This window comes from Achromobacter sp. Marseille-Q4954, from assembly GCF_943737025.1.
Lineage (GTDB): Bacteria > Pseudomonadota > Gammaproteobacteria > Burkholderiales > Burkholderiaceae_B > Achromobacter > Achromobacter bronchisepticus_A.
Genome location: NZ_CALSFQ010000003.1, coordinates 1 through 55,843 on the forward strand (window position 1 = coordinate 1; position 55,843 = coordinate 55,843).

52 protein-coding genes are annotated in these 55,843 nt (G+C 68.1%); 28 read left to right on the forward strand and 24 right to left on the reverse strand.

Translation table 11 applies throughout. From position 1 onward, the window contains the following. Positions 1-51: 51 nt before the first annotated feature. Complete coding sequence (locus tag NGK62_RS25505; protein ID WP_165867971.1) at positions 52-747, reverse strand: Crp/Fnr family transcriptional regulator; 696 nt, start codon at positions 745-747, stop codon at positions 52-54. A 112-nt stretch (positions 748-859) separates the two neighbouring features. On the opposite strand from NGK62_RS25505, the gene NGK62_RS25510 reads away from it, so the two are divergent. The 7 genes from NGK62_RS25510 (at position 860) to NGK62_RS25540 (ending at position 7,855) form a co-directional block, all read left to right on the forward strand. After that, positions 860-1,930: an ABC transporter substrate-binding protein gene (locus tag NGK62_RS25510; protein WP_251880971.1), complete on the forward strand. Its 1,071-nt coding sequence runs from the start codon at positions 860-862 to the stop codon at positions 1,928-1,930. Continuing rightward, the gene (locus tag NGK62_RS25515; protein ID WP_251880973.1) at positions 1,914-2,999 is read left to right on the forward strand and encodes a FecCD family ABC transporter permease; all 1,086 of its coding nucleotides are present in this window, start codon (positions 1,914-1,916) and stop codon (positions 2,997-2,999) included. The genes NGK62_RS25510 and NGK62_RS25515 overlap by 17 nt, the downstream gene beginning before the upstream one ends. Next, positions 2,992-3,729, forward strand: coding sequence for an ABC transporter ATP-binding protein (locus NGK62_RS25520; protein WP_118934779.1), 738 nt, complete (start codon positions 2,992-2,994; stop codon positions 3,727-3,729). The genes NGK62_RS25515 and NGK62_RS25520 overlap by 8 nt, the downstream gene beginning before the upstream one ends. Before the next feature lie 3 nt (positions 3,730-3,732). Beyond that, positions 3,733-4,338 (forward strand): hypothetical protein, encoded by a 606-nt coding sequence (locus NGK62_RS25525; RefSeq protein ID WP_251880975.1) that lies wholly within the window; start codon positions 3,733-3,735, stop codon positions 4,336-4,338. After that, positions 4,335-4,985 carry a hypothetical protein gene (locus NGK62_RS25530; RefSeq protein ID WP_118934782.1) on the forward strand — a complete coding sequence of 217 codons (651 nt, stop codon included), beginning with the start codon at positions 4,335-4,337 and terminating at the stop codon, positions 4,983-4,985. Before NGK62_RS25525 ends, NGK62_RS25530 begins: the two co-directional genes overlap by 4 nt. Before the next feature lie 56 nt (positions 4,986-5,041). Continuing rightward, positions 5,042-7,198, forward strand: a complete 2,157-nt coding sequence (locus NGK62_RS25535; RefSeq protein ID WP_251880977.1) for a TonB-dependent receptor — start codon at positions 5,042-5,044, stop codon at positions 7,196-7,198. 114 nt (positions 7,199-7,312) lie between these two features. Then, positions 7,313-7,855, forward strand: a complete 543-nt coding sequence (locus NGK62_RS25540; protein ID WP_251880979.1) for a hypothetical protein — start codon at positions 7,313-7,315, stop codon at positions 7,853-7,855. A 53-nt stretch (positions 7,856-7,908) separates the two neighbouring features. Here the strand turns inward: NGK62_RS25540 and NGK62_RS25545 are convergent, their stop codons facing one another. From NGK62_RS25545 to NGK62_RS25555, 3 genes are all read right to left on the reverse strand, one after another. Further along, positions 7,909-8,664 (reverse strand): amino acid ABC transporter ATP-binding protein, encoded by a 756-nt coding sequence (locus NGK62_RS25545; protein WP_251880980.1) that lies wholly within the window; start codon positions 8,662-8,664, stop codon positions 7,909-7,911. After that, positions 8,661-9,341 carry an ABC transporter permease subunit gene (locus NGK62_RS25550; RefSeq protein ID WP_054452260.1) on the reverse strand — a complete coding sequence of 227 codons (681 nt, stop codon included), beginning with the start codon at positions 9,339-9,341 and terminating at the stop codon, positions 8,661-8,663. Before NGK62_RS25550 ends, NGK62_RS25545 begins: the two co-directional genes overlap by 4 nt. Positions 9,342-9,425: 84 nt before the next feature. Next, positions 9,426-10,208, reverse strand: coding sequence for an amino acid ABC transporter substrate-binding protein (locus NGK62_RS25555; RefSeq protein ID WP_013395870.1), 783 nt, complete (start codon positions 10,206-10,208; stop codon positions 9,426-9,428). A gap of 236 nt (positions 10,209-10,444) precedes the next feature. On the opposite strand from NGK62_RS25555, the gene NGK62_RS25560 reads away from it, so the two are divergent. Both NGK62_RS25560 and trhA read left to right on the forward strand, forming a co-directional pair. Then, the gene (locus NGK62_RS25560; RefSeq protein WP_059377950.1) at positions 10,445-11,488 is read left to right on the forward strand and encodes a P1 family peptidase; all 1,044 of its coding nucleotides are present in this window, start codon (positions 10,445-10,447) and stop codon (positions 11,486-11,488) included. 85 nt (positions 11,489-11,573) lie between these two features. Beyond that, positions 11,574-12,203 carry a PAQR family membrane homeostasis protein TrhA gene (trhA, locus tag NGK62_RS25565; protein ID WP_251880982.1) on the forward strand — a complete coding sequence of 210 codons (630 nt, stop codon included), beginning with the start codon at positions 11,574-11,576 and terminating at the stop codon, positions 12,201-12,203. Positions 12,204-12,222: 19 nt separating this feature from the next. On the opposite strand, the gene NGK62_RS25570 is transcribed toward trhA, so the two are convergent. Next, positions 12,223-12,696, reverse strand: a complete 474-nt coding sequence (locus tag NGK62_RS25570; RefSeq protein WP_059377705.1) for an Lrp/AsnC family transcriptional regulator — start codon at positions 12,694-12,696, stop codon at positions 12,223-12,225. 138 nt (positions 12,697-12,834) lie between these two features. Here NGK62_RS25570 and kynU point away from each other — a divergent pair, with 138 nt between their 5' ends. Continuing rightward, positions 12,835-14,085 carry a kynureninase gene (gene kynU, locus NGK62_RS25575; protein WP_059377717.1) on the forward strand — a complete coding sequence of 417 codons (1,251 nt, stop codon included), beginning with the start codon at positions 12,835-12,837 and terminating at the stop codon, positions 14,083-14,085. Between the two features lie 77 nt (positions 14,086-14,162). After that, positions 14,163-15,569 (forward strand): amino acid permease, encoded by a 1,407-nt coding sequence (locus NGK62_RS25580; RefSeq protein WP_059377720.1) that lies wholly within the window; start codon positions 14,163-14,165, stop codon positions 15,567-15,569. An 81-nt stretch (positions 15,570-15,650) separates the two neighbouring features. Here NGK62_RS25580 and NGK62_RS25585 read toward each other — a convergent pair whose 3' ends face one another. From NGK62_RS25585 to NGK62_RS25600, 4 genes are all read right to left on the reverse strand, one after another. Next, positions 15,651-16,064, reverse strand: coding sequence for a VOC family protein (locus tag NGK62_RS25585; protein ID WP_118934793.1), 414 nt, complete (start codon positions 16,062-16,064; stop codon positions 15,651-15,653). 78 nt (positions 16,065-16,142) lie between these two features. Further along, positions 16,143-16,835, reverse strand: coding sequence for a helix-turn-helix transcriptional regulator (locus NGK62_RS25590; protein WP_251880984.1), 693 nt, complete (start codon positions 16,833-16,835; stop codon positions 16,143-16,145). Positions 16,836-16,911: 76 nt separating this feature from the next. After that, a complete protein-coding gene (locus NGK62_RS25595; protein ID WP_251880986.1) occupies positions 16,912-17,883 on the reverse strand; it encodes an alpha/beta hydrolase in 972 nt (323 codons plus the stop codon). Next, positions 17,880-18,890 (reverse strand): tripartite tricarboxylate transporter substrate binding protein, encoded by a 1,011-nt coding sequence (locus NGK62_RS25600; protein ID WP_251880988.1) that lies wholly within the window; start codon positions 18,888-18,890, stop codon positions 17,880-17,882. The genes NGK62_RS25595 and NGK62_RS25600 overlap by 4 nt, the downstream gene beginning before the upstream one ends. A 162-nt stretch (positions 18,891-19,052) precedes the next feature. On the opposite strand from NGK62_RS25600, the gene NGK62_RS25605 reads away from it, so the two are divergent. Next, on the forward strand, positions 19,053-20,009 hold the full coding sequence (locus tag NGK62_RS25605; RefSeq protein ID WP_059377956.1) for a LysR family transcriptional regulator: 957 nt from the start codon (positions 19,053-19,055) through the stop codon (positions 20,007-20,009). Here NGK62_RS25605 and NGK62_RS25610 read toward each other — a convergent pair. Both NGK62_RS25610 and NGK62_RS25615 read right to left on the reverse strand, forming a co-directional pair. Next, on the reverse strand, positions 20,006-20,866 hold the full coding sequence (locus NGK62_RS25610; protein ID WP_059377730.1) for a hypothetical protein: 861 nt from the start codon (positions 20,864-20,866) through the stop codon (positions 20,006-20,008). The genes NGK62_RS25605 and NGK62_RS25610 overlap by 4 nt on opposite strands. Positions 20,867-21,009: 143 nt before the next feature. Continuing rightward, positions 21,010-21,477: a CopD family protein gene (locus NGK62_RS25615; RefSeq protein ID WP_059377732.1), complete on the reverse strand. Its 468-nt coding sequence runs from the start codon at positions 21,475-21,477 to the stop codon at positions 21,010-21,012. A 136-nt stretch (positions 21,478-21,613) separates the two neighbouring features. Between NGK62_RS25615 and NGK62_RS25620 the strand changes: the two genes are divergently transcribed. From NGK62_RS25620 to NGK62_RS25660, 9 genes are all read left to right on the forward strand, one after another. After that, positions 21,614-22,123 carry a sigma-70 family RNA polymerase sigma factor gene (locus tag NGK62_RS25620; protein ID WP_251880990.1) on the forward strand — a complete coding sequence of 170 codons (510 nt, stop codon included), beginning with the start codon at positions 21,614-21,616 and terminating at the stop codon, positions 22,121-22,123. Next, a complete protein-coding gene (locus NGK62_RS25625) occupies positions 22,102-23,115 on the forward strand; it encodes a FecR domain-containing protein (RefSeq protein ID WP_251880992.1) in 1,014 nt (337 codons plus the stop codon). The genes NGK62_RS25620 and NGK62_RS25625 overlap by 22 nt, the downstream gene beginning before the upstream one ends. Before the next feature lie 112 nt (positions 23,116-23,227). After that, a complete protein-coding gene (locus NGK62_RS25630; protein WP_502803207.1) occupies positions 23,228-25,843 on the forward strand; it encodes a TonB-dependent receptor in 2,616 nt (871 codons plus the stop codon). 79 nt (positions 25,844-25,922) lie between these two features. Then, positions 25,923-26,969 carry a hemin-degrading factor gene (locus tag NGK62_RS25635; RefSeq protein WP_251880994.1) on the forward strand — a complete coding sequence of 349 codons (1,047 nt, stop codon included), beginning with the start codon at positions 25,923-25,925 and terminating at the stop codon, positions 26,967-26,969. An 18-nt stretch (positions 26,970-26,987) separates the two neighbouring features. After that, a complete protein-coding gene (locus tag NGK62_RS25640; RefSeq protein ID WP_251880996.1) occupies positions 26,988-27,821 on the forward strand; it encodes a heme/hemin ABC transporter substrate-binding protein in 834 nt (277 codons plus the stop codon). Between the two features lie 37 nt (positions 27,822-27,858). Continuing rightward, positions 27,859-28,803 carry a FecCD family ABC transporter permease gene (locus NGK62_RS25645; RefSeq protein ID WP_118934840.1) on the forward strand — a complete coding sequence of 315 codons (945 nt, stop codon included), beginning with the start codon at positions 27,859-27,861 and terminating at the stop codon, positions 28,801-28,803. Further along, positions 28,800-29,588 carry a heme ABC transporter ATP-binding protein gene (locus NGK62_RS25650; protein WP_059377754.1) on the forward strand — a complete coding sequence of 263 codons (789 nt, stop codon included), beginning with the start codon at positions 28,800-28,802 and terminating at the stop codon, positions 29,586-29,588. The genes NGK62_RS25645 and NGK62_RS25650 overlap by 4 nt, the downstream gene beginning before the upstream one ends. A 79-nt stretch (positions 29,589-29,667) precedes the next feature. Beyond that, positions 29,668-30,150 carry a YajQ family cyclic di-GMP-binding protein gene (locus NGK62_RS25655; protein WP_251880998.1) on the forward strand — a complete coding sequence of 161 codons (483 nt, stop codon included), beginning with the start codon at positions 29,668-29,670 and terminating at the stop codon, positions 30,148-30,150. A 47-nt stretch (positions 30,151-30,197) separates the two neighbouring features. Next, positions 30,198-31,103: a LysR family transcriptional regulator gene (locus NGK62_RS25660; RefSeq protein WP_059377762.1), complete on the forward strand. Its 906-nt coding sequence runs from the start codon at positions 30,198-30,200 to the stop codon at positions 31,101-31,103. A 13-nt stretch (positions 31,104-31,116) separates the two neighbouring features. Here the strand turns inward: NGK62_RS25660 and NGK62_RS25665 are convergent, their stop codons facing one another. Further along, complete coding sequence (locus NGK62_RS25665) at positions 31,117-32,562, reverse strand: AlkA N-terminal domain-containing protein (protein WP_251880999.1); 1,446 nt, start codon at positions 32,560-32,562, stop codon at positions 31,117-31,119. Positions 32,563-32,709: 147 nt separating this feature from the next. On the opposite strand from NGK62_RS25665, the gene ogt reads away from it, so the two are divergent. From ogt to NGK62_RS25685, 4 genes are all read left to right on the forward strand, one after another. Continuing rightward, positions 32,710-33,258 carry a methylated-DNA--[protein]-cysteine S-methyltransferase gene (ogt, locus tag NGK62_RS25670; protein WP_251881001.1) on the forward strand — a complete coding sequence of 183 codons (549 nt, stop codon included), beginning with the start codon at positions 32,710-32,712 and terminating at the stop codon, positions 33,256-33,258. A gap of 73 nt (positions 33,259-33,331) precedes the next feature. Then, positions 33,332-34,297 carry a DUF3829 domain-containing protein gene (locus tag NGK62_RS25675; protein WP_251881003.1) on the forward strand — a complete coding sequence of 322 codons (966 nt, stop codon included), beginning with the start codon at positions 33,332-33,334 and terminating at the stop codon, positions 34,295-34,297. Positions 34,298-34,499: 202 nt separating this feature from the next. Further along, positions 34,500-35,585, forward strand: coding sequence for a tartrate dehydrogenase (locus NGK62_RS25680; protein WP_059377770.1), 1,086 nt, complete (start codon positions 34,500-34,502; stop codon positions 35,583-35,585). A gap of 108 nt (positions 35,586-35,693) precedes the next feature. After that, on the forward strand, positions 35,694-36,674 hold the full coding sequence (locus NGK62_RS25685; protein ID WP_251881005.1) for a Bug family tripartite tricarboxylate transporter substrate binding protein: 981 nt from the start codon (positions 35,694-35,696) through the stop codon (positions 36,672-36,674). A gap of 13 nt (positions 36,675-36,687) precedes the next feature. Here the strand turns inward: NGK62_RS25685 and NGK62_RS25690 are convergent, their stop codons facing one another. The 10 genes from NGK62_RS25690 to urtA form a co-directional block, all read right to left on the reverse strand. After that, entirely contained in the window at positions 36,688-37,293 is a 606-nt protein-coding gene (locus NGK62_RS25690) for a phosphatase PAP2 family protein (protein WP_059377774.1), read from the reverse strand. A gap of 91 nt (positions 37,294-37,384) precedes the next feature. Beyond that, positions 37,385-37,813 (reverse strand): arsenate reductase (glutaredoxin), encoded by a 429-nt coding sequence (gene arsC, locus NGK62_RS25695; protein ID WP_251881007.1) that lies wholly within the window; start codon positions 37,811-37,813, stop codon positions 37,385-37,387. Positions 37,814-37,878: 65 nt separating this feature from the next. Continuing rightward, positions 37,879-39,408, reverse strand: coding sequence for a PepSY domain-containing protein (locus tag NGK62_RS25700; RefSeq protein WP_251881009.1), 1,530 nt, complete (start codon positions 39,406-39,408; stop codon positions 37,879-37,881). 23 nt (positions 39,409-39,431) lie between these two features. After that, a complete protein-coding gene (locus tag NGK62_RS25705; protein ID WP_059377781.1) occupies positions 39,432-41,633 on the reverse strand; it encodes a TonB-dependent receptor in 2,202 nt (733 codons plus the stop codon). Between the two features lie 187 nt (positions 41,634-41,820). Further along, a complete protein-coding gene (locus NGK62_RS25710) occupies positions 41,821-42,234 on the reverse strand; it encodes a DUF2946 domain-containing protein (protein ID WP_251881010.1) in 414 nt (137 codons plus the stop codon). Positions 42,235-42,309: 75 nt separating this feature from the next. Beyond that, on the reverse strand, positions 42,310-43,008 hold the full coding sequence (gene urtE / locus NGK62_RS25715; RefSeq protein WP_059377784.1) for an urea ABC transporter ATP-binding subunit UrtE: 699 nt from the start codon (positions 43,006-43,008) through the stop codon (positions 42,310-42,312). Position 43,009: 1 nt separating this feature from the next. Further along, positions 43,010-43,849, reverse strand: coding sequence for an urea ABC transporter ATP-binding protein UrtD (gene urtD / locus NGK62_RS25720; RefSeq protein WP_059377787.1), 840 nt, complete (start codon positions 43,847-43,849; stop codon positions 43,010-43,012). Next, positions 43,846-44,973, reverse strand: a complete 1,128-nt coding sequence (gene urtC, locus NGK62_RS25725) for an urea ABC transporter permease subunit UrtC (RefSeq protein ID WP_059377789.1) — start codon at positions 44,971-44,973, stop codon at positions 43,846-43,848. Before urtC ends, urtD begins: the two co-directional genes overlap by 4 nt. Next, a complete protein-coding gene (urtB, locus tag NGK62_RS25730) occupies positions 44,970-46,601 on the reverse strand; it encodes an urea ABC transporter permease subunit UrtB (protein WP_059377790.1) in 1,632 nt (543 codons plus the stop codon). The genes urtC and urtB overlap by 4 nt, the downstream gene beginning before the upstream one ends. A gap of 20 nt (positions 46,602-46,621) precedes the next feature. After that, complete coding sequence (gene urtA / locus NGK62_RS25735) at positions 46,622-47,875, reverse strand: urea ABC transporter substrate-binding protein (RefSeq protein ID WP_059377801.1); 1,254 nt, start codon at positions 47,873-47,875, stop codon at positions 46,622-46,624. A 368-nt stretch (positions 47,876-48,243) separates the two neighbouring features. Between urtA and atzF the strand changes: the two genes are divergently transcribed. The 3 genes from atzF to NGK62_RS25750 are packed head-to-tail and all read left to right on the forward strand — an operon-like array spanning position 48,244 to position 54,493. Continuing rightward, on the forward strand, positions 48,244-50,064 hold the full coding sequence (atzF, locus tag NGK62_RS25740; RefSeq protein ID WP_251881012.1) for an allophanate hydrolase: 1,821 nt from the start codon (positions 48,244-48,246) through the stop codon (positions 50,062-50,064). A 44-nt stretch (positions 50,065-50,108) separates the two neighbouring features. Continuing rightward, entirely contained in the window at positions 50,109-53,741 is a 3,633-nt protein-coding gene (gene uca / locus NGK62_RS25745) for an urea carboxylase (RefSeq protein ID WP_251881014.1), read from the forward strand. Between the two features lie 2 nt (positions 53,742-53,743). Beyond that, entirely contained in the window at positions 53,744-54,493 is a 750-nt protein-coding gene (locus NGK62_RS25750; RefSeq protein WP_251881016.1) for a GntR family transcriptional regulator, read from the forward strand. Here the strand turns inward: NGK62_RS25750 and NGK62_RS25755 are convergent. Continuing rightward, on the reverse strand, positions 54,490-55,305 hold the full coding sequence (locus NGK62_RS25755) for an anti-sigma factor family protein (protein ID WP_059377819.1): 816 nt from the start codon (positions 55,303-55,305) through the stop codon (positions 54,490-54,492). The two genes, NGK62_RS25750 and NGK62_RS25755, sit on opposite strands and share 4 nt — an antisense overlap. A 1-nt stretch (position 55,306) precedes the next feature. Then, positions 55,307-55,819, reverse strand: a complete 513-nt coding sequence (locus NGK62_RS25760; RefSeq protein WP_118933792.1) for an RNA polymerase sigma factor — start codon at positions 55,817-55,819, stop codon at positions 55,307-55,309. Between the last annotated feature and the right edge of the window lie 24 nt (positions 55,820-55,843).

Sequence of the window (55,843 nt, forward strand, 5' to 3'; positions counted from 1 at the left end):
ACGACGGCCAGGCGGTCGACCCGGCGGGGTCCCTGCCGCCGAAGTAGGCGCTTAGAGTTGCACCAGCTGCTTGAGCGAATCCAGCTGCAGGATGCATAGCTCGCCGCGGCGGTCCGATATATAGCCCTGGCGTCGCCATTTCGAAAATATCCTGCTCAGCGTTTCGGCGCGCATGCCCAGCTTGACCGCTATCTGCGAATGGCTCAGCGGCAGCACCACGGGCCGGTTGTCTTGCGGCTTGCCCGCGCGCAGGATGTATTCGGCCAGGCGTTCCTCGGCCGAACTCGACGTCAGCCAATCGATCTGATCCGTGTGATGGCGGATCAGGTTGGCGCAATGCGCCATGACGCGGCAGGCGAAGCGCGCGTCGTTCAGGCAGAGCTGGCGGAATGCCGCGGCATTGAGCAGGCAGCCATTGCCCTCGGTACGCGCGCGCACGCCGTGCAGGTGCCGCGGCGTGGCCTCGAACAGCGTGGAAACGGACAGCCAGCCGCCCGGCCCGACATGGCCGAATACCTTGTCGCCGCCATCCGCCGTGTAGCGCACGCCCTGCAGCGATCCCGCGCACACCAGCAGGCAGGAGGAGGCCGCCTGGCCTTCCGAAAAAATCGTGTCGCCCGCGTTGAACTCCAACCAGCGGCTGCCGCCCGCCAGGGCGAGCAGGGCGGCATCGTCCACGCCATCGAACCAGGGATGCTGGCGCAGCGCCGCGATCAAGAGCGCGGATCGTGAATTGACAATAGTCATTTGGTCTGGGGGCTCTGGCAAATAGAATTAATGCGATTGATTCTTATTTGTAATGGTACCACTGCGGAGGCCGCCATCAATGACCGGCCTTTGCTGCGCAACCCACTCCCACATGACCATCTCAGCGTATTTCCGCACCGTCGCGGCGGCAGGGGTTTTCTTGTCGTCCGCCGCCAACGCGGCGCCCATCGTGTTCCAGGACATGCTGGGCAATCCCGTGAGCCTGTCAGCGCCAGCCCAACGCGCAGTGACCCTGCCGATGCCGGCCGGATCGCTGCTCATCTCGCTGGATGGGGGCGCACAGCGCCTGGCCGGCATGCATCCCAGCGCCCACGGGTTGATGAAGGACGGGCTGCTGGCGCGGATCTTTCCGGCCACGGCCCAGGTGCGCACCGACATCACCCGGTCCGGCTTCGTGCCCAATGTGGAAACGCTGCTGCAGATCCAGCCCGATCTGGTGTGGCAGTGGGGACACATGGGCGACGATCTGATCGCACCTCTGCGCAATGCCGGACTGCCGACCGCGGCGCTGGTGTACGGCACCGAAGACCGTACCCGCGTATGGATACGCCTGATGGGCCAGTCGCTGGGGCAGGAGGCTCGCGCGCAGTCCCAGTTGCGCTGGCGCGATCAGGTGCGCGCGGACATCCGCGTCGTCACCGATGGCATTCCGGCCGCCAAGCGGCCGGGGGTGCTGTACCTGTCGCGTTATGCGCCGCAGCTGCGCGCAGCCGGCGGCAACACCAGCTTCGAGGACGACATCACCCTGGCGGGCGGGCGCAATGTTTCGGCTGCCATCGCCAGCGGCCAGACCGTGAACATCGAGCAGATCATGGCCTGGGCGCCCGAGGTGATCCTGCTGAACAACTTCGAATCGGGATTGACGCCCGAAACCCTGTATGGCGACCCGCTGTTTGCCGACATCCCGGCCGTGCGCGATCGCCGCGTCTACAAGGTGCCGATGGGCGGCTATCTGTGGGATCCCCCCAGCCAGGAATCGCCCTTGTACTGGCAGTGGCTGAGCATGCTGCTGCACCCGGAAAAATTCTCCTGGCCCTTGCGGGACAACATCGCGCGGGCCTACGGCGAACTCTATGGATATCAGCCTGCCGCTGGCGAGGTCGACGCAGTGCTGCGCCTGAAAATGAACGAGGGAGCCGCGGGCTATGAACGCTTCCGTTGAAACGGCGCGCGCGCCTGCCGCGGGCACTTGCGCGCGGCCGGGGCTGTGGGCGTGGCCGTGGCTGCTGATGGCGCTGGCGCTGCCGGCGTCCGTGTTGGCGGCGCTGTGCGTCGGCCGCTACCCCCTGGCGCTGTCGCAGGTGTCCAGCGTGCTGGCCGGGCTCGCATTGCCGGACGGCCTGGCGAACTGGCTGCCGTCGGTCGGCGTCACGGAGCATCGCGTCGTGATGCAGGTGCGCTTGCCGCGCGTGCTGCTGGCGGTGCTGGCCGGATCCAGCCTGGCGATGTGCGGCGCGGCGCTGCAAGGCGCTTTCCGCAATCCGCTGGTCGGGCCGCAGATCCTGGGCATTTCCTCGGGCGCGGCGTTTGGCGGCTGCGCGGCTATCCTGTTGTTCTCATCGCTGTGGGCAACGCTGGGCCTGGCGTTTGCCGGGGGCCTGCTGGCGGTGGCCGTGGTCTATCTGCTGGGCCGTTCCAACGGCCGCACGACGATCCTGATGCTGGTGCTGGCGGGCGTGGTGACCAGCGCCTTCTTTTCCGCGTTGATCTCGCTGACCACGTACTTCGCGGATCCGAACGACAGCTTGCCGGCCATCGTGTTCTGGCTGATGGGCAGCTTCGCCACCGCAACCTACGTCAAGCTGGCGGCCGCCGTGCCGCCCATCGTGGCTGGCATGGCGCTGCTGGTCGCGCTGCGTTTCCGCATCAACGTGCTGTCCTTGGGCGACGAGCAGGCCAGCGCCATGGGTATCGCCGTGGAGCCCTTGCGTTGGCTGCTGCTGGGCTGCGCCACGCTGGTGGTGTCGGCCAGCGTGGCCGTATCGGGCACGGTGGGCTGGGTGGGATTGGTGGTGCCGCACATTGCGCGCATGTTGGTCGGCCCCGACCACCGGGTGCTGCTGCCGGCCAGCGCCCTGATCGGCGGCACCTACATGGTGTGGGTCGATACCGTGGCCCGCAGCGCCACCAGCGCCGAGATTCCGCTGGGCGTGATTACCGCGCTGATCGGCGCGCCGCTGTTCGCATGGCTGTTGCGCCGCGCCCAGAGCAAGGGGGCGCAGCATGCTTGAACTTGCACAACTGTCCGTGCAGGCAGGCGGCCGGCGCCTGCTGAGCGACCTGTCCTTGAGTCTGCCCGCGGGCCAGATCCTGGCCGTGCTGGGGCCGAACGGGCGCGGCAAGACCACGCTGCTGCGCACGATATTGGGGCTGAACCCTCCTGCCGCGGGCACCGTGCGCCTGCAAGGCCACGCCGCCTATGTTCCGCAGCGCAGCGACACGCTCTACGCCTACGACGTGCTGACCATGGTCAGCATGGGGCGCGCGCGGCATCTGCGCTGGTATGCGGCGCCTGGCGCCCGGGACTGGAGCATCGCTCGCGACTGCCTGGGGCAGGTCGGCCTGGGGCATCTGGCGGACCGCCCGTTCCACGCCTTGAGCGGCGGCGAGCAACAACTGGCCTGCATTGCGCGCGCCTTGGCCAGCGCCAGTCCCATCATCATCCTGGACGAGCCCGCGGCGGCCCTGGACCTGCGCAACCAGGACGTGGTTTTGTCGCTGCTGCGCCGGCTGGCGCAGGAGCAGGGCCTGGCGGTGGTTTTCACCACGCACCAGCCGCAGCACGCGCAACACATCGCCGACCAGACCCTGCTTATGCATGCCGGCGCTTGCGAAACCGGCCCCACCGCCAGCATGTGCGTGGACGAGCGCCTGAGCCGCCTGTATGGCCTGCCGGTGCGCGTGGCCACGTTGCACGGCGAGTCCGGCGACATCGTCGGCGTGATCCCCGTCTTCCGTTGAATCATGAAAAACACGATTGCCTACCTGAACAACTGGAGCGGGGACGGTCCCGCCGCGCTGACCGGCGGCGCCGCGCCGCGCGCGGCCTGCGTGCCGCTGTATCAACTGCATGAGCGCGATCTTTCCGGATTCCGCGCGCTGCTGCTCCCGGCGCACACGGACCAGCGCTATCTGTTGCAGCAGGGCGCGCTGCTGGAAGCCTATCTGGAATCGGGCGGCACGCTGGTCTTCAACGGCCATGTTGCCTATCCCTTTCTGCGCTGGCTCGCACCCTTCGTGCCGGGCTCCGGCGCGGGCATCGCGGGCCTGCGAGTGCAGCGCGCCGCGCCCCATCCGCTCTTTGACGGCGTGGATCCCGAGCACCTGACGTTCCGCCGCGGCGTGGCTGGCTTTTACGCCCGCGGCAGCAACCCCGCGCCGGCCGGCGCGCTGGTCCTCAACACGCTGGGACCTGACGCCCAGGCCGTCGATTGGATCCTGGCCCTGCCGGGCGGCGGGCGGCTGCTGGTGCATTCCGGCAATGACCTGTGGATGTATGCCGGCAGCGCCGACAGCGCCGGCCGCATCGTCCCGCAACTGTGCGCCTGGCTGAACGGAGACGCGGCATGACTGCAGGCCCCACCCCCGTGATCGCGGCGCTGGACGCCGGCACCTATTACCACCATCGCACCTTCCGCACGCCGGAGCTGATGCCGCATATCGACCGCACGATATACATCCGCGACCTGGACCCGGCCGCGCTGGAGGGCTGCGATGCGCTGATCGTGTCCTGCCGCAGCAATCCGGATCTGCTGACGCCGCACCGGGAACTCTGGCGCCGCTTCCTGGCCGCGGGCAAGACCCTGGTCGCCATGGGCGAAACGCATTCCGAACGCTGGCTGGACGGCGTGCGCTGGACCCCGTCCGAAGTGAACTTCTGGTGGTGGAAGGAGCCGGACGCCGACTCCGGCCTGCGCCTGGCGGCGCCCGAACATCCGCTGTTCCGCTATTTGACGCTGGCCGACGCCACCTGGCATCAGCACGGTTCCTTCGCGCCGCCGCCGGGCGCGCTGTCTCTGATCGACAAGGCCGGCGCCGGATCGGTGCTGTACGAAGACAGGTGCAGCACGCCGGGCCGGCTGATCGTGACCTCGCTGGACCCGATGTACCACCACGGCAGCTATTTCATGCCGGCGTCCAGCCGCTTCCTGCGCGGGTTTCTGCCCTGGTTGAAGGATTCCACGCCTGCCGTCGGTCAGGACATCCCTCCCGGCTGACGCAGCGCGGCTCTCCGCGCCCATTCCGATTTTGCCCCTCTCTCTTGTGTGCTTGTATGCAACGCTCCTATTTGTATGCCCCCTTGGTCGGCGCCGGACTGCTGACCGCCGCCATGGCCGCGCCCAGCGCCGCCGCCGACGTTCCGCAACTGCCGTCGATCCAGGTCACGGCCGAAGGCCAGCCCGATGACGGCCGCCTGCGGCCGATGGGGGCGACGCCGCCCGCGGCCTCGATCGACCACAATGTCACGCAGGCAGTCAGCGTGGTCGACAGCCAGGACATCGACCGGCTGAACACGATGAGCACGCTGGACCTGCTGGGCCGCGTGCCCAACGCCACCATCAGCCGCAGTGGGGGCATCGCCGGTACGCTATTTCTGCGCGGGCTGAACACCAACGACATGCGGGTGCCGATGTTCATCGACGGCGACCGCTTCCGCGGCCGCAATACGCTGCAGTTCATGCTGATCAGTCCGACCGAGATCGAACAAGTCGAAGTGGTGCGCGGGCCGAACTCCTCGCGCTTCGGCAGCGATGGCCTGGGCGGGCTGGTCAATTTCGTAACCAAGCGGGCGCACGGCAACCTGAGCCAGCCCTTCGGCCTGAACGGCGGCGAGGCTTCGGTCACGTACAACACCAACGGCGATGGCGTGCAGAGCAACGTGGCGCTGGAAGGCGCCGGCGACGGCTTCGACCTGCGCGTCTACGCCACCGGACGCCGCGCCAGCAACTATGACAGCGCGGCGGGCGAAGTGCCGAACAGCGACTTCCGCGGCGCGGGCGGGGGCATCGTGCTGGGCTACATGCCGGATGCGCGCCAACGCATCGAGGCCAGCGCCCGCGTGGCCTACGTCAAGGACGGCGCGGCCGGCACGGTGCCGCCGTATCCGCTGAGCTATAGCCGCCGCGATCCGCTCAAGGTGAAGCAGGGCAGGCTGGCCTACAGCGGCGAGTTCGACGGCGCCATCAGCGCGCTCAAGGCCAGCGTCTATGTGAACGAGTTCGGCACCGTCATGGCTACGCACAACGAAACCAATCCGGCGCGCGTGGTCGACGCGCGCAACAACGTGATCGGTCCCGTCGTGTGGGGCGGCAGCGTGGCCGCCACGGTGCCTTGGGCCGACACCAATACGACTTTTGGCCTGGACTTCATGCACGAGCGCCGTCCCGGATCGGAATCGCGCAGCGATATCACGGTGCGTCGTCCCAACGGCACCACCACCACCAGCACGCCCTACGTCAAGACCGGACCGGACCAGTACCAGACCAACGTCGGCGCGTTCCTGACCACGGAGTGGAAACCCGCTCCCAAATGGACCGTTACTGCTGGCGGCCGGTTCGACTGGTTCAAGTCCGACGTGGGACTGGAGCCCTTGCCGTCGCCCAATCTGCTGCCGGCATTCCGCGCCGCGCAGAACACGACCGAGACCGCCACCACCGGCAGCCTGGGGCTGTCCTACCGCGCCACCGAAGTCGTCGAACTGCTGGGCAGCGTGGGCAGCTCGTTCCGCATGCCGTGGACCTCGGAGATGTTCAGCAGCGGCTATACCGGCACCAGCTACACCATTCCGAATCCGGGCCTGAAACCGGAGCGCGGCGTGACCGTGGAGGCCGGCACCCGGCTGCACTTCGAGCAGGCCACCGTCGGCTTGACCGCCTTCAGCAGCAACTACAGCGACTTTCTGGAGAACGTCACCACCACCTATGAAGGCCTGCCCGCCACGCAGCGCCGCAACGTGGGCAAGGCGCGGATCCAGGGCCTGGAGCTGGATTGGCGCTGGCAGCTGAGCCGCGAGGTCAACCTGTACGGCAATGCCAGCTACCTGCACGGCACCAACCGCACGACCGACACGCCGCTGCAATCGATCGCGCCCTTCAGCGGCCTGGTCGGCCTGCAATACATGAGCCCCAATGAAGCCTATGCCTTGAGCGGCGAACTGCAATGGGCCAAGGGCCAGAGCCGCTACGCGGAACGCGCGGAGTATCCGGCGGCGGGCTTTGGCGTCGTGAATCTTTACGCCCAGTTCCAGCTGGATCGCCTTGGGCTGCCGCAGCTAGGCAATACCCAGGTCGTGCTGGGCGTGAACAACCTGTTCGACCGCGCCTACCGCACCGCGGCGACCTCATCCAACGTGGCCTACGCCATGACGGATCTGAATCCGCTGCTGGAACCCGGCCGCAGTTTCAGCCTGACGCTGCGCACGCGCTTCTGAGTAGGCTTGTCCGCCCCGGCGCGCCCAGGCGCGTCATTCAATCCCAGACCCACCCACGCGCAGGCGGGCCGCCATGGCGGCGGCCCGTCGCCGCGCACGATACGGAGAGAATCCATGATCACCCCTGAACAACAAGTTTCCTCATTGACCGTGATGGCCGAGGAAGGGCCGCTGCCCATCTGTTTCGACGCGGTCCAGGCCTATCATGGCCATGGCGCGCTTGCCATGCTGGCGCTGACTTTCCAGGGTCTGCGCGGCGCGCTGTCCAGGCTGGAACAGGATGGCGTGCCAGTGCCGCGCAAGGAGTTGTCCGTCATTAGCGGGCATCCCGGCCCAGGCGTGCGCGACGCATTCGAGTTCGTCACGCGCGCCGTCACGCGCGGTTGCTACGAGGTGGACCTGACGCTGCCCGAAGCGCGCTACAGCCGCGGCGCAGACAAGTCATACAGCTTCCATCTGCGCCGCGGCGCGCGCAGCGTCCAGGGCGTGTTGCGCCCCGGCGTGCTGCCGCCGGAATTTTTTGACTTGCTGGGAAATCCCGCGCCGGACGCCCAGCGCGTTCACGCCGAACTGCGGCGCGATATCGCCGCGCGGGTCATCGCGGCCGAGCCTGCAACGCTGTTCGATTTTCGGGCAATGGAAAGCCAGGAGGGCTGAGGCGGCAGGGACGGCGGGCCTGACGGGAGCTCACCCCACCGGCTCCTGCCGTCCTACAGCGCGGCATCCTGCGTCAGCGTCGATATGAACGCCGCCGTGCGCGGGTCCGCCGGCTGGCTGAACAGCGTGCGCGAGTCGCCGGATTCGACCACCGTGCCATCCAGCAGGAACACCACTTCGCGCGATACGCTGGCCGCCAGGCGCAGGTCGTGGGTGGCCATCAGCATGGTCATGCCTTCGGCGGCGAGCTGGCGCAGCACGTCCACCACTTCGGCGGCCAGGCCCGGATCCAGCGCCGAAGTCGGCTCGTCGCACAGCAGCACGCGCGGCGCGGGCGCCAGCGCGCGGGCGATGGCCACGCGCTGCTGCTGTCCGCCCGACAGGTTGGCGGGCCAGGCGTCGCGCTTTTCCAGCATGCCGACTTTGCGCAGCAATTCCTCGGCGCGCGCGCGCGCGCGGTCCAGCGGCCACTTCTGCACGGTCAGCAGGCCTTCCATGACATTGCCGATCACGGTCTGGTGCGGGAACAGCTGGAAGTTCTGGAACACCATGCCGGTCTGCTTGCGCACGCGCTGGACCTGGTCGCGCGAGAGCTTGCGGCCGGGTTCGAAATGCACCGTTTCCGGGCCGATCTCCAGCGTGCCTCGGTCCGGCACTTCCAGCAGGTTCACGCAGCGCAGCAAGGTGCTCTTGCCGCTGCCGGACGGGCCGATCAGGGCGGTGACGCTGCCTTCGGCGATGCTCACGTCCACCTGCTTGAGCACGGGATTGCCGCCGAACGCCTTTTCTATCTTTTCCAGGCGGATCATCGGTTTTTCTCGGTAAAGACCGCGTGCTGGCCGAAGCGCCGTTCCAGGCGCACCTGCGCGGCGGACAGGACGGAACTGAACACCAGGTAGATCAGCGCCGCCTCGGTGTACAGGATCAGCGGTTCATAGGTGACGGCGGCAATGCGCTGCGCCGCCTGGAAGATCTCGGGCACGGTCAGCACCGCCGCCAGCGAGGTGTCCTTGACCAGCGCGATGAAGGAATTGGACAGGGGCGGCACGGCCACCCGCGCCGCCTGCGGCAGAATGGTCCGGCGCAGCGCCTGCGCCCGCGTCATGCTCAGCGAGTACGCCGCTTCCCATTGGCCCTTGGTGATGGACTCGATGGCGCCGCGGATCACTTCCGAGTTGTACGCGCCCACGTTGAGGGTGAAGCCGATCAGCGCGGCCGGCAGCGGATCCAGCACGATGCCGACGCTGGGCAGGCCGTAGAAGATCACGAACAGCTGCACCAGCAGCGGCGTGCCGCGGATCAGCCAGACGTAGAAGCGCACCACGGCCACCAGCGGCGCCGGTCCGAACAGCCGGATCAGCGCCACCACGAAGGCCAGCGCCAGGCCCAGCGCGAACGACATCAGCGTCAGCGGAACCGTGAACATCAGCCCCGCGTGCAGCAGGGGCCAGAACGAGTCCAGCATCAGCTGCACCCAGGCCGGCACCGCCCAGTTGCCGAGTTGCGCCAGCAGCCAGTCGGGCAGGACGGATTGCAGCCAGGGGGGTAGCGTCATATGCGCTCCGCTCGCTTATTGCGCCGACAGGTCCGTGCCGAAATACTTGACCGAGATGGTCTTGTAGGTGCCGTCCGCCTTGATGTCGGCCAGCGCCTTGTTGATGGCGGCCTGCAGTTCGGGGTTGCCCTTGCGGATCAGCACGCCCGAATTGCTGAACTCGGCGGTCTTGTCGGTGGCGGCGATCTTTACCTTGGCATTGGGCTTCTGCTTCTTGAAGTCCAGGAACGACAGGTTGTCGTTCACCGTGGCCTCGACCCGACCCGAGGTCAGCAGGTCGATGGCTTCGTTGAAGCCCTGCACCGCGATCACTTCCGCGCCGTGCTGTTGCGCCAGCTTGCCGAAGTTGCTGGTCAGCGTGTTGGCGGATTTCTTGCCCTTCAGGTCGTCGAAGGACTTGATGCTGGTGTTGTCGTCGCGCACGATCAGCACGGCGGCGGACGAGATGTAGGGATCCGAGAAGTCGTACTTGGCGCGGCGCGCGTCGGTGATGCCGACCTGGTTGATCACCGCGTCGTAGCGCTTGGCGTCCAGGCCGGCGATCAGGCCGTCCCACTTGCCTTCGACGAATTGCGCCTTGACGCCCAGGCGTTCCGCGATGGCGCGGCCGATGTCCACGTCAAACCCGGTAAGCTGGCCGGATGCGTCATGGAAAGTGAAGGGGGCGTAGGTGCCTTCGGTGCCGATCTTGAACACGCCGGCGGATTTGATCTGGTCCAGTCCGGATTGGGCATGGGCCGCGGACAAGGCGGCGACCTGGACGAGGCCGGCGACGAACAGCGTACGGAAGAGTTTCATGGCGGTGCTCCACGGATGGCAGATATCTCGGTGGAGAGCATCCGTGCCTGCAATGCCCTCCGGCGTAGCCGCACTCTAACAACGCGTCTATTTTTCCACAAAGCATAAGGAATAGTAAAAATATAGCGGCAAGTCATATGGCGATACCCATGCTCCGGCGCGTTGCCGCCGGGGTTCATCCAGGCAGGACTTCAGTGGAGATCGGTGTGGAACAGCAATGGAACAGGCGGGCTTTCATGATCGCGGCCGCAGGCGCGGCAGCAGCAAGCGCAATGCCCGCCCAGGCCGCGGACGGCACGCGGCTGATGCCGGGCAGCGGCAGCATCACGCAGGTGGCGGGTTTGCGGGTGGGGCACTACACCGACACGCGCCGGCCCACGGGCTGCACCGTCATCATCGCCGAGGCCGGCGCGACCGCCGGGGTCGACGTGCGCGGCGCGGCGCCGGGCACACGCGAAACCGACCTGCTCAATCCCGTCAACATGGTGGAGAAAGTGCACGCCGTGGTGCTGTCCGGCGGCAGCGCCTTCGGCCTGGATGCGGCTTCGGGCGTCATGCGCTATCTGGAAGAAAAGAAGATCGGCTTCGACGTGGGCGTGGCGCACGTGCCCATCGTGCCTTCGGCCATCCTGTTCGACCTGGGCGTGGGCGACGCCTCGATCCGGCCCGACGCGGCCGCGGGCTACCAGGCCTGCAAGTCGGCCACGGACGCCGCGCCGCAGGAAGGCAACGTGGGCGCGGGGGCGGGCGCGACGGTGGGTAAGCTGTACGGTCCCAAGCGCGCCATGAAGGGCGGCATCGGCAGCGCCTCGCTGACCGTGGCGGGCGTGACGGTGGGCGCCATCGTCGCGGTCAATGCGGTGGGTGACGTGGTGGATCCGGCCACCGGGCGCGTCCTGGCAGGCGCGCGCACCGCCGACGGCAAGATGCTGCTGGATACCCGCGCCGCGATCCTGGCGGGCGATTTGCCCAAGTCCATGCGCCCAGGCACCGCCACCACCATAGGGCTGGTCGCCACCGACGCCAAGCTCACCAAGGCGCAGGCGCAGAAGATCGCCGGCATGGCGCATGACGGCCTGGCCCGCACCATCAATCCCATCCACACCATGCTGGATGGCGACACCATCTTCGCGCTGGGCACGGGCACGTCCGGCAAGCCGGGCAACGTGATGCTGCTGGGCGTGATGGCGGCCGAGGCGATGGCGATCGCGGTGCAGCGCGCGATCCTGTCGGCGCGCGCGCTGGAAGGCTATCCGGCGGCGGTGGACTTCGTTTCCTGACGGCCGCGCGTCCTGACCTCGGCCTGTCACACAAGGGCGCCATCATGGATGGCGCCGGCGCGTGGCCGGCGGGCGGAGGGCGTGCATGTACAAGGGCGAACGATTCAACGGCGCGACGCACCTGGCCGGCCTGGCGCTGGCGGTGGCCGCTTCGGGCGCCCTGATCGCCCGCGCCGCCGAACTCAAGGTGGACACGCGGCAGGTGGTTGCCTGCGCCGTGTTCGCCGCGTCGATGATCGCCGTCTATGCCTCTTCTGTACTGTTCCATTGCTCGCGCGGCCGCCGCAAGGCCTGGTGGGCCAAGGCCGACCATTGCGCGATCTACCTGCTGATCGCCGGCACGTACACGCCGCTGGCCTACGGGCCGGTGGAGCATGGCTGGGGCGCGGCCATGGGCGTGGCGATCTGGCTGCTGGCGGCGGTCGGCATCAGCCGCGAGCTGTGGTGGGCGCGGGGCGCGGCGCCGGCCCTGCCGCTTTATCTGGCGATGGGCTGGCTGGGCGTGATGTTCGCCGCGCCGATCGCGGGCGCCTTGTCCGCGGCTGGGCTGGCCTGGCTGCTGGCGGGCGCGGCGGTCTATACCGGCGGTACGCTGTTCTACGCCAACGACCAGCGCTGGCCGCATGCCCACGGCATCTGGCACCTGTTCGTCATGGGCGGCACCGCCTGCCACTTCGTGACGGTGTTCGGCTTCCTGCGGCTGAGCCCGGCCTGAGCGGGGTTTCAGCGGGCCGCTAGCGCCAGCTTGCCAGCGGCAGCATGCCGCCGCGGTCCTTCACTTTGCGCATGACGATATGCGAGGACAGGTTCCGCACGCCCGGGATCTTGCTGAGCTTGTCTTCGACGAACTGTGAGAACGCCTTCAGGTTGCGCGTGCACACCGTCAGGATGTAGTTGGACGCGCCCGTCACGATGCTGGCCTCGGTGATCTCGTCATGCAGGGCGATGCCGGCCAGGAATTCCTCGTGCCAGCCGGGACGCGACTGGTCCAGCGACACATGGACGATGGCCTCCAGCTCGAACCCCAGTTTTTCGGCGTCCAGCACGGCGCGATAGTGGCGGATCAGCCCGCTTTCTTCCAGCGCGCGCACCCGCCGCAGGCAGGCCGAGGGCGACAGCGCCACCTGCTCGGCCAGGTCCTGGTTGCTGAGGTGGCCGTTCTCTTGCAGCCGGTAAAGAATGCGCTGGTCTATGGCGTCGATCTGCATGGTGCAATCAAATTCCAAAAAAGTGGATTATGTGCAATTCAATGCGGAAACCTAGGGTAATCCGCGCCTGAATTTGCAATTTATCAGCCTGATCGCGCTGATAGTATGTACCCAGAATATAGCCCCCCGGAGCACAAAATGAACACCCGCGAAGCCTGCGTAAATGCCGACCGCCAGGATCCCCTGGCGCCCCTGAAGGACCGTTTCGACCTGCCGCCCGGCGTCCTCTACATGGACGGCAATTCCCTGGGCGTGCTGCCCAAGGAGGCCGCCGGCCGCGCCGCCGCCGTGATCGGCCAGGAATGGGGTTCGGGCCTGATCCGTAGCTGGAATACCGCGGGCTGGTTCGAACTGCCCACCCGCCTGGGCGACAAGCTGGGCCGCCTGCTGGGCGCGCGCGAAGGCGAGCTGGTCGTGACCGACACGACCTCGCTGAACATCTTCAAGGCGCTGGCCGCCGCCTTGCGCATCCAGCAGCACCAGCACCCCAAGCGCCGCGTCATCCTGTCCGAACGCGACAACTTTCCGACCGATCTCTACATGATCCAGGGCATGATCGACCTGCTGCAGCAGGGCTACGAAATGCGCCTGATCGACGACGAACTGCCGCTGGAAAAGGCGCTGGACGAGTCCGTGGCGGTGATGCTGCTGTCGCACGTGAACTACCGCAGCGGCCAGATGCACGACATGGCCGCGGTGACCGCGCTGGCGCACGAGCGCGGCGCGCTGGCGATCTGGGATCTGGCTCACGCCGCGGGCGCGGTGCCGGTGGACCTGAACGGCGCGGACGCCGACTTCGCCGTGGGTTGCACCTATAAATACCTGAACGGCGGCCCGGGTTCGCCCGCCTTCATCTGGGTGGCGCCGCGCCACACCAAGGACTTCTGGCAGCCGCTGTCCGGCTGGTGGGGCCACACGCGGCCGTTCGACATGACCGTGGCCTACGAGCCCGCCGGCGGCGTGCGCCGCTATCTGTGCGGCACCCAGCCTATCGTGTCGCTGTCGCTGGTGGAATGCGGCCTGGACGTGGCGCATGCCGCCGACATGGCCGAGGTGCGCAAGAAATCGCTGGCGCTGGGCGACCTGTTCATCGCGCTGGTCGAAGAGCGCTGCGCCGGCCATCCGCTCACGCTGGTGACGCCGCGCAAGCACGCCGACCGCGGCAGCCATGTCAGCTTCCGCCATCCCAACGGCTTTGAGGTGATGCAGGCCCTGATCGCGCGCGGCGTGATCGGCGACTATCGCGAACCCGAGGTGCTGCGCTTCGGCCTGACGCCGCTGTATTTCGGCTATGCCGATGTCTGGGACGCCGTCGACATCCTGAAGGACGTGCTGGACACGCGTTCCTGGGACAAGCCGGAATTCAAGCACCGCGCCGCCGTGACCTGAGCGCCGCAACATAACCCCATTGCGCGGGCCAAACCGGCCCTGTATCCACAAAGAGAGCGCGGGACCTGGAGGAGACAATGCAACAACAAAAAGGATTCGGCCAGATCGCCGAACGCGAGCAGGGCCTGAAGCGGCGGCTGACGTCGGGGCAGATGAGCATGATCGCCATCGGCGGCGCCATCGGCACGGGCCTGTTCCTGGGCAGCAAGTTCGCCATCGGCTTTGCCGGACCCAGCGTGATCATCAGCTATGCCATCGGTGGCCTGATCACGTTGCTGCTGATGGGCTGCCTGGCGGAAATGACGGTGGCGCATTCCACCTCGGGCTCCTTCGGCGCCTATGCCGAACACTACGTCGGCCCGCTGGCGGGATTTCTGGTGCGCTACGCGTACTGGTCCTGCGTGGTGCTGGCGGTAGGCACCGAAGTCACGGCCGTCGCGGAATACATGAAGTTCTGGTTCCCGGACGTGCCCGGCTGGCAGTGGGTCTGCCTGTTCTCGGCAGTGCTGATCTTCATCAACGCCATGAGCGTCAAGACCTTCGGCACGGTCGAATACTGGTTCTCCACGATCAAGATCACCGCCATCGTGGCCTTCATCATCCTGGGCGCCTACGTGGTCTGGGGCAATCCGCAGTACGGCACGGCGCTGTACACCTCGCATGGCGGGTTCTTCCCGAATGGCGTCTGGGGCATGTGGATCGCCGTGGTCATCTCGATCTTCAGCTATCTCAGCGTGGAGATGATCGCGGTGGCGGCGGGCGAGGCCGAAGACCCCGAGCGCGCGGTCAAGCAGGCGTTCCGCGCCACCATCGTCCGGCTGGTGGTGTTCTACCTGCTGACGCTGGCGCTGATCCTGGCCATCGTGCCCTGGGACGAGGCCGGCAAGGGCGGCAGCCCCTTCGTCAAGGTGATGCAGGCGCTTGAGATCCCGGGCGCGGCAGGCGTCATCAACTTCATCGTGCTGGTGGCGGCGCTGTCGGCCATGAACAGCCAGCTCTACATCACCACGCGCATGATGTTCAGCCTGTCGCGCGCCGGCCATGCGCCGTCCGCGTTCGGCAAGCTGACGCGCAGCGGCACGCCGCTGAACGCGCTGCTGCTGTCCACCAGCGGCATTGCCATCGCCGCGGTGCTGAACGTGCTGTACCCCGAGACCTCGTTCACGCTGATGATGGCGATTTCGATGTTTGGCGCGCTGTTTACGTGGATGATGATTTTCGTGACCCACTACTGCTTTCGCCGCCGCTGGGCGCGCGAAGGCGGCGGCAAGCTGTCGTTCCGCATGCCGGGCTTTCCGGTGCTGACGTTGCTGGGCGCGGGCGCGATGCTGGCCATTTTGGCCACCACCTACTTCACCAGCGTTTTCAAGATGACGCTGGTGTTCGGCGTGCCCTTCCTGGTGGTGCTGGCCGTGCTGTACCAGCTGCTGTTCCGCAGGCGTGGCGAAACGGTGGCGCTGACCCCGCGCGGCCAGCGTTCCTGATATTGCTACGCCCGGTTCAGCCACGGGCCTGGGGCCAGCGCCTCAGGCCCGTATTTCATGAGCGCGCGGCATGACTGCGCTTCAAGCGCTGGCCATGGCCGGCGCGGGCTGCTCCGCAGCCTGTTCCTGAGGCGCCGGCGCGAACACGCGCAACCGGTGGCCGTCGGGGTCCAGCGCCACGAAGGTGCGGCCGAAATCCATGTCGGTGGGCGCTTGCAGGATGGGCAGGCCGCGCAGGCTCCAGTCCAGGTGGCGGCGGTCCAGCGCCTGCGCGTCAGCAACGGTGAAGGCGAGTTCGGTGGCGCCGCCGCGGCCGGCGGCGGCAGGTTCCACCGTGTAGCGCGACCACAGGCCCAGCATCAGGCCGGAATCCAGCCTGAACAGCGCGAAGGTGGGGGAGCTTTCCATGGGCGGACGCTGCAGCAGGGCGCTGTAGAACGCGGCGCTGGCGGCGGGTTTTTCAACGTAGAAAATCACGAAATTGGTGTCTGACATGATGCGCTCCGGGTGGTAGACGCGCTCATCTTAGACAGGGGTACTGTCAGTTTTTGGCAGTAGCTTTCAGCCGCGTTTTCAGCCGCATTTCTTTGGCGTGCGATCAATCGCGCGCCACTCCTTCAGCAGCGCATGGCGGCGCTTGGGATAACGCTCACCGGGCGTCAGCGTGGCGATGCGGTCGGTGCGGAAATGGCGGAAATCCTGGCGCAGTTCGCACCAGGCCATGACGATGCGCACGCTGTCGAAAAAACCCAGCGCGAACGGCCAGATCACCCGCGTGGAATCGGCGCCCTTGTCGTCGCGGTAGGTGATGTCGATCTTCTGTTCGCAGCGTATGGCCTGGCGGATCAGCGACAGGTCCACGCGGTCCACCACCTGCATCGAACTGGGACCGACCAGCAGGGGTATCGCGTCCAGCCCGTCGCGCAGTTCGCCCGGCAGCACGGCGCCGATCTTGGCCAGCGCGTTGCTCGCGGCCTGCGCCAGGCGCGGGTCGGCGCGGTCCGCGACCCAGCGGGTGCCCAGCACCAGCGCCTCGATCTCCTCGGTGCTGAACATCAGCGGCGGCAGCATGAAACCCGGCCTCAGCACGTAGCCCACGCCCGGTTCGCCCTCGATCTCGGCGCCTTGCGATTGCAGGGTGGCGATGTCGCGGTACAGCGTGCGGATGCTGACGCCGAGGTCGGCGGCCAGTTGGCGGCCGCTGACGGGGCGGCGATGGCAGCGCAAGGTCTGCATCAGGCCCAGGAGGCGTTCGGTGCGGGACATGGGGGCGGACGGGGATGACGGATCCATAATGCTGCCACGAAATGGCAGCAGGCGGGGCCCGTCCGCAGCGGGGATGTCAGGCGGGCGGCAGGGCCATCAGCCAGTCGTGCACGCGGGCGGCCAGGTCCAGGCTGTTGCGGTCCATCATCAGCATGTGCGAATTGCCGGCGATGCCCAGTTCGGGCAGCGGCAGCAGGGTGACGCAAGCGTGCCGCCGCGCGAAATCGCGCACCCGCTCGCGCATGCGCGGCCAGCGCGGGTCCGTGTCCATGTTGTCGCCCATGAGGATCAGCGTGGGCGTTTGGTAGCCGGCGTCCAGTTCCGGGATGCTGGCCGGCTCCAGCGCCACCACGGCGCGCACCAGATCGGGCCGGGCGGCGGCCGCGCGGATGCCGAATACGCCCGCCTGCGAATGGCAGATGACGATCATGCGGCCGACCCGCTCCAGCAAGGCCAGATAGCCGCGCAGGACGGCGGCGTCGGTATGCACCCAGCGCGGCACCATCTGCGCGGCCAGCTCGCCGAAGGCTTCCACCGGGAACTGCGTATTGCCATAGGCGCTGCCGGGGCCGGGGCGGGCGCCCGGGCGGCCGATGCGAAAACGCGTGTAGCAGTCTTCCTGCGCCTGCACGATGGGGCCTTCCGGCCAGATCTCGGGGACCGGCGCGTAGCCCGAGCGGCCGCGTTCCACGGCATCGCAGAGATAGGCGTCCCAGCCGCGCCGCAGGAAGGCATGGAGCCAGCCCTGGCGGCCGTCGGGCGTGGTCTCCCACGCCGCGCCGGTCATGCCGCCGCCATGCCAGAAGGCCAGGGGCGGGCGGCCGCTGGCCGGCTCGGCCAGGAAGTACTGCGCGTACATCTGCTCGACGCGGTAGGTGCCGTTGGGGTCCAGCGCGACGGGCTGGCCGCCCTCGGCCATGACGACTTCGCGCCGCGGCAGACCGGATAAGCTGACCTCGCGCCCGCCGACATGGAAGGCGCCCATGTCGCGCAGACGGATCGGCGCGAGCGCGTCCGATGCGGCGCGGCCGGGTTCGTCCGCCATCATTCCGCCCGGATGTGGTTGGCCTGGATCACGTCCTTCCAGCGCGCGGTCTCGGCCAGCACGAAGTCGCCCAGCGCCTGGCGCGGGCCGGCGGCGGTTTCCACGCCCAGTTCGCGCATCTTGGCGGCGACCTCGGGCGCCTGCAAGGCGTCGTTGAAGGCTTGGTGCAGCGCGGCCAGCGTGGCGTCCGGCGTGCCGGCCGGCGCCATGATGCCGAACCAGGGCGTGATCAGGAAATCGGCCACGCCGGCCTCCGCGAAGGTCGGCACGTCCGGAATGGCCGGCGCGCGCTTGGCGCTGGCCACGGCCAGGGCCCGCAGCTTGCCCGCGCGGATGTTCGCCAGCGATGCCGGCAGGTTGTCGAAATACATGTCGACCTGGCCGCCCAGCAGATCGGCCGCGACCTGTCCGGCGCCCTTGTAGGGGATGTGCGCCACGTCGATGCCGGTGCGCTGCTTCAGCAGTTCGGTGGCCAGGTGGGCCGAGCCGCCCACGCCCGACGAGGCCGAGTTCAGCTTGCCCGGATGGGCGCGGGCGTAGGCCAGCAGCTCGGCCACGGTCTGCGCCGGCACCTTGGGATTGACGACCAGCACGCTGGGCACCGTGCCGACCATGGCGACGGGCGCGAAGTCCTTGACGATGTCGTAGGGCGCGGGCTGGTAGAGCGAGGGCGCGACCGTGCAGCCGAAGGCGCACATCAGCAAGGTGTAGCCGTCGGGCGCGGCGCGCGCCACCGCCTGCGCGCCGATGTTGCCGCCGGCGCCGGCGCGGTTTTCCACGATCAGGGGCTGGCCCAGGCGCTTGGCCAGGCTGTCGCTGAGGATGCGGGCCAGGATGTCGGGCGTGCCGCCGGCGGGGAAGGGCACCACCAGCGTCACGGGGCGTTCGGGGAAGGCGGCGGCGGCCGGCTGGGCTGCGCCCGCCAGCAGCGCTGCGCCGGCCAGCGCGGCCGCCATCCAGCGGCGGGGGGAAGCGCGCCAGCGCGCGGCGGTCGGGCCCAAGGGGTTCATTGCGGCAGTCTCCGGAAAGTCGGGTCGGGTGCGGAAGGCCCCGATCTGCCGCGGACTGTAGCCAAGGCCGGCGGCCTTGCCCAATGCTGGCTGCGCAAGCCATATATGTCGAAAATGGTATGGAATTTTCAACGCATGCATTTCAGGCATAGTATGGGCGGCATGAGCGACGCCCAATCCTTGCCCTATCTGCGCCGGCTGGACATGAACCTGCTGCTGACGTTCGACGTCCTGATGCGCACTCGCAGCGCCACCGCCAGTTCAGCCCTGCTGCATAAGACGCAGCCCGCCATCAGCCGTGACCTGGCGCGCCTGCGCCGCCGGCTGGAAGATCCCTTGCTGGTGGTGGTGAAGGGCCGATTCATTCCAACGGAGAGGGCGCTGGAACTGCATTCGGCGGTGCATGACGCGCTGGCGCAGATCGAAGCGGCGCTGCGTCCGGCCGAGGCTTTCGATCCGGCCAAGGCCAGCGGCGTGGTCAACATCGGCACCGGCGCGCACAGCGAGATCCTGCTGGCGGCGCCGCTGATCGAACGGCTGCACCGCGCCGCGCCGGGCATCACGCTGCGTTTCCAGTCGGTGCACGGAGACTTCGTGCCGGACGATCTGGACGCGGAACGGTTGGACATGGCCATCGGCCTGTTCGGCAAGGTGCCGGCGCGTTTCCATCGCGATACGCTGCTGAAGGACCGGCGCGTGTGCGTGGTGTCGGCGCGGCATCCCTGGGCAGGCAAGCGCGCGCTGGCGCTGGCGGATCTGCCGTCCATCAAGTGGTTCGCCTTCGCGCACATGTATGGCCGCGAAACCAACTTCGACCGCGCGCTCAAGCCGGATGCCAGCCGGCTGGAATTTTCGGCCTACCTGTCCGGCTTCGGCATCACGCCCTATGTGCTGCTGGACACTGATTACGCCACCACCATGCCGGCCAGCGTGGCGCGGGTGCACGCCCGGCATTTCCCCCTGGCGACGCTGGAACTGCCTGCCAGCCTGCGCAAGATCGAACTGGTGATGGTGTGGCCGCGGCGCCTGCATACGTCGCCGCTGCAGGCCTGGCTGCGCGGGCAGATCCGCGAGGTGCTGCGGGAACGCGTGGACGCTCCCGCAGCCGGTGCGGCTTAGGAACCGACCTTCTTGCCCGTCGCCACGTCGATGGCCGAGCCGTCTTCCAGGCTGACGCGGTAGATCTCGCGCACCACGTTGCCGGCGAAGCCGATCTCGACGATGGACACGTCCTTGAAGGTGGTGTTGATGCCGTCCGGCAGCACGGCGTTGAACTTGTCGGACTCTTGCTTCATGGCGTCCTGCAGGCGCGTGTCGTACAGCGCCATGCTGTAGACCAGCGTGGTGTGCGGATTGTGCGCGCGCACTTCCTTGCCGTCCTGCATGATGTTCACGCCGCTCACGCCCATGGTCTTGACCAGGTCTTTTCCGGCATCGCCCATCTTGGCGTAGACCGGGCCGGTGACGCGCGGCAGGGGGCCATCGCGCAGCGGCGCCAGCGCGGCGGTCGCGACGGTGTTGTAGCGCATCATGTCTTCGAAGCCCTGGCCGCTCTTGACCACGCCCAGGTCCAGCCACCACGGATGGCCCGCGCCCTTGGCGGCTTCGGTGGGGTAGAAGTTCTTCAGCGTGACCTGCAGCGGGGCCGGCGGCTTGGGCAGGGCCTTGAGCATGCGGGCGGGCGTTTCAGGGTCGGCGCTGTGGATGTGCACCACCGTCACGTGCGGCATGTTGGGCGTTTCGGCCTCGGTCTTCAGGCCCAGCTGGAGCAGGTCGGCCTTCAGCGTGCCGTTGATCTTGGCGTCCAGGATGGCGTTGACGTCCTGGGGCAGGCGGTAGACCACGCCGTAGGTCGCCTTGTGTTCGCGGAACCCGGTCTGGTCCAGGGCGCTGTTGTCGATGGGAGCGGCGGCATGCGCGGCCGAGGCGGAAACGAACAGGCCGAGGGCGGCCAGCTGGAAGACACGCTTGATCATGGAGATTCCTTTTGTTTGTGTAAGCCCGCGAGAGTCATCCGCAGTGTGGCCAGCGCGGATGTAATGCGTATTGCACCAAGCAAAAGAATTCCGATACCAGCCTGCACATGCCCGATAGCTCGCGGGCGCCGGCTGATATCCAGCTACCCCAGAAAGACGATGGCCACGATGGCGATGCCCAGAAGCAGGTTGATGCCCACCCAGCGGCGTATGCCGCCCATGGCCTGGCCGCCCTGGGGCCAGTCGGACGCGGCGACCGCCGCGCGCAGCTGCGGGTAGAGCACGAAGCGGATGTAGGCGTAGATGGCCGTCATGACCAGGCCGCCCGAGGCCATGAGGGTCCAGCTGCGCGGCATGAAGAAGGCGCCGCCCGTCTGCGCCGCCTGGCTGGCTTCCTGGCCGATCATGATCGCGCCCGTCGCCAGGATCAGAAGAATGGCCGCCAGCACCGCATTCAGGAACGGCCCCAGCACCGCCGCCATCAGCCGCAGCCGGACCGGCGGTTCCAGCTGCGCGGCCGCCGGCCGCAGGAAACAGTGCGCGAAAAGCATGCCCCCGACCCAGAGGATCACGGCCATCAGGTGGATGAATTTGAGCGCGGCATAGAGCATGGGGCAGGCCTGTAGGGAGGAATCCGTCCCCATCATATCGCCGTCAAGCGCGGCGCGCGGGCTTGACCGGAATCATGGTTTTGCATTTAGAATGAGATTGATTTCTATTTGTGATTGAAAGTTCAGGGAGCCACCCGTGCCGAATCCCGCGGTCGCCGCCGGCGACAACGTCCATCTGCTGTACCGCGCTCATCATGGATGGCTGCATGGCTGGCTGCGCGCCAAGCTGGGCAACAGCTTCGACGCCGCCGACCTGGCGCAGGACACCTTCGTGCGGGTGCTGCGCCACCGCCACGAACTGGACGCCTTGCGCGAGCCGCGCGCCTATCTCACCACCATCGCCAAGCGCCTGCTGCTGAACCACCACCGGCGGCGCTCGGTGGAGCAGGCCTATCTGGAAGCCCTGGCCTTGACGCCGGAGGCGCTGGCGCCCTCGGCCGAGCAGCGCCTGATCATCCTGGAAACGCTGCAGGAGATCGACGAGATGCTGGCCGGCCTGTCGCTGCCGGCCCGCCAGGCCTTCCTGATGGCGCAGCTGGAAGGACTGAGCCATGGCGAAATCGCCGCCCGCCTGAACGTGTCGCTGCGCACCGTGCATCGCTACATCGCCAAGGGATTCGAACAATGCATCATGGCGTCGATCTGAACCCGCAGGCCGAGGCGGCGCCCGAGCTGCCCGCCGTCGAACGCAGCGTGGCGCGCGAGGCCGCGCGCTGGCTGCTGCGGCTGAGTTCGGGCCGCGCCACCGACGCCGACCAGCGGGCCTGTGAACTATGGCGCGCCAGCAAGGCCGAGCACGAGCACGCCTGGCAGCGCGCGCAGCGCGTGAATGAGCGCTTCGGCCTGATCCCGGCGGCGCTGGGCATGGCCACCTTGAACCGCCCCGGACTCGGAAGCCGCCGTGCCGCGCTCAAGACGCTGATTGCGCTGGTGGCGGCCGGGCCCGTCGGTTGGGCAGCCTGGCGCGCCGATCCGCTGGACTGGACCGCGGACTACCGCAGCGCGCCGGGCGAACGGCGCGAAGTGGCGCTGGCGGATGGCTCCACGCTGCTGCTGAACACGGCCAGCGCTGTCGACGTGATGTACAGCTCCACGGCGCGCCTGCTGCGGCTGCGCGCCGGCGAGATCGCGGTGCATGCCGTGGCCGACACGGCGCCTGCGCCGCGGCCCTTCGTGGTGCGCACGAGCCAGGGAGACATCGAGGCGCAGTCCTCGCGATTCTGCGTGCGCCAAGAAGGCGGCGTGTGCCGCGTCAGCGTGCAGGAAGGGCGGATCCGCGTCGGCAGCGCCGCGCATCCGCGCAGCCTGGTCAGCCTGGAGGCCGGCCAGCAGAGCAGCCTGACGGACGAGGGCGCGTCGCCGCCATCCCCTGCGGATCCGCATGCCAGCGACTGGCAACGTGGCGTGCTGTACGCCAACCGCATGCGGCTGGACGCTTTCGCGGCCGAACTGGGCCGCTACCGTTCCGGCATCCTGCGTTGCGATCCCGGGGCCGCGCATCTGCGCATCTCGGGCGCGTTCCAGGTGCGCGATACCGATGCGGTCCTGGCGGCCTTGCCCGCGACCTTGCCTGTGCGGGTGCGCTATCGCACGCCGTACTGGGTGACGATCACCTTGCGCGCGGCTGCCGAGGCCTGAATCCGCGCCGTTACAAAAAAGGGGAGGGCCAGCTGTCCGATTCCGATTTCACGAGGGTCATGGTCTGTAGAGGCAAACGAATGCCGACACCTTTTGGATCGAAAGGACGACCATGGCTTATCTTCCCGCCGGCCGCGCAAGCGGCTCCCGACCCGCCCGAGGCCTGCAATGCCGCATGACCCGCCTGGCCGCCGCCGTGCATGCCGCCCTGGCGCTGGCTGCCGTGTCCGCCACCTTGCTGCCCGCAAGCGCCGCGTGGGCGCAGTCCGCGCAGCAGACGCAGGCGCGCGGCTATCGCATTCCGGCGGGTGCGCTGGCCGAGGCGCTGCCGCGCTTTGCCGACAGCGCGGGCGTGACGGTGCTGTTCGACGCGGCGCTGGTGGGCCAGCGCCGCACGGCGGGGCTCGACGGGGTCTATTCCGTGAATGAAGGCTTTGCGCGCTTGCTGGCGGGCAGCGGCCTGGGCGTGCAGGAGCGCAGCGCCCGCGTTTACGTGTTGCAGGCATTGTCCGCGGACGTGACGCAGTTGGCGCCGGTCCAGGTGGAAGGCGAGGGCGCGCCGGCCGCACCGGCCTGGGAAACCAGCACCGACCGCAAGCGCCTGGACGAACTGCAGGTCAAGAACTGGAGCGATTTCGGCAAGCGCGCCGAGCCCGGCGTGAGCTTCAACCGTACGACCAACAGCATCAATATCCGCGGCCTGGACCAGGATCGTGTGCTGACGCGCGTGGACGGTATCCGCCTGCCATGGCTGGACGACGGCGCGCGCGGCCTGAAGGGCGGCCTGGAAGCGGTGGATTTCAACAGCCTGTCGCGATTGGACATCGTGCGCGGCGCCGACGCCAGCGGCGGCGGCTCTGGCGCGATTTCCGGCACTGCCGACCTGCACACGCTGCAACCGTCTGACCTGCTGACCGACGGCAAGACCTTCGGCGCGCTGGCCAAGACCGACTACGACACGGCCGACAGCAGCTGGGGCGCCAACGCCGCGCTGGCGGGCCAGATCCACAGCAACACGTTCTGGCTGGTGCAGGCGGGCGTACGCAACGGCCATGCCCTGGACAATCGCGGCGACGTCGGCGGCTATGGACCCAAGCGCAGCGAACCCAGCCCGGAAGACTACGACCAGCGCAGCTTCCTTCTGAAGCTGCAGCAGCGCGTCGAAGGCGGCCACCGCTTCGGCCTGACCGGCGAATACTTCAAGCGCAACGCCTACATCGACAGCATGTTCGAGCAGGGCGCGGGCACCAGCTATCTGTACGGCGAAAACAGCACCCGCAAGGAAACCGAGCGCCAGCGCGTGTCCTTCGATTACTCGTACAAGGCGCCCGGCGCGGACAGCCTGATCGACACGGCCAGCGCGGTCGTTTATTGGCAGCGCCTGCAGCTGGACAGCTCGCTGAGCGGCGTGCGCAGCGTCGATTCCCGGGCCTACGCCATACCGGGCGATCCGTTCCGTTACGGCTATCCCAGCGGGCCATATGGCCGCAGCAACTCCATCCGTCAGACCATGTTCGGCGCCAATGCCGAGATCACCAAGCGTCTGGCAGGCGCGTCGGTGTCGCAGTTGTGGACCGTGGGCGGGGAATGGTACGGCAACAAGACCGAGCAATACTCCGGCGGCTACGACAATTGCCCGGCGATCCCGGCAGGCACGCGCGCGCCGATGGGTCCGCGCCTGTGCGACATGCTGCACACCAACCAGGCCGACGTGCCGCAGTCCAAGGGCAACCAGTGGGCTCTGTGGGTGCAGGACGAATTCAGCTTCGCCGACGGCCGCTACACCATCATGCCGGCGCTGCGCTACGACCACTACGAACAGAAGCCGCAGTCCACGGCCAGCTACGAAAGCAACCCGAACGCGGGCGCGCTGCCGCCGTCCAACAGCGGCAGCCGTTTTTCGCCCAAGCTGCTGGCCACCTGGAAGGCCGCGGACGAACTCAGCCTCTATGCCCAATACGCATACGGCTTCAAGGCGCCCAGCCCGACGCAGCTCTACACCAACTATGGCGGCCCCGGCACCTACCTGCGCGTGGGAAATCCCTATCTGAAGCCTGAAACCAGCAAGGGCTGGGAGCTGGGCGCCAAGATCGGTTCCGATTCCCTGGGCGGCGCGGTATCGTTGTTCGACAACCGCTACCAGAACTTCATCGACGGCGACGTGCCGCTGAACGCGTCCTCGCCGCAGTGGCAGCCGGGCTGGGCCGGACAGTACCCCTTGGGCGTGACCGGCAACGTCAACCGCGCCAAGGTGCGCATCTACGGCGCCGAAGCCAGCGCGCACTGGAAGTTTTCGCCCGGCTGGCGCACCTGGGGTTCGCTGGCGTGGGCCGTGGGCAAGGACGAAAGCACGGGGCAGTACCTGAACTCGGTGGCGCCGCTGAAGGCGGTGCTGGGCCTGGGCTATAGCCGCGATGCGTGGGGCGTGGACGCCATGCTGACCACCGCCCTGAAGCGCGACAAGGTCGAGTACCCCGATGCCACGGCCACGGCCCGCAATCCCGATTTCCAGGCGCCCGGTTACGGCGTGGTGGACCTGATGGGCTATTGGCGTCCGGCCGCGGTGAAGGGCCTGCAGGTGCAGGCGGGCGTTTTCAACCTGTTCGACAAGAAGTATTGGGAGGCCATCAACGTGCCGACCGCCGGCGCCATCGCCATTCCGCGGCCGGTCGATTGGTACACGGAACCGGGACGCAGCCTGCGCGTCTCACTGACATACCAGTATTGATCCAGACCCGCCGCCGGTCCGGACCATACCGGGGCGGCGGCGGTTTACGCAAACCTTAGCAACGGCCGGAGGGCCCACGATGAGCAACACCGATTTCACGTCCCGCGCCCAGGAACTGCGCGCCCGCAACGAGGCCCTGGCCGCCTCGCAACCCAAGCTGCGCGCCCGCAATCTGGCGCAGGCGCTGGGAGTGTCCGAAGCCGAATGGGTGGCGGCGCAATGCGGCGGCCTGAAGGCCACGGCCCTGCACGGCACGCCTCAGGAAATCTTCCGCGAACTGGGCACGCTGGGCCCGGTCATGGCGCTTACCCGCAACGACTGGTGTGTGCACGAGCGCCATGGCGTGTATGAGGATATCCAGGCCGAAGGTCCGGTAGGCCTGGTGCTCGGACCGGACATCGACCTGCGTGTCTTCTTCACGACCTGGAAGTCGGCCTGGGCAGTCGAACAGGACGGCCGCCACAGCCTGCAGTTCTTCGATGGCGCGGGCGTGGCGGTGCACAAGGTCTACCGCACCGACGCTACCGACGCCGCCGCCTACGATGCCCTGGTCGCCAAGTTCGCGGGCGAGGCGCAATGGCCCGAGACCCAGCCCTATGCGCCCGCCGCCGACGCCGACCGGGTCGAGAACAGCGCGCAGTGGCGCGAAGCCTGGCTGGGCATGCAGGACACGCACGAGTTCTTTCCCCTGCTGCGCAAGTTCAAGGTGTCGCGCCTGGCCGCCCTGGCGGGCGCGGGCGAGGATCTGGCGCAGCAGGTGCCGGCCGACGCCGTCGAACGCATGCTCGAATCCGCGGCGCAGTCCGGCCTGTCCATCATGTGCTTCGTGGGCAACCGCGGCATGATCCAGATCCATACCGGCCCGGTGCAGCAATTGCGCCGCACCGGCCCCTGGTACAACGTGCTGGACCCGAAGTTCAACCTGCACCTGGATACCACCGCCATTGCCTCGGCCTGGGTGGTGAACAAGCCGACCTCGGACGGTTGGGTCACCTCGCTGGAGCTGTATGCCTCGACGGGCGACCTGATTGCGCAGTTCTTCGGCGAGCGCAAGCCCGGCAAGCCGGAACTGGCGCAATGGCGCGAACTGATGATCAGCCTGTGCAGCGTGCCGCTGGCCGCCTGAGCCCATAAGGACGTAGCGATGAAAAAATGGTTGGCAATGGCGGCGGGCTGGGCAATCGCGCTCGGCGCGTACGCGGCGCCGCCCACCCGGGTAGTGACCCTGGGCGGCACCGTGACCGAAATCGTGTATCAGCTGGGGCAGGGCGGCAAGCTGGTGGGAGACGATCTCTCCAGCCTCTATCCCGAGGCCGCGACCAAGCTGCCGCGCGTCGGCTACTACCGTTCGATACCCGTGGAAGGCGTCTTGTCGCTAAAGCCGGATCTGGTGCTGGCCTCTGAGCAGGCCGGCCCGCCGGACTCGCTCAAGCGGCTGGCGGACGTCGGCGTGCGCGTCGTCACCGTGTCGGACGCACCGTCGGTGGATTCGCTCAAGTCGCGCATCCGCGGCATTGCGGACGCGCTGGGCGTGGCGCCGGCGGGCGAACGCATGGTGGAAGACGTCACGCGCGAGCTCGCGCGCGCCGAGGCTGTGCCCGCGACGCGCGCGCGGGCGCTGCTGCTGATCAACCGCACGGGCTCGCCGCAAGGCGCCGGCCGCGACACCGCCGCCAACGAAGTCATGCACCTGGCGGGGCTGGTGAACGTGCTGCAAGATCAGCATGGCTATAAGCCCTTGTCCGCCGAGGCCATGGGCGCGCTGGCGCCTGACCTGATCATCGTGACGCAGGCATCGCTGGACGCCGGCGGCGGCATGGACGCCTTCCTGCGCATGCCCGGCATCGCGTCCACCCAGGCGGCCGCGAAGCGGCGCATCGTGGTGATGGACGACCTGCTCATCCTGGGCATGGGACCGCGCCTGCCGCTGGCGCTGACCCAGCTCAAGCAGGAGGTTGCGCATGTCATGGCGCGTTAGCGCGCCGCTGGCGTTGGGCCTGCTGGCGGCGGCCCTGATGCTGGCGGTGGTGGCCGCCACCGCCAACGGCGCGGTGGCGATCCCCCTGCGCGAACTGCCGTCCCTGCTGTGGGGCGCGCCCACGCCCGAGACTGCCTTGTGGCGCAATGTGCTGATCGACATCCGCTTGCCGCGCGTGCTGTTCGCGCTGGTGGCGGGCGCCGGCCTGGCGGTGGCCGGCGCGGCCATGCAGGCGCTGTTCCGCAATCCGCTGGCCGAGCCCGGCCTGATCGGCATATCGGCGGGCGGCGCGCTTGGGGCGGTGGCCGCCATCGTGCTGACGTCCGGCGGTTTCTGGGTTACCGCGCCTGCCGCCTTCGCCGGCAGCCTGCTGGCCACGCTCTGCGCCTACGCGGTGGGCCGGCGCGTGCCGGGCGTGGCGGGGCTGTTGCTGGCGGGCGTGGCCATCACGGCCATGGCGTTCAGCTTGATCGGCCTGTTCACCTTCGTCGCCACCGATGCGCAGCTGCGCGACCTGACGTTCTGGAACATGGGCAGCCTGGGCGGCGCGAACTGGAAGGTGTTGTCGTTCCTGGGGCCGTGGGTGCTGCTGGTGAGTCTGTGGCTGATGAGTCAGTGGCGCGTCATGAACGCGCTGCTGCTGGGCGAACGCGAAGCCCAGCACCTGGGCTACACGCTCAAGCGCGTGCGGGCCAGGCTGGTGCTGGCCAGCGCGCTCATCGTGGGACCGCTGGTCGCCGCCACGGGCACCATCGTCTTCGTCGGCCTGGTGGTGCCGCACCTGGTGCGCATGACGCTGGGCGCCAATCACCGCTGGCTGCTGCCCGCGACCGTCCTGGCCGGCGGCCTGGCGCTGATCCTCGCGGATTGGCTGGCGCGTACCGTGGTGGTGCCGGCCGAACTGCCCATCGGCCTGGTGACGGGCCTGGTGGGCGGGCCGTTCTTCTTGTGGCTGCTGGCGCGCGGACGGAGGATAGGATGACGCTTTCCGCGCAAAACGTGACCGTGAACCGCGGCGCAGCGCGCATTCTCACCGATGTATCGCTGGACATCCGCCCGGGAGAAGTGGTGGGCTTGCTGGGGGCCAACGGCGCTGGCAAATCCACCCTGCTGGGCGCGTTGTCAGCGGAATTGGCTGCCGATGCGGGCCAGCTGAGTTTGGGCGAGACCCCGCTTGCCGCCATGCCGCACCGGCAACAGGCGCGCCGCCGCGCCGTGCTGCCGCAAAAGCCGGGGCTGAGCTTCGACCTGAGCGTGCGCGAGGTGGTCGCCATGGGCGCCTATCCGTTCCCGGAGTTGGCGCCATCCGTGGTGGACGCGCTGGTGACGCAAACGCTGGCAGAGGCCGACGCGGCGCATCTTGCCGGGCGGCGCTATCCCGAGCTGTCCGGCGGCGAACAGCAGCGCGTCCAGTTCGCCCGCGTATTGGTTCAATGCCATGCCGCGCGCGAACGCGACGAGCCGCGCTACCTGTTGCTGGACGAACCCACCGCCAGCCTGGACCCCAAGCATCAGGGCGACCTGCTGCGGCGCTCCTGGGAGCTGGCCCATGCCGGCAATACGGGCGTACTGGTGATCCTGCACGATATGAATCTGGCCGCGCGCTGGTGCGACCGCCTGCTGCTGCTCTGCGGCGGACGCGGCATCGCGCAGGGGACGCCGGCAGAGGTCCTGACGCCGGCCAATCTGTATCTGGCCTACGGCATCGACGCGCAGGTGATTGCGCATCCCCTGCAAGCCGGCCGCCTGCTGGTGCTGACGGCGTGACTCGGACCGCGGGGCCGGTAAAATAGGCGATACCCCGGTATTCGCCTTTTTCAACATTTACCCAACAGGACCCCGTGTCATGCCTACTTTTGACGTCGTCTCCGAAGTCGACAAACACGAACTCTCCAACGCCGTCGACCAGGCCAACCGCGAACTGGCCACCCGCTTCGATTTCAAGGGCAGCGACGCCAAGTTCGAGCTCGACGAGTTTGTCGTAACGCAGGTCGCTTCCAGCGCCTTCCAGCTCAAGCAGATGCTGGACATCCTGCGCGGCCGCCTGTCGGCCCGCGGCATCGACGTGCGCTGCCTGGACGTGGCCGATCCCCTCGAAAACCTGGGCGGCGCCCGCCAGAAGGTCACCATCAAGCAGGGCATCGAGCAGCCGGTGGCCAAGAAGCTCATCGCCGCCATCAAGAACGCCAAGCTCAAGGTGGAATCGCAGATCAACGGCGACAAGCTGCGCATCAGCGGCAAGAAGCGCGACGACCTGCAGACCGTCATCGCGCTGCTGAAGAAGACCGACGTCGACCTGCCGCTGCAGTTCGAAAACTTCCGCGACTGATCCGCCCCGCGCCAGGGTGCCGCGCACCCTGCGGACCTGGAGGGGCCATGGGACATTCCAACGAGTTGCAGCTGGTCGTCGAACTGGTGCGCGCCGGCGGCATGTCCGCCGCCGCCCGCGAGCTGGGCGTCACGCCGGCCGCGGTCAGCAAGCGGCTGGCCCAGATCGAGGCGCGGCTGGGCGTGCGGCTGGTCAACCGCAGCACGCGGCGCCTGAGCCTGACCGCGGAAGGCGAGGTCTACCTGGAAAACGCCCGCCGCATCCTGGGCGAGATCGAAGACCTGGACCAGCTGATCGCCAGCCGCCAGGACAGCCCGCGCGGCCTGCTCAAGGTCAACGCGCCACTGGGTTTCGGCCGCAGCTACATCGCGCCCGCGATTGCGGAATTCGCCCAGAAATATCCCGAGGTGTCGCTGCAATTACAGCTGACCGACAGCCCGGCCGACTTCGTGCAGGACGCCGTCGACGTGGCCGTGCGCTTCGGCGACCTGCCCGACACCCGCCTCATCGCCCGCAAGATCGCGCCCAACCGGCGCCTGGTCTGCGCGTCGCCGGGCTACCTGAAGAGCCACGGCATTCCCGCCACGCCGCACGACCTGGCGCGGCACCAGTGCATCGTGCTGCGGCAGAATGAAGCCGCGTACGGCCTGTGGCGCTTCACCAAGGGACGCCGCAGCGAAACCGTGAAGGTGCGCGGCAACCTCAGCAGCAATGACGGCGAAGTGACGCTGACCTGGGGCCTGGCCGGCCTGGGCATCCTGCAGCGCGCCGAATGGGACCTGGCGCGCTATCTGCGCAGCGGCAGGCTGGTGCAGGTGCTGGAGGACTACGCCTTGCCGCAAGCCGACATCTACGCGGTCTTTCCGGAACGGCACCATCTGTCGGCCAAGGTGCGCGTGTTCGTGGACTTCCTGGTGGCCTATTTCAGGAAGGGCGCGGAAGACCGGTGGTAAGCCCGGCCTTCGCTCAGGCCGTCCACAGGTGCTGCGCCGCGTAGGCGCGCCAGGGCCGCCAGGTTTCGGCGCGGGCCAGCAATTGCGCGGGCGTATAGGTCCGCGCTTCCAGCCTTTCCAAGGCCCGGATCAGGCCGATGTCGGCGGACGGAAACGCGTCCGGCTCGCGCAACTGGCGCAGCGCGATGTATTGCGCCGTCCATTCGCCCACGCCCCGTATTGTGCGCAGCCGGCGGACCGCATCCTCCAGGCCGCCGGCGGCATCGAACAGATGCCTGTCCGCCACCGCCGCCGCGGCGACCGCCGACAAGGTTGCGGCGCGGCTGCGCGGCATGCCCAGCGAGGCCAGCTCGGCCGCCGCCACGGCTTCAGGCAAGGGGAATACATGCGTCAGCGCGCCTTCTGGACGCGCCATGGCCGCGCCGTGCGCGGCCACCAGCTTGCCGGCCAGGCGTATGGCCGCGGCCACCGTGATCTGCTGGCCCAGCACGGCGCGCATGGCCAGCTCGAAGCCGTCCCAGGCGCCGGGCACGCGCAGGCCAGGCCGCGCGCGGATCAGCTCGGTCATCACGGGATCGCTGGCGAACTGCGCGGCGATGGCGACCGGATCGCTGGCCAGGTCGAAGACGCGGCGCAGGCGCGCGATGATGGCCGGCAGCGCCTGCAGCCGGGGAAAGCGCACCGTGGCCTCGAGCGCATCGCCGCGGCCCGGGCGCACCGTCACCGTGCCTTGGCAGCCGTCCAGCAGGACGGTGCGCGCGTAGCTGTCGTCCGTGACCTGCTCGATGCCGGGAATCGCGCGCAGCCGCAGGAAGGCCAGCATGGCGTCCCAGTCATAGGGCGGGCGGTAGCGCAGCAGCAGCTTGATCTCGCCTTCTTGCGCCGCCGACACTTCCGGCTTGCCGGAGCGCCGCAGGTCGCCTGGGGCGCGCGCGAACAGGTCGTGGAAGATCTCGTTGAAGCGGCGGATGCTGCCAAAGCCCGATGCGAAGGCGATCTCGGCCATCGGCAGCCGGGTTTCGTGGATCAGCTGCTTGGCCAGCAGCACGCGCCGCGTTTGTGCCACGGCCACGGGCGAGGCGCCCAGGTGCTGGCGGAACTGGCGCCGCAACTGGCGTTCGCCCACGCCCAGGCGCTGCGCCAGCACGTCCACGCCGTCCTCGTCCAGCGCGCCCAGTTCGATCAACTGCAGCGCGCGGGCCACGCCATCGGGCAGCTCATGCCCCGGCCCGACCTCCGGCGCGGTCTCGGGCCGGCAGCGCAGGCAGGGGTGGTAGCCGGCCTCTTGCGCCGCTGCCGCCGTGGCATAGAACGTGACGTTCTTCGACAATGGGGTGCGCGCCGGACAGACCGGACGGCAATAGATGCGCGTGGTCTTCACGGCGGTGAAGAAGCGGCCGTCGTAACGGGAGTCGCGCACTTGGATGGCGCTGTAGCAGGCGTCGTGGTTCAGGTCCATGAGATCATGCTAACGCCGCGGCGAGCGTTGGATCTAGCGGTTTTCGGACAGTGTTGTGGATGCGGCATTCCTGTCCGAAAACCGCCAGCGCAGAGCCCGCGTCAACGCCTATAGTGCTACGGTCGATCACCTACGCTGGAGTCCGCCATGCCCGTCCAAACCCAGGCTTTCTTTCTTGAGCGCGTTCCCACGCCCATCGGCCTGATGCTGGTCCTGAGCGACGAGCAGCAGCGCCTGCGGGCGGTCGATTGGGAAGACTACGAAGCGCGCATGCACCTGCTGTTGCGCAGGCAGTACCGCAAGCAGCAGGTCGAATTGCGCGATGCGGTCCAGGCGTCGCCCGCGCGGCGCGCGCTGCTGGACTACTTCGACGGCGACGTGCGTGCCATCGACGCGCTGGACGTGGCCACCGGCGGCACCGATTTCCAGCGCGCGGTGTGGCGGGCATTGCGGGAAGTATCGGGCGGCCAGTCGATCAGCTACGGCGCGCTGGCGCACCGCATCGCGCGTCCCGCCGCCGTGCGCGCGGTGGGCGCGGCCAACGGGGCGAATCCCATCGGCATCGTCGTGCCTTGCCACCGCATCGTGGGCGCGGACGCTGCCCTGACCGGTTACGGCGGCGGTTTGCACCGCAAGCGCTGGTTGCTGGATCACGAGCAGAGATGGCTTGAAAATTCTTGTGACAGGGTTGAATAGATTTGTAGCGTGTTAAGCATCTGGAGGGCATATCATGCGTCCCCTTCAGAGCAACCCGCAACAGGAATCAAAGATGTTTATGCCGCGCCCCTTGCGCATGTTCGCAGTTCTGGCCGTCACGCTGGCGCTCGCCGCGTGCGGCGACGACAGCGCCAAGAAGGAAGCGAAAGCGTCCGAGCCGACTACCGCTCAGTCCGAGATCATCAAGTACAACCAGTACGTCGACACCGCCAACAGCATTTCCACGACCTTCGAGCAGGCGCTGGAACGCTACGAGGCCTACGCCGTCCCGGCGCTGAAGGAAGGCAAGCCGCTCAAGGATTTCGTCATCAGCAACGACTCGACGATCCAGCGCACCAAGGAGAAGCTCGATCGCGCGCTGGCGATGCCGACGCCTATTGCCGAGATCGACGCGCCCGCCAAGGCGTTCTCGGATGCGCTGGGCAAGCTGGCGCCGCTGAGCCATGAACTGCAGAACTATGCTGCAGCCAAGACCTTCCTGTCCGACAACGGCGCGCTGGCGCGCGAGAAGAGCCCAGCCTACGTCGCGGCGCTGACCGAAGTCGTGAAGGCGGAAAACGGCTTCTACCGCGGCATCTCCATCAAGGACACGGCCAACACCAAGGAAGCCTTTGAAAAAGCCAAGAAGGACACGGTCGCCTATTACCGCGCCGGCATGGTCTATTACGGCAAGGCTACGATGGACAAGGCGTCGGGCGTGTTCGAGGGCAAGGGCCTGGGCGCCGACCAGGAGGCCTTCAAGCAGGAGCTGGACAAGATGAACGAAATGGCGCTGGGCTTCGACAAGAAGACGCGCGAGGCTGATGCCAAGGGCTGCTCCGGCATGATGATGAACGTCAACGGCTTCCTGGCCTCCGGCCGCAAGATCCTGGAGCACACTAACAATGGCCGCTACAAGGAAGACGCGGCGCGCACCGGTGCGTTCAAGATGATGCGTCCCACCATCGAGGACGACGCCAACAGTCTGCGCCAGAATTTCAACAACCTGATCTCCGACCTGAACATCGGCCGCTGCTGATTGCTGCATGCCTGCGGCCGGTCATGGCCGCTACCTGGAACAGCGCCACATGCGGGCGCTGTTTTTTTGCGCGTTCGCTTTTCCCGCCCGTGCGCCACCTTCAACTCCAGGTAAAAGATGTTTTGAATTCCATTGCGCCCGCCGCTCGCGGGCGTCAGTACAGTGCCGACAGCATTCCACCAGCAAGGAGCCCAGTCGGCATATGAAGACCTATCGCATCGCAACCATCCCCGGCGACGGCATCGGCAAGGAAGTGATTCCGGCCGGACAGCGCATCATGCAGGAACTGGCCCGGGACGGCGGCCTGAGCTTCGAGTTCGAGGATTTCGACTGGGGCGGCGACTATTACCGCAAGCACGGCGTGATGATGCCGGCCGACGGCCTGGACGCGCTGCGCGGCAAGGACGCCATCCTGTTCGGTTCGGCCGGCGATCCGCACATTCCCGACCACATCACTCTGTGGGGCTTGCGGCTGAAGATCTGCCAAGGCTTCGACCAGTACGCCAATGTGCGCCCGACGCGCATCCTGCCCGGCATCGACGCGCCGCTCAAGCGCTGCGCGCCGGGCCAGCTGGACTGGGTCATCGTGCGCGAGAACTCCGAGGGCGAATACTCCGGCGTGGGCGGCCGGGTGCACCAGGGCCATCCGCTGGAAGCCGCGACCGACGTGTCCATCATGACCCGCGCGGGCGTCGAACGCATCCTGCGCTTCGCCTTCAAGCTGGCGCAATCCCGTCCGCGCAAGCTGCTGACGGTGGTCACCAAGTCCAACGCGCAGCGCCACGCCATGGTCATGTGGGACGAGATCGCCCTGGAGGTGAGCCGCGAGTTTCCGGACGTGGCCTGGGACAAGGAACTGGTCGACGCGGCCACCGCCCGCATGGTGAACCGCCCGGCATCGCTGGATACCATCGTCGCCACCAATCTGCACGCCGACATCCTGAGCGACCTGGCGGCGGCGCTGGCCGGCAGCCTGGGCATCGCGCCCACCGGCAACATCGATCCGGAACGCCGCTATCCCTCCATGTTTGAACCCATCCACGGGTCGGCCTTCGACATCATGGGCAAGGGCCTGGCGAACCCGGTCGGCACCTTCTGGTCCGTGGTCATGCTGCTGGAGCACCTGGGCGAGACGCAGGCCGCGGCGCGGCTGATGCAGGCGATCGAAAGCGTGACCGCCGATCCCTCTCTGCATACGGGCGACCTGGGCGGAACCGCCACCACGGAGCAGGTCACGGCAGCCGTGTGCGCGAAGCTGGCGGCTGCGGGCAGGGCCAAGGCCGCATAGGCGTAGCAGACCCGAAGCAGACCTGAAGCGGGACCGGGGCGCGAGACCCCAGGCCCGCCGCGGGATCCACGACAACAAGCGAATTCCATTCGTACCGAGGAGACAAGCATGCACAAGAGAACGATACCCGCGCGCGTCCTGGCGCTGGCCTGCCTGGCGGGCCTGACCATCGCCGGCGGCGCGCAGGCGCAGGGCTATCCGGCCCGGCCGGTGAACCTGGTGGTGCCGTTTCCGGCCGGCGGCACCACCGACGTGCTGGCGCGCGCGCTGGGCCAGGAGCTCGCCAAGAGCCTGGGCCAGCCCGTGGTGGTGGAGAACAAGCCGGGCGCGGGTTCGACCCTGGGCGCGGATTACGTGGCCAAGGCTGCGCCCGACGGCTATACGCTGCTGATGGGCGCCGTGCACCACACCATCGCCACCAGCGTCTACAAGAGCCTGCATTACGACTTCCAGAAGGATTTCGCGCCGGTGACTACCGTGGCCCTGGTGCCCAACGTGCTGGTGGTCAATCCCAAGCTGCCGGCGCAGGACGTGAAGTCGCTGCTGAAACTGGCGCAAGGCCAGCCGGGCAAGCTGACCTATGGCTCGAACGGCATGGGTACGGGACAACACCTGATCGGCGCGCAGTTCGAAAAGGAAGGGCATGTGCAGTTGCTGCATGTGCCTTACAAGGGTAGCGGCCCGCTGACGACCGACCTGCTGGGCGGCCAGATCGACATGTCCTTCGACACCGTGACGCCGGTGCTGGCGCACATCCAGAGCGGCAAGCTGCGCGCGCTGGCCGTCACCACCAATCAGCGTTCGGCCGCGCTGCCCGATGTGCCGACCATGGAGGAAGCCGGCCTCAAACCCTTCAACATGGGGACCTGGTTCGGCGTGCTGGCGCCGGCGGCCACGCCGGCGGACGTGGTCGGGCGCCTGAATGCCGAGATGGTCAAGATCATCCGTTCGCCCGACTTCTCGCGGCGGATGGCGGAAATAGGCGCGGTGCCTATCGGTGATACGCCTGCCGAGATGAAGGCGCGCATCGGCGCGGATACCGAGAACTACGCCAAGCTGGTCAAGGACGCCAAGGTCGCGATCAACTGAGCGCGGCGCGCCTTCAGGCGCGGATCCAGCCGCGCGCGATCGGCAGGGCCAGCGCCTTGCGGTACAGGCCCTGCGCCGCGCCTGTCAGGGGCTCGCCGCAGCGGCGCCATGCCATGGCGGTCAGCCCGGCGGCCAGCGGCGCCAGCAGGAGTCCGCCCAGGATGTCCAGCGGGAAGTGCACGCCCAGGTAGACGCGCGAGGCACCGACCAGGACGGCCGCGGCCAGCGCCAGCCAGCCCCATCCGGCCCAGCGCCGGTCGTAGATCAGCGCGAACGCCAGCGTGGCGATGATGATGGTGTGATTGCTGGGAAACGAGGACGTCGCCTTGTGCGGGAAGAACGCATGTCCCAGGCCGAGGACGAAGGGGCGCGCGTGCGGCCAGAGCGCGCCGCACAGGTAGCTTGCGAACAGCGCCAAGGCGATGCTGGCCAACGCCTTCAGCGCCATGTCGCGCTGCGGCCGGCCGCCCCACAGCCACAGGGCGGCCAGTACGGCCGGCACCAGCAGGATCAGCCGGTTCGCCACCAGCATGGCGGCGTGGATCTGCCAGATCGGGGTGGCCGGGTCGGCGTTGATCGAAAGAAAAAGGGACTGGTTGAGGCTTTCAAGGGAATTCATGAATTGTCATCGCGGCGTAATGAAACGATTGCCGCGATGGTAATGATCCCAGCCGTCAGTCCGCTTACAAAAGGCCGCGGACCGCGTCCTTTTACTTCTGGATGCGTTTGCCCTGCGCGTCGATCACGGCTTCGCCGTCTTCCTTGGCGAAGGCGCCTTGCTGCGGGGCCGGCAGGATGTCCAGCACCAGTTCCGACGGGCGGCACAGGCGCGCGCCCAGCGGCGTCGTGACAAAGGGACGGTTCAGCAGGATGGGGTGCTGCTCGATCGCGTCCAGCAGCGCATCGTCCGAGAGCGACACGTCGTCCAGGCCCAGTTCCTGATAGGGCGTGCCCTTTTCACGCAGGGCCTCGCGCACGCTGACGCCGGCCTTCTTGAACAGCGCCTTCAGGGTGGCGCGCGAGGGCGGCGTTTCCAGATACAGCACGACTTCCGGTTCGATGCCGGCGTTGCGGATCATGGCCAGGGTGTTGCGCGAGGTGCCGCACTTGGGGTTGTGATAGATGGTTACGTCGGACATGGAAGCTCCTCTTTCCGGTAGATCGTCATGCAAGGCTGTGAGCATAGTGCATCCGCGCCCGCGCTTCAGGCGCGCAGCTTCTTGCCCAGCCGCCGCCAGCCTATCACCGCGCCTGTCAGGCTGAGCGCCGCGCCGCCCAGGCTCAGGAACACCAGCAGGACGTCCCACAGCGGGCGGCGCGCCAGGAGACCGGTCCAGTCCCAGCTATGCAGGAAGGCAAACAGCCAGCGGCTGGTGCGCGCGCCGCTGTCCTGCCGGCTCACGATCTGTCCCGTGCGCGGGTCCAGATAGACCCAGGTCGCCTGGGGATCGTCATAGGCCAGCCGCCAGACGGGAAGCGGCTTCTCGACATGGCCCAGCATCGCGTGTTCGTCGCGGGCGTAGTAATAGAAGTCGTAGGCCTGCAGCGTTTCGGCGCTGGCGAGCCGGGCGCCCGGGACCAGCCGGGCGGCGGCGGCGCGCAAGGCCGCCGGGTCGAACGCATGGGGCTGCGCGTTGCCGGCCGACAGCACCAGCGGGGCGCCAGCGGCGCTGCGCGCCAGCACTACGTCCTGGCCATCGGCGCGTGCCCAGCGCAATTCGCGCGGCGCCGCCGGCAGGGCGGCGATCAGCTCACCGGGCGCGGCCAGCGTGTCCCCCGGCGCGCCGGCATAGGCCGCCTGCGCCAAGGGCGGCGCGCCCGTGCTGAACAGCTTCCACGGATTCATGGACATCAGTCCGCTGAAGATCCAGGTGATGGTGATGACCGCGAACAGCAGGCCGCTCAAATGATGCCAGCGCATCATGTTTTCGCGGTAGGGCGAGCGGCTGCCGCTGGCATAGGGCCGCGAGAAGCGCCAGCGCAGGATGCCGACCACCGTGCCCGTCACGGCCAGCAGCACCCCGGCGACCGACAGCCACACCACGATGTCGTGCCACCAGCCGTCCAGCGCATTGCCGCGGAATGGATACAACCAGTGGATCCAGGCGCCGGCGTAGTTCCAGATGCGCTCGGCGCGGGTGGCGTCCAGCACCACCATGCCCGTGGCGGACGAGATGTAGAGTCGCGTATGCGCGGGATCGTCCAGGTCCACCCGGTGCAGCGGCCGGTCCGGACCCAGCGCGCGCGAATGGGTGTAGGCGTCTTCGTCCACCGTGCCCAGATAGCGGGCGGCGTGCTGTCCGCCGGACCAGGCCTGCGCCGTGGCCAGCGCGGTGGCGGCGTCGGCAGGGGGCAACCGCGCGCCGCTGGCGGCGTCCACCATCCTGGGTGCGCGCCGCGCCTCGCCGGGAATCACGTAGACCGGCGCGCCGCCGCGCGCGGCGGCCAGCACCATGCCGGCGGCGTCCTTGGCGCCCGCCGCCGCCAGCGCCTGCGCGGGCGTGACGGTAATTCCCGCGGAATCCAGCGCGGGCAAGTGCGCCAGGCGTTCCTGCGGCGTGAGCTTGGGATAGCCCACGTACATCATCACCACGCCAGAGATGAACCACATGGCAAAGAACAGGCACAGCACGATGCCTGTCCAGCGATGGATCAGGTACAGCCAGCGCTTGGCGCGCGCCGACAGCGGCGGCCCGGCGCGATGGCGGGTCGAGGGGGGGAGCGTCGTGTTCATGGCGGTCTGTCCTGGCACGCCGCTCAGAAGCGGGCCTGCAAGGTGAGCTCGAACGAGCGGGGCGCGCCCAGGTAGTACATGGTCGGCGTCGCGTTCGCGGCGTAGACCTTGTCGGTCAGGTTGCGCACGCGGGCCGTTACGCTGAGGTTGCGGTTGATGCGGTGCGACAGCGCCGCGTCGAACACGGTGTAGGACGGCGTCCAGACGCTGTTGGCGGCGTCGGCGTACATGCGGCCCACGTAGCGCGCGGCCATGCTGGCGGTCCAGTCGGGCAGGAAGGCATAGTCCAGCCAGACGTTGGCCAGGCGGCGCGGCGTATTGGTGGGCACGTTGCCGTTGCGCGAGACCGCCACGCCGCCCACGGATTGCGAGAAATCGTCGTACTTGGGATCGACGAAGGCGACGTTGCCCTGCAAGGACAGCTGGGACGTCAGCTGCAGGCCGCCGGCCAGTTCGATGCCGCGCGCCGATTGCGCGCCCACGGGCACGCTCACGCCGGGGTTGTTCGGGTCCGAGGTCGCCATGTTCTTGCGCTTGATCTCGTAGAGCGCCACCGTGGCCGAACCGCGGCCGTCCCAGAAGTTGAACTTGCCGCCGACTTCCGCCTGCCTGCCGGTGGTGAGTTTGTCATTGTTCAGCACGTCGGCGAACGAGGCGGTGGCCAGGATGCCCGAGGGGGGATCGGCCGCGGTGGCGTACTGCGCATACAGCGAGGCCTCCGGGCTCAGCTCCCAGTTCACGCCCAGCCGCCCGGTCAGCGGCGAGTAGCTGCGCTGCGCGCTGGCGGGCGAGGCCGCGGTGACGGCGCGGCGATTGGTCAGGTCCAGGTCGATGAAGTCCTTGCGCAATGCCGATACGATGGCCACGCCCGGCAGCACCGTGGTGCGGTTTTCCATGGTCAGCGCCAGCGTGCGGATGCGGTTGTCGCGGTCGGCGACGTGGCCGCGCTTCATGCCGGGAATGTCGTAGAAATCGCCGGGCGAAAAGTCGTAGGGATCGACCGCGTCGACCTGGCCGGGCAGGCTGGTGGGATAGCGCGTGATCTTGTTCTGGCTGACGTCCACGCCGAAGGACCAGTCGCTGGGCAGGCCGGCCAGGGTGGAGCGGTACAGGCCTTCCACGCGGTTGCCGATCAGGCTTTGTTCGTGGCGCTGCAACAGCGCCCCGGACCGCAGCACCAGGCTGTTGCCGGCGTTCAGCCGGTAGTTTTCCAGGTTGCGGTAATCGCGTTCGGCGCGGTAGTAGTAGAGCGTGTTCTTGAAGGTCAGATTGGAGCCGGCGCGCCATTCGGTCAGCGACCGCGCCCACAGCACCGACTGCTCGTACAGGCCGTCGTTGACGTTGTAGTTCTTGAAGCGCGTGCCATCGAGGATGCGGCCCGTGCCCTGCACCACGCCGTTGGCGTCGGTTTTCAGCGGCGTGCCCCAGTAGGGGCGGTCGACCTGTTCGCGCTGGTACTCGAAGGCGAAGGTCTGGGTCACGTCCGCGCCCAGGTCGGACAGCAGCGAGGCGGCGACCTGGCTGGCGCGGGAATGGTTGCCATCGACCCAGCCGTGGCTGGAACCGGTGTTGGCGTCGATGCGCAGATAGTGGCCGCGGCCGCCGGGTTCGCCCGCCAGTTGCTGGTTCAGCCCCACCGACAGTTGGCGGCTGTCGAACGATCCCACCCGCAGCTGGCCGTCGTAGAAGGTGTCGCGCTCGGGCAGCTTGGTGACGTAGTTGATGGCGCCGCCCACCGCGCCCGCGCCGAACAGGAAGGTAGAGGGGCCGCCGATGGCTTCGACCCGGTCGTAGATCCAGCTGTCCACCGGCCGCGCGGCGATGGAGTCGTACTGCACGGAAATGCCGTTGAACAGCTGCGAGACCTGGCCGCCAGCGAAGCCGCGGTAGCTGACCGCGCCCGCGTTGCCGGGCGGCGAGGCATTGTCCACGCCAGGGATGCCACGGGCGATCTCTTGCGTGTTCAAGGATCCGCGCGCCTCGATCTGTTCGCGCGAGATCACGGTGACGCTGGCCGGCGTTTCACGCAGGGTCAGGCCCAGGCGGCTGCCGGTGCTGTCGCGTACGTTCAGGTCGATGGGGCCGTTGGGCGCGGGCTCTTCGGCGGCGGCGCCGTGCACGGTGGTGGGCGCCAGGGTGGGCACGGCGGGTTCCGTGGTCAGGGCCTGGGCGGAGCCGCTGGCGAGCGCGCCCAGCAGCAGGGTGTAGGTCGTGGTTTTCTTCATGTCTGGAACCGGTGGTCCGGCCCGCGCGCCAGGAAGTCCCCGCCTGGAACGGACGGGACTGGCCGGAGCGCATGAGCCTGAATGGCGGCACGCGTGCGCACGCGCGAGAGGCGCGGACGCAACGTGGCGATGGGGTGACGGCGTACCGGCGCGCAGCGATCGCCATCAGGCGACGGGGCGCGCAGGCTCAGACCGCTGGCGGTGCGCGCGGCTGGGCCGCGCTCCAGGCATGAAGAGGATGCGCCGCAAGGAAGAACAGCGGCGGATAGGTGATGGCGCGCCCTAGAGGAGCAGGCACGACGGGAACAGGCGTGGGCAGTATGCCCACGTCGGCATTGGGGTTGCGGCACAGCGGGCAGTGATGGCTGTCGCCGTGACTGTCCGCCTGGGTGCCGTTATCGTTGCCGCCCGGCACCTCCAGGGTCAGGGAGGCTTGCCCCGCGCCTTCGCTGGTGCAGAAGTCGACGCTGATGCGATGGGCGTTGTGGCTGGCCGGAGACAGGCTCAGCGCATTCGCCAGCGACGGCGCCAACGACGCCCACAGGATCGCGACGAGCGCGATCCACACGGCGGGGCGGGTCAGGTAGGCAGCGGAGCACATGGCGCCCGATTATATCGGAGCAGTTGGGGCCGCCGTCCAGAGCCCCTCGGTGAAAAATGCGATTTCGTATCCGTCCTAGACCGACAGATGTCGCCGCACGTCCTCGCCGTCGATGGCGGCGCGGTCTCCACGCGCCACCACGACGCCACGCGACAGCACCACGAAATGGTCCGCCAGTTCGCGCGCGAAGTCGAAGTACTGCTCGCACAGCAGGATGGCGATGTCGCCGCGCTGGCGCAGCATGTGGATGACGCGGGCGATGTCCTTGATGATGGACGGCTGTATGCCTTCCGTGGGCTCGTCCAGGATGATGAGCTTGGGCTCGGCCACCAGGGCGCGGGCGATGGCCAGCTGTTGCTGCTGGCCGCCGGACAGGTCGCCGCCGCGGCGCGACAGCATGGTCCGCAGCACCGGGAACAGTTCGTACACCTCTTCCTTGATGCGGCGGGCGCGCGCCGCCGGCTTGGTCGCCATGCCCATCAAAATGTTCTCTTCCACCGTCAGCCGGGCGAAGATGTCGCGGCCCTGCGGCACATAGGCCATGCCGCGCGCGGCGCGCTGGTGCGGCGCCAGGCGCGTGACGTCCGCGCCGTCGAAGGCAATGTTGCCGTGCGCCACCGGCAGCACGCCCATCACGCATTTGAGCAGGGTGGTCTTGCCCACGCCGTTGCGCCCCAAGAGCGCCAGGCATTCGCCCTGGCGCAAGGACAGCGAGACGCCGCGCAGCGTGTGGCTGCCGCCGTAGTATTGGTCGATCGCGTTCACGTCCAGCATCTCAGCGCCCCAGATAGACTTCGATGACACGCGGATCGGCCTGCACCTTGCTCATCGGTCCTTCGGCCAGCACCGAGCCTTCGTGCAGCACCGTGACCTTGCCGTCGCCCGCGATCTGGTTGACGAAGTCCATGTCGTGTTCCACCACCATCAGCGAATGGCGTCCGCGCAGTTCGTTGAGCAGCTCGCCGGTGCGTTCGGTCTCGGCGTCGGTCATGCCCGCCACCGGCTCGTCCAGCAGCAACAGTTGCGGCTCCTGCATCAGCAGCATGCCGATCTCCAGCCACTGTTTCTGTCCGTGTGACAGCAGCCCGGCGGGCAACGCCGCCTCGGGCCGCAGCCGGATCAGGTCCAGCGTCTCGCCGATCTTATCGATCTGTTCGCCGCTCAACCGCGCGAACAGCGTGGGCCGCACGCGCTTGTCGGTCTTCATCGCCAGCTCCAGGTTTTCGAACACGCTGTGCTGCTCGAACACCGTGGGCCGCTGGAACTTGCGGCCGATGCCGGCATGCGCGATCTGGGCTTCGTTCAGGGTGGTGAGATCTATGCTCTGGCCGAAGTAGGCGGTTCCCGCCGTGGGCCGGGTCTTGCCGGTGATGACGTCCATCATCGTGGTCTTGCCCGCGCCGTTGGGGCCGATGATGCAGCGCAGCTCGCCCACGCCTATGTCCAGCGTCAGGTCGTTCAAGGCCTTGAAGCCGTCGAAGCTGACGGTGATGCCTTCCAGGTAGAGGATGGCGCCGTGGCTGGTGTCCAGGCCCTTGGGGCTGACGCGGCCGTAGCCGGCATCGCCGCTGGGGCCGCCGTCGAGCGCGGCGGATTCGATGTGCGTGCTGCTCATGCCTTGTTCCCCTGGATGCGGGCGGAGATGCGGCGCGCCAGGCCGACGATGCCGGTGGGCAGGAACAGCGTCACCAGCACGAAGATGAGGCCCAGCGCGTACAGCCAGAATTCCGGCAGCACGCTGGTGAACCAGGTCTTCAGGCCGTTGACGGCGCCCGCGCCGATGATGGGGCCGACCAGCGTGCCGCGTCCGCCGGTGGCGACCCAGATCACCATTTCAATCGAGGTCTCGGTGGACATCTCGCTGGGGTTGATGATGCCGACCTGCGGCACGTAGAGCGCGCCGGCGATGCCGCAGAGCACCGCGGACAGGGTCCAGACGAAGAGCTTGAAGCCCAGCGGGTCGTAGCCGATGAAGCGCAGCCGGCTCTCGGCGTCGCGCACGGCGGTGAGCACGCGGCCCAGCTTGCTCTGCGTGACCGCGCGCGCCAGGACCAGCGCGCCCGCCAGCGCGGCCAGCGTGATCCAGTACAGCGCCGCGCGCGTGCCGGGCGCGGTAATGTCGAAGCCCAGGATGCGCTTGAAGTCGGTGAAGCCGTTGTTGCCGCCAAAACCGGTGTCGTTGCGGAAGAACAGCAGCATCGCAGCGAAGGTCAGCGCCTGCGTGATGATGGAAAAGTACACGCCCTTGATGCGCGAGCGGAAGGCGAAGTAGCCGAACACGAAGGCCAGCACGCCAGGCGCCAGCACGACCAGCAGCATGGCGTACCAGAAGTGCTCGGTAAAGGACCAGTACCAGGGGTAGCTCTTCCAGTCCAGGAACACCATGAAGTCGGGCAGGTCGCTCTGGTAGACGCCGTCGCGGCCGATGGCGCGCATCAGGTACATGCCGTGCGCATAGCCGCCCAGCGCGAAGAACAGGCCGTGTCCCAGCGACAGGATGCCGGCATAGCCCCACACCAGGTCCAGCGCCAGCGCCGCCATGGCGTAGCACATGAACTTGCCCAGCAGCGCCACGGCATAGGCCGACACATGCAGCGCATGGCCGGGCGGGAAAGCGAGATTCAGCAGGGGCAGCAGCGCCAGCAGCGCCACGGCCGCGGCCAGGGCCGCCCAGACCCGGCCCGAGTACAGCGGGCGGCGGGTCAGCAGATTCAGGTCAGTCAGCGCGTTCTGTTTCATTCGACGCTCCGGCCGCGAGGGGCGAACAGGCCTTGCGGCCGCTTTTGGACGAACAGCACGATGAGCGCGAGGATGGTGATCTTGGCCATGACGGCTCCCGCGTAAGGCTCCAGGAATTTGTTGACGCCGCCCAGGCCCAGCGCGGCGATGACGGTGCCGGCCAACTGGCCCACGCCGCCCAGCACCACCACCATGAATGAATCGACGATGTAGCCGCGGCCCAGGTCCGGCCCCACATTGCCCAGCTGGGACAGCGCCACTCCGGCCAACCCGGCGATGCCCGAGCCCAGGCCGAAGGCCAGCATGTCGACGCGGCCGGTGGGCACGCCCACGCAGTCGGCCATGCGGCGGTTCTGCGTGATGGCGCGCACGAACAGGCCCAGGCGGGTATGGTTCAGCAGCGCCCACACCAGGAACACCACGAAGAAGGCGAAGCCGATGATGACGAGGCGGTTGTAGCTCAGCACCAGTCCGCCCAGCACCGTGACACCGCCGGACATCCAGCCGGGATTGCCCACCTCCACGTTCTGCGCGCCGAACAGCGTGCGCACGCCCTGCATCAGGATCAGGCTGATGCCCCAGGTGGCCAGCAGCGTTTCCAGCGGCCGGCCATAGAGCCAGCGTATGACGGTGCGCTCCAGCGCCATGCCGACCAGCGCCGTCACGGCAAAGGCCAGCGGCAGCGCCGCCAGCACATACCAGTCCAGCCAGCCCGGCAGCCAGGCGCGGAACGCCGTTTGCACGACGTAGGTCACGTAGGCGCCTATCATCAGCAGTTCGCCATGCGCCATGTTGATGACGCCCATCAGGCCGAAGGTGATGGCCAGGCCCAGCGCCGCCAGCAGCAGCACGCTGCCCAGGCTGATGCCGTAGAACAGATTGCCGGCCCATTCGATGGTGGCCAGGTGGCGGTCGATCTGCTTGAGCGCGCGGCCGGCAGCTTCACGCACGCCGGCATCGGGTTCGGCGTAAACGCCGTCGCGCGCCTCGGCCAGCGCGGCCAGGGTGGGACGAAACGCGGCGTTGCGGGTGGCGCCCAACACCTCGACCGCATGGCGGCGCTTGGCGGGATCGCTGCTTTTCAACTCCAGGTTGGCCTGTGCGATCAGCAACGCGTCGCGCACGGCTTCGTTCCTTTCCGATGCCAATGCTTTTTCCAGCATGGGCAGGCGCGCCGGGTCGCCGGTCTGCTGCAGGCGGCGCGCCGCAGCCAGGCGCTCGGCGGGCTGCTCGGAATACAGGCGCGAACCCGCCAGCGCGGCCTCGATGGCGCGGCGCAGGCGGTTGTTGATGCCGATGGCGCCCGCGTCCGCGGGCAGCTCGGCGGCGGCGCCCGTCGCCGCATCGATGGCGCGCGTGCCGCCGTTGCCGATCAGCACGCGGCCGTCATTGGCGGCATAGAGCCGGTCCTCGCCCAGCGCCTGCAGCACCGCTGCCGCTTCGGGTTCGGGCAACTGGCCCAGCGCGGCAATCGCCTGGAGCTTGGCGTCCGTGTCGTCGCCGGCCAGCGGCGCCAGCAGGGCTGGGTCCACGCCGCTTGCCGCCGCCGGGGCGGCCGCGAGCGGCAGGGACACCAGCCATGCCAGCAGGAAACGACGCAAGTAGAGTGCGAATGCCGCGATGCGCATGGCTGCTTGTTCCCGGTGCGTTAGAGACCTTGCTTGCCTTCGTTGCCCGGGATGTACGGGCTCCAGGGCTGGGCGCGGATCGGACCCTTGCTCTTCCACACCACGCTGAACTGGCCGTCCGCCTTGATCTCGCCGATGTAGACCGGCTTGTGCAGGTGGTGGTTGGTCTTGTCCATTTCGATGGTGTAGCCGTCGGGCGCGTTGAATTTCTGGCCGCCCATGGCTGCGATCACCTTGTCCACGTCCGTGGTCTTGGCCTGTTCCACCGCTTGCTTCCACATGTGGATGCCGATGTAGGTGGCTTCCATCGGGTCGTTGGTCACCACCGTATTCGCGTTGGGCAGGTTCTTGGCCTTGGCATAGGCCTTCCATTTCTGGATGAAGGCGTCGTTGACGGGGTTCTTGACCGACTGGAAGTAGTTCCACGCCGCCAGGTGGCCCACCAGCGGCTTGGCGTCCACGCCGCGCAGTTCCTCTTCGCCCACCGAGAATGCCACCACCGGTACGTCGGTGGCCTTCAGGCCGGCATTGCCCAGCTCCTTGTAGAAGGGCACGTTGGAGTCGCCGTTGATGGTGGAGATGACGGCGGTCTTGCCGCCGGTGGCGAACTTCTTGATGTTGGCGACGATGGTCTGGTAGTCGGAATGGCCGAAGGGCGTATAGACCTCGTCGATGTCGCTGTCCTTGACGCCCTTGGAATGCAGGAAGGCACGCAGGATCTTGTTGGTGGTGCGCGGGTAGACATAGTCGGTGCCCAGCAGCACGAAGCGCTTGGCGCCGCCGCCGTCTTCGCTCATCAGGTATTCGACGGCGGGTATGGCCTGCTGGTTGGGCGCGGCGCCGGTATAGAACACGTTCTTCTCCAGTTCCTCGCCCTCGTATTGCACGGGGTAGAAGAGCAGGCCGTTGAGTTCCTTGAACACCGGCAGCACGGACTTGCGCGACACCGAGGTCCAGCAGCCGAAGACAACCGCCACCTTGTCCTGGGACAGCAGCTGGCGCGACTTCTCGGCAAACAGCGGCCAGTTTGACGCCGGGTCCACCACCACGGCTTCGAGCTTCTTGCCCATCACGCCGCCATTGGCGTTGATTTCGTCGATGGTCATCAGGGCCACGTCCTTGAGCGACGTTTCCGAGATCGCCATCGTGCCCGACAGCGAATGCAGGATGCCGACCTTGATGGTGTCCTCGGCGGCGTATACCTGCGGCATCCATCCGGACATGGCCAACAGGCTCACGGCGGTCAGTTGCTTAAGGGCTAGTCTGCGTTTCATGGTGACTCCTGAATGGAATGGGCCGGCCGTGCCGGCGAGAACGATCTGAAAACACACGACAACGAAGACCTAAAAGCAAAAGGCATGCCAGCTGCGCGCCTACGCGCGGTTCGCTATATGAAGGGGGGAAAACAAGACGGACGCCGGCGACAACAGCGCGGGAGCGGGCTGGGGCCGATCTGGTGCCGTATGCACAACATGGGTGCGGGCGCCGCCCGCTGGCGGTGCGCGCGTGCCGCGCCGCCGTGATGGCTTCAGGCCGCAAGCGGCGCGTTGCCGCAGGGAACAGGGGCGTGCGCGCAGCGGCGGCCAACATGGCACGCCGATTGCTTGGGAATCCGTACTTGTATACAAGAAAGGATTCCAGCATGAACGCCGCAGCAACGCACAAAGGCCCCGTCGCCTGGACGATCGCGCAATGGCAGGCCGCCTATCGCAACGAGGGCGCCACGCCCGAGACCTTGTTGGCGGCCTGGGCCGAACGCGGCAGCCCGCCGGACACGGCCTGGATCAAGCGCGTGGACGGCGCCATGCTGGCGCGGCAGCTCGATGCCCTGCATGGGCTGCTGGAAGCGGCCAACGGCGACCTGACGCGGCTGCCGCTGTATGGCGTGCCGTTCGCCATCAAGGACAACATCGACGCCGCCGGCTGGCCCACCACGGCGGCCTGCCCTGAGTTCGCGTATACGCCCGAGGAAGATGCGACCGTGGTCCGCCGCCTGCGCGCGGCCGGCGCCATCCTGGTGGGCAAGACCAACCTGGACCAGTTCGCCACCGGACTGGTGGGTACGCGTTCGCCGCTGGGCGCGGTGCCCAATACGTTCAATCCGGACTACGTCAGCGGCGGCTCCAGTTCGGGCTCCGCATCCGTGGTGGCGCGCGGCCTGGCCGCTTTCTCCTTGGGCACCGACACGGCGGGCTCGGGCCGCGTGCCGGCAGGCTTCAACAACATCGTCGGCCTCAAGCCCACCAAGGGCAGGCTCAGCGCGGCAGGCGTGGTGCCGGCCTGCCGCACGCAGGACTGCGTGTCGGTGTTCGCGTTGACGGTGGACGACGCCGAACTGGTGGCCGACATTGCGGCAGGCTGGGATGCGCGCGATCCCTATTCGCGCGCCCAGCCTGTGGGCAGCGGGCATCCCTGGCCGGCCCAACCCAGGCTGGCGATCCCCGCGCAACTGGAATTCTTCGGCGATGCGCAGGCAGTGGCGGCGTTCGACCAGGCCGTGAGCGACCTTAAGGCGGGCGGCGCAACGGTCGAACCCGTCGACTTCACGCCGTTCAACGAGCTGGCGGCGCTGCTGTATCAAGGGCCTTGGGTGGCCGAGCGCTTTGCCGCCGTGGAAGCGTTGTGGAAGCAGAGCCCTGACGCCATCCATCCGGTGGTGCGCGGCATCGTCGAACAGGCCGCCAACTACAGCGCGCTGGACGCGTTCAAGGCCGAGTACCGGCGCGCCGAGCTGACGCGCAGCATCCATCAGGCGCTGGCGGGCTTTGATGCGCTGGTCGTGCCGACGACGCCTTCGATCTACACCATCGCCCAGCTCGAAGCCGATCCGGTGACGCTGAATTCGCGGCTGGGGACCTACACCAACTTCACCAACCTGGCCGACCTGTCGGCGCTGGCGCTGCCTGCGGGCATGCGCGGCGACGGCCTGCCCGCAGGCATCACGCTGATCGGCATGGCCTGGCAGGACCACGCGCTGGCGCAGTTCGGACGCCAGTGGCAGGCGCGCCTGGCGCTGCCGCTGGGCGCCACCGGCGCGCCGCTGCCCGCGGCCGGGCATGCGGCCCCGCCCGCGCGCGACACGGTGCGGGTGTCGGTGGTGGGCGCGCACTTGCGCGGCATGCCGTTGAACCACCAACTGACCTCGCGCCGCGCCGTGTTCGTCGAGGCGACGCGCACCTCGGACGACTACCGCCTGTATGCCCTGGCCAATACCACGCCGCCCAAGCCCGGCCTGGTGAAGTCCGCGAGCGGCGCGCCCATCGAGGTCGAACTCTGGGATGTGCCGCTGGCTGCCTTCGGCGCCTTCGTGGCCGAGATCCCCGCGCCGCTGGGCATCGGCACGCTGGAGCTGGCGGACGGCCGCCAGGTCAAGGGCTTCATTTGCGAGCCGCGCGGGCTGGAGGGCGCGCGCGACATCACGGAGTTTGGCGGCTGGCGCGCCTATCTGGCCAGCCTGGCTTGATCTCCGCTTTCGATAACCCCCGCAAGACACCAGGGAGTCGCACCGTGTTCGATACCGTTCTGATTGCCAACCGCGGCGAGATCGCCGTCCGCGCCATCCGCACCCTCAAGCGGCTGGGCATCCGCAGCGTGGCCGTTTACTCCGACCCGGACCGCAATGCCGCGCACGTGCGCGCGGCCGACGTGGCCGTGGCGCTGGGCGGCGAAAAGGCCGCCGACAGCTACCTGCGCATGGACCTGTTGCTGGCGGCCGCCCGCAAGCATGGCGCGCAGGCCATCTATCCCGGCTACGGCTTCCTGTCCGAAAGCGCCGAGTTCGCGCAGGCCTGCGAGGACGCCGGCATCGCGTTCGTCGGCCCCACGTCCCTGCAGATCCGCGAGTTCGGCCTGAAGCACCGTTCGCGCGAACTGGCGGCCGAGGCCGGCGTGCCGATGACGCCCGGCACCGGCTTGCTGGACAGCCTGGGCGCCGCGCTGTCGCAGGCCGAACGCATCGGCTATCCGGTGATGCTGAAGAGCACGGCGGGCGGCGGCGGCATTGGACTTTCGCGCTGCGACAACGAGGCCGAGCTGACCGCGGCCTTCGATAGCGTGCAGCGCATGGGCGAGCATTTCTTCAGCGACGGCGGCGCCTTTATCGAGCGCTACGTCGACAACGCGCGCCACGTAGAGGTGCAGATCTTCGGCGATGGCGCCGGCCGCGTGCTGGCCCTGGGCGAGCGCGATTGCTCGGTGCAGCGCCGCAACCAGAAGGTCATCGAAGAGACGCCCGCGCCGCTGCTGCCCGCCGCCACGCGCCAGGCGCTGCACGCCGCCGCCGTGCGGCTGGGCGAGTCGGTCAACTACCGTTCCGCCGGCACGGTGGAATTCATCTACGACCCGGCGCGCGACAGTTTTTATTTTCTGGAGGTCAATACCCGTCTGCAGGTCGAGCATCCCGTGACGGAAGCCGTCACCGGCCTGGATCTGGTGGAGTGCATGCTGCGCGTGGCCGCGGGCGCACCGCTGGACTACGCCGCGATGTCGCGCCCGCCGCAAGGCGCTTCGATCGAGGTGCGCCTATATGCCGAGGATCCGTTGCGCCAGTTCCAACCTTCGCCGGGCGCGCTGACCGAGGTGTTCTTTCCGGAAGGGGTGAGGGTGGACGGCTGGGTCGCGACCGGCACCGAGGTGCCGGCGTTCTACGACCCCATGCTGGCCAAGCTGATCGTGCATGCGGATACGCGCGAGGCCGCGCTGGACAAGCTGGCGCACGCGCTGGCCCGCACGCGCCTGCACGGCATTGCCACCAACCTGGACTATCTGCGGCAGATCGTGGATGACGCGCGTTTTCGCGCAGGCGACCTGTCTACGCGCTTCCTGGAGAGTTTCGTCTACCGGCCCGCGGCGATCGAGGTGCTGGCCGCCGGCACCTACACCAGCGTGCAGGACTATCCGGGGCGGGTGGGCTATTGGGACATCGGCGTGCCGCCCTCGGGGCCGATGGACGACTATGCCTTCCGCATGGCCAACCGCATCGTCGGCAACGCGTCCGACGCCGCGGGCATCGAGGCCACGCTGGTCGGCCCGACCTTGCGCTTTCATGGCGATGCCGTCGTGGCGCTGACGGGCGCGACCTGCGCCGCCACGCTGGACGGAGAACCCGTGCCCATGTGGACGCCGGTGGCGGTGCGTTCGGGCCAGGTGCTGGCCACCGGCCGCGCGCTGTCGGGCTGCCGCAGCTACCTGGCGGTGCGCCACGGCCTGGACGTGCCGGTCTACCTGGGCAGCCGTTCCACCTTCGCGCTGGGCCAGTTCGGCGGCCATGCGGGCCGCACGCTGCGCGTGGGCGACATGCTGCCGTTGATCCGGCCCGAGCTTGCCGATGACGCCGCCGCGCCCGTGTCCGAGCCGCAGGCGGCGCCCGCCGCGCTGATTCCAGCCTACGGCAACACCTGGGAAATCGGCGTGCTCTACGGCCCGCATGGCGCGCCGGACTTCTTCCGGCCCGAAGCCATCGAAGCCTTCTTCGCCGCGGACTGGGAAGTGCACTACAACTCCAACCGGCTGGGCGTGCGCCTGATCGGCCCCAAGCCCACCTGGGCGCGCGAGGACGGCGGCGAGGCCGGCCTGCATCCGTCCAACATCCACGATTGCGAATACGCCATCGGCAGCATCAACTTCACCGGCGACAGCCCCGTCATCCTGACGCGCGACGGTCCCAGCCTGGGCGGCTTCGTCTGCCCCGTCACCATCGCCCGCGCGGAACTGTGGAAGGTCGGGCAGGTCAAGCCGGGCGACCGGATCCGCTTCGTGCGCATCGATTATCAGCAGGCGGTGGCGCTGGAGGCGGCGCAGGACCGTTGCGTGGCCGAACTGGCGGCGCCCGCGCAGCCCGCGCAAGCCGCGGCGCCAGCCGCCGTGGCGGAACCCATCGTGGCGGCGCTGCCGGCGCAGGGCGCGCGGCCCGCGGTCTCGTACCGCCAGGCGGGCGACGGCTACCTGCTGCTGGAGTACGGCGACAACGTGCTGGACCTGGCGCTGCGCATGCGCATCCATCTGCTGATGGGTGCGCTCGACGCCGATCCCATCGCCGGCGTGCTGGAGCTGTCCCCCGGCGTGCGCTCGCTGCAGATCCGCTACGACAGCCGCGTCATCCTGCAGGGCGCGCTGATAGAACGGCTGTTGCGGATCGAGGCGGGCCTGGCCGACGTGGCCACGCTCAAGGTGCCTACGCGCGTGGTCCATCTGCCCATGGCATTCGAGGACTCGGCCACGCTGGGCGCGGTGCAGCGCTACCAGGAAACCGTGCGCGCCAGCGCGCCGTGGCTGCCGAACAATGTGGACTTCATCCAGCGCATCAACGGCCTGGCCAGCCGCAAGCAGGTCCGCGACATCGTGTTCGACGCCAGCTATCTGATCATGGGGCTGGGCGACGTGTATCTGGGCGCGCCCTGCGCGGTGCCGATAGATCCGCGCCACCGCCTGCTGACCTCCAAGTACAACCCGGCGCGCACCTACACGGCGGAAGGCACGGTAGGCATAGGCGGGGTCTACATGTGCATCTACGGCATGGATTCGCCCGGCGGCTATCAGCTGGTCGGACGCACCTTGCCCATCTGGAACAAGTTCCTGAAGAATCCGGTGTTCCAGGACGGCAAGCCCTGGCTGCTGCGCTTTTTCGATCAGGTGCGCTTCTATCCGGTGACGGAAGCCGAACTCGATGTGCTGCGCGAGGACTTCCGCGAAGGCCGGGCCACGGTCCGCATCGAGGAAGAGGTGTTCGATTTCGCCGCGCACCAGCGTTTCCTGGATGAAGAGGCCGACAGCATTGCCGCGTTCCAGACGCGCCAGAAGAGCGCCTTCGACGCCGAGGTGGCCTTGTGGAAAAGCGAGGACGCGGCGGTGGAGCAAGCGGCCGCTGGGCCCGAACCCGAAGCCGAGGCGGTGTTGCGCGAAGGTGAAAGCCTGGTCAGCGCCGACATGTGCGGCAACATCTGGAAGATCCCGGTGCAGGTGGGCCAGAGCGTATCGGCCGGGGACACGCTGGTGGTGGTCGAGGCCATGAAGATGGAGCTGTCCGTCATCGCGCCGGCCTCGGGGACGGTGGTTGCGATCCGCTGCATGCCCGGCAAACCGGTGAACGCGGGCGATCCGCTCATCGTGCTGGCCGAAGACGCGACCTGCCCCGTGGCCTGAGCATGCGCCTGGAATCCGCACAGGCCGCTCCGGCCATCCGCCAGGCGCCGGCCCTGGCCGGCTCGCTGGCCGATCAGGTCTATCAGCGCCTGAAAGACGACTTGTTCGACTTCCGCCTGCTGCCGGGCGAGCGCTTCACCGAGGCCGAGGTGGCGGCGCGGCTGGGCGTCAGCCGCACGCCGGTGCGGTTGGGGCTGGCGCGGCTGGAGCGCGAAGGTTACGTGCTGCCGCGTCCGCGCAGCGGCTGGCAGGCGCGGCCCTTCGACTTCGAACGCTTCGAGGCGCTGTACGACGTGCGCGTGGTGCTGGAAGAGGCTGCCGTGGAACGGCTGTGCGCGCGCGAGCACATGGACCAGGCCGGCATCCTGGGCGCGCTGAAAGACGTGTGGCTGACGCCGCCGCGGCAGCGGATCCTGGACGGCCGGCTGGTGGCGCAGCTGGACGAGGCCTTTCATTGTTCGCTGGTGGCGGCGGCCGGGAACCCGGAGCTGGCGCAGATCCATCGCGACGTGACCGAGAAGATACGCATCGTGCGGCGGCTGGACTTCACCAAGGATTTCCGCGTGGACGCCACCTACGACGAACACGCGGCCATCCTGCGGGCCGTGCTGGCCCGCCGCGCCGACGAGGCGGCGCGCATGCTGCGTTCGCACATCGGCATGAGCCGCGCCGAGGTCCGCAAGATCACGCTGCACATGCTGCACCAGGCGCGCGAGCACGCTGGCGGGCAAGGCGTGGCGTCGCCGGACTAGCCCTGCAACTGCTGGTAGACCTCCTGCGACACGCGCAGCAGCTCGTCGCGGCTGACCGCGCCGGACAGCGCGTAGCCGAACTGTCCTTCGACCCAGTAGAACACCCGCACCGGGCCTTCCTGGGTGAACTGGAACGCGGTCTGCCCGCCCGCGGCTTCGCGGGTGACGTACAGCGTCAGGCGCTGGCCGTCGGCCGCGCCGTACATGAAGAGCGCGACAGGTCCCGCGCCGCCGGGCAGCAGGCGGCCGCCCACCAGCTCATAGCCGGCCTGCGACAGCGACGGCGGGCGCATGGTCGCGCCCATGCGCTTGGTCAGCCAGGTGACCAGGCCTTTTTCGTTGTCGGCGCCGACTTCCACGGGCCGGCCCATGTCGGGCGCGTAGACCGCGTGGGCGATGGCGGCGCGCTGGGCATAGCCGCCCGCGATGCGCTCGGGCGCGGCAGTCGCAAGCGTCGCCTGCAGTTGGCGGGCGTCCATGGCGCCGCGGGTGATCCAGGCGGCGCTGGCGCTGACGGCGGCGATGGCCACGCCGGCGGCCAGGGCGCGCCAGGGCCAGGGGTTCGCGGGCCGCGCCAGGGGCAGGCGCAGCGGCAGAGGTTCGTCCAGCACCGGGTCCAGCATGGCGTGCAGCAGGCGCCGTTGCTCGCGCCATTCGTCGACGCGGGCCTGGTCCTGCGGATGCGCGGCCAGGAAGGCCTCGACCTCGGCATGGCGCGTGGGCGGCAACTGGCCGTCCGCATAGGCATGCAGGTCGGCTTCGGTAATCGGGGTGCCCGCGCCGGGCACCGCATGGAGGCGTTTCTCGTTCATGTCATTTCACGCGATGGAGCCTGCTGACGGTGTCGCGCGCCTGCATCTGCGCGCCCAGCTTCTCGCGGGCGCGCGACAGGCGCGACATGACCGTGCCCATCGGCACGTCCAGTATCCGGGCGGTTTCCTGATAGGACAGGTCTTCCACGCATATCAGCAACAGCACTTCCCGCTGTTCGGCGGGCAGGGCTTGCAGGCAGCGGTCCAGGTCGCGCACCTCCAGGTGGTCGGTCTGCGTGGCGCGCACCGGGGCGTCGGGCAGTTCGCCCGGGGCGGTCTGTTCGGGCCGCCGGCTGCTGGCGCGCACGCCGTCGATGAAATGGTTATGCATGATGCCGAACATCCAGGCGCGCAGCTCGCCGCGCCGCTGCCATCGCGAATAGCGGCTCCATGCGCGCTCCAGCGTGTCCTGGACCAGGTCGTCGGCCCGATGGGGGTCGCCCGTCAGCCCGCGGGCGTAACGCCGCAGGCTGGGGATGCAGGCCAGGATCAGGGCTTCGTCTTCGGCGCGCATGGATTGCTGCGTTGGATGGCGGAC

Bases quoted from the DNA above. Each gene is read 5' to 3' on its own strand.
- NGK62_RS25690 (WP_059377774.1), bottom strand. From the start codon at position 37,293: ATGAATTCCCTTGAAAGCCTCAACCAGTCCCTTTTTCTTTCGATCAAC.
- trhA (WP_251880982.1), top strand. From the start codon at position 11,574: ATGTACAAGGGCGAACGATTCAACGGCGCGACGCACCTGGCCGGCCTG.
- NGK62_RS25580 (WP_059377720.1), top strand. From the start codon at position 14,163: ATGCAACAACAAAAAGGATTCGGCCAGATCGCCGAACGCGAGCAGGGC.
- urtB (WP_059377790.1), bottom strand. From the start codon at position 46,601: ATGCGCATCGCGGCATTCGCACTCTACTTGCGTCGTTTCCTGCTGGCA.
- NGK62_RS25685 (WP_251881005.1), top strand. From the start codon at position 35,694: ATGCACAAGAGAACGATACCCGCGCGCGTCCTGGCGCTGGCCTGCCTG.
- NGK62_RS25660 (WP_059377762.1), top strand. From the start codon at position 30,198: ATGGGACATTCCAACGAGTTGCAGCTGGTCGTCGAACTGGTGCGCGCC.
- NGK62_RS25665 (WP_251880999.1), bottom strand. From the start codon at position 32,562: ATGGACCTGAACCACGACGCCTGCTACAGCGCCATCCAAGTGCGCGAC.
- kynU (WP_059377717.1), top strand. From the start codon at position 12,835: ATGAACACCCGCGAAGCCTGCGTAAATGCCGACCGCCAGGATCCCCTG.
- NGK62_RS25530 (WP_118934782.1), top strand. From the start codon at position 4,335: ATGACTGCAGGCCCCACCCCCGTGATCGCGGCGCTGGACGCCGGCACC.
- NGK62_RS25760 (WP_118933792.1), bottom strand. From the start codon at position 55,819: ATGCGCGCCGAAGACGAAGCCCTGATCCTGGCCTGCATCCCCAGCCTG.
- NGK62_RS25630 (WP_502803207.1), top strand. From the start codon at position 23,228: ATGGCTTATCTTCCCGCCGGCCGCGCAAGCGGCTCCCGACCCGCCCGA.
- NGK62_RS25590 (WP_251880984.1), bottom strand. From the start codon at position 16,835: ATGTCCCGCACCGAACGCCTCCTGGGCCTGATGCAGACCTTGCGCTGC.
- NGK62_RS25650 (WP_059377754.1), top strand. From the start codon at position 28,800: ATGACGCTTTCCGCGCAAAACGTGACCGTGAACCGCGGCGCAGCGCGC.
- NGK62_RS25625 (WP_251880992.1), top strand. From the start codon at position 22,102: ATGCATCATGGCGTCGATCTGAACCCGCAGGCCGAGGCGGCGCCCGAG.
- NGK62_RS25755 (WP_059377819.1), bottom strand. From the start codon at position 55,305: ATGAACGAGAAACGCCTCCATGCGGTGCCCGGCGCGGGCACCCCGATT.
- NGK62_RS25525 (WP_251880975.1), top strand. From the start codon at position 3,733: ATGAAAAACACGATTGCCTACCTGAACAACTGGAGCGGGGACGGTCCC.
- NGK62_RS25700 (WP_251881009.1), bottom strand. From the start codon at position 39,408: ATGAACACGACGCTCCCCCCCTCGACCCGCCATCGCGCCGGGCCGCCG.
- NGK62_RS25560 (WP_059377950.1), top strand. From the start codon at position 10,445: ATGATCGCGGCCGCAGGCGCGGCAGCAGCAAGCGCAATGCCCGCCCAG.
- NGK62_RS25645 (WP_118934840.1), top strand. From the start codon at position 27,859: ATGCTGGCGGTGGTGGCCGCCACCGCCAACGGCGCGGTGGCGATCCCC.
- NGK62_RS25595 (WP_251880986.1), bottom strand. From the start codon at position 17,883: ATGATGGCGGACGAACCCGGCCGCGCCGCATCGGACGCGCTCGCGCCG.
- NGK62_RS25535 (WP_251880977.1), top strand. From the start codon at position 5,042: ATGCAACGCTCCTATTTGTATGCCCCCTTGGTCGGCGCCGGACTGCTG.
- atzF (WP_251881012.1), top strand. From the start codon at position 48,244: ATGAACGCCGCAGCAACGCACAAAGGCCCCGTCGCCTGGACGATCGCG.
- NGK62_RS25520 (WP_118934779.1), top strand. From the start codon at position 2,992: ATGCTTGAACTTGCACAACTGTCCGTGCAGGCAGGCGGCCGGCGCCTG.
- NGK62_RS25610 (WP_059377730.1), bottom strand. From the start codon at position 20,866: ATGATCAAGCGTGTCTTCCAGCTGGCCGCCCTCGGCCTGTTCGTTTCC.
- urtA (WP_059377801.1), bottom strand. From the start codon at position 47,875: ATGAAACGCAGACTAGCCCTTAAGCAACTGACCGCCGTGAGCCTGTTG.
- NGK62_RS25655 (WP_251880998.1), top strand. From the start codon at position 29,668: ATGCCTACTTTTGACGTCGTCTCCGAAGTCGACAAACACGAACTCTCC.
- urtE (WP_059377784.1), bottom strand. From the start codon at position 43,008: ATGCTGGACGTGAACGCGATCGACCAATACTACGGCGGCAGCCACACG.
- NGK62_RS25505 (WP_165867971.1), bottom strand. From the start codon at position 747: ATGACTATTGTCAATTCACGATCCGCGCTCTTGATCGCGGCGCTGCGC.
- NGK62_RS25640 (WP_251880996.1), top strand. From the start codon at position 26,988: ATGAAAAAATGGTTGGCAATGGCGGCGGGCTGGGCAATCGCGCTCGGC.
- NGK62_RS25510 (WP_251880971.1), top strand. From the start codon at position 860: ATGACCATCTCAGCGTATTTCCGCACCGTCGCGGCGGCAGGGGTTTTC.
- NGK62_RS25635 (WP_251880994.1), top strand. From the start codon at position 25,923: ATGAGCAACACCGATTTCACGTCCCGCGCCCAGGAACTGCGCGCCCGC.
- NGK62_RS25515 (WP_251880973.1), top strand. From the start codon at position 1,914: ATGAACGCTTCCGTTGAAACGGCGCGCGCGCCTGCCGCGGGCACTTGC.
- NGK62_RS25605 (WP_059377956.1), top strand. From the start codon at position 19,053: ATGAGCGACGCCCAATCCTTGCCCTATCTGCGCCGGCTGGACATGAAC.
- NGK62_RS25585 (WP_118934793.1), bottom strand. From the start codon at position 16,064: ATGTCAGACACCAATTTCGTGATTTTCTACGTTGAAAAACCCGCCGCC.
- NGK62_RS25540 (WP_251880979.1), top strand. From the start codon at position 7,313: ATGATCACCCCTGAACAACAAGTTTCCTCATTGACCGTGATGGCCGAG.
- ogt (WP_251881001.1), top strand. From the start codon at position 32,710: ATGCCCGTCCAAACCCAGGCTTTCTTTCTTGAGCGCGTTCCCACGCCC.
- urtD (WP_059377787.1), bottom strand. From the start codon at position 43,849: ATGAGCAGCACGCACATCGAATCCGCCGCGCTCGACGGCGGCCCCAGC.
- NGK62_RS25570 (WP_059377705.1), bottom strand. From the start codon at position 12,696: ATGCAGATCGACGCCATAGACCAGCGCATTCTTTACCGGCTGCAAGAG.
- NGK62_RS25545 (WP_251880980.1), bottom strand. From the start codon at position 8,664: ATGATCCGCCTGGAAAAGATAGAAAAGGCGTTCGGCGGCAATCCCGTG.
- NGK62_RS25675 (WP_251881003.1), top strand. From the start codon at position 33,332: ATGTTTATGCCGCGCCCCTTGCGCATGTTCGCAGTTCTGGCCGTCACG.
- NGK62_RS25750 (WP_251881016.1), top strand. From the start codon at position 53,744: ATGCGCCTGGAATCCGCACAGGCCGCTCCGGCCATCCGCCAGGCGCCG.
- NGK62_RS25705 (WP_059377781.1), bottom strand. From the start codon at position 41,633: ATGAAGAAAACCACGACCTACACCCTGCTGCTGGGCGCGCTCGCCAGC.
- NGK62_RS25555 (WP_013395870.1), bottom strand. From the start codon at position 10,208: ATGAAACTCTTCCGTACGCTGTTCGTCGCCGGCCTCGTCCAGGTCGCC.
- NGK62_RS25600 (WP_251880988.1), bottom strand. From the start codon at position 18,890: ATGAACCCCTTGGGCCCGACCGCCGCGCGCTGGCGCGCTTCCCCCCGC.
- NGK62_RS25615 (WP_059377732.1), bottom strand. From the start codon at position 21,477: ATGCTCTATGCCGCGCTCAAATTCATCCACCTGATGGCCGTGATCCTC.
- arsC (WP_251881007.1), bottom strand. From the start codon at position 37,813: ATGTCCGACGTAACCATCTATCACAACCCCAAGTGCGGCACCTCGCGC.
- NGK62_RS25680 (WP_059377770.1), top strand. From the start codon at position 34,500: ATGAAGACCTATCGCATCGCAACCATCCCCGGCGACGGCATCGGCAAG.
- NGK62_RS25710 (WP_251881010.1), bottom strand. From the start codon at position 42,234: ATGTGCTCCGCTGCCTACCTGACCCGCCCCGCCGTGTGGATCGCGCTC.
- urtC (WP_059377789.1), bottom strand. From the start codon at position 44,973: ATGAAACAGAACGCGCTGACTGACCTGAATCTGCTGACCCGCCGCCCG.